The organism is Devosia equisanguinis, from assembly GCF_900631955.1.
In the GTDB taxonomy this organism is placed as follows: domain Bacteria; phylum Pseudomonadota; class Alphaproteobacteria; order Rhizobiales; family Devosiaceae; genus Devosia; species Devosia equisanguinis.
Genome location: NZ_UZWD01000004.1, coordinates 335,733 through 393,207, shown reverse-complemented (window position 1 = coordinate 393,207; position 57,475 = coordinate 335,733). Strand labels below are relative to the sequence as shown.

Below are 57,475 nucleotides of genomic sequence, written 5' to 3'. Positions count from 1 at the left end.
AACCAATCTCGCCGTCGCTGTCGATATCGGCGGCACTTTCACTGACGTGGCGCTGGTCGATGGCTCCGGTCGCTCCTGGCGGGCCAAGACGCCTTCGATCCCATCCGATCCGTCGGAGGCCTTCCTCAACGGCATTCGCCTGGCGCTGCAACAGGCGGGGGCTTCCGCGGCCGATCTCGACCAGGTGCTGCATGGCACCACCGTTGCCACCAATATGATCCTCGAGGGCAAGGGCGCCCGCACGGCGCTGGTGACCACACGCGGCTTCCGCCATGTGCTGGCCATCGGCAGGCAGGACATTCCGCGCAAGGCCAATCTCTATACCTGGATCAAGCCGGTGCCGCCGGTGCCCTCGAGCCGCATCGTGGAAGTGAACGAGCGCATCGCCGCAGGTGGCGCGGTTCTCGAAACGCTTGACGAGGTCTCGGTCCGCTCGGCTGCCGCGCAAATCCGTGGCATGGACGTCGCCGCCGTCGCGGTCTGCCTCATCCACGCCTATGCCAATCCCGAGCATGAGCGGCGCGTTGCCGACATTCTGCGCGAGGAATTGCCGGAGCTGGCAATCACTGTTTCCAGTGACGTGCTGCCGGTGGTGCGCGAATATGAGCGCAGCCTCACCACTGTGCTCAATGCCACGGTGATGCCGGGGGTCACCACCTATGTGCGCAATCTCGAAAAGCGGCTGGAAGACGAGGGGGCGACTCCACCGCTGATGCTGATGCAGTCCAATGGCGGCGTTGCCGGGGCACCGAAAATCCGCGTAGCACCGGCGCTGACGGCCCTTTCCGGCCCGGCAGCCGGCGTTGTCGGCGCCCGTGCCGCTGCTGCAGCCTGCGGCATCGAGGATATCATCACCAACGATATCGGCGGCACCTCGGCCGATATCTGCCTGATCAAGGGTGGCCAGATCGGCCTCACCCAGCATGGTTCGGTCGGCGAGTGGCCCTTGGCGCTGCCCATGGTGGACATGATCACCATCGGAGCGGGCGGGGGGTCGTTGGCCCGCATCAAGGATGGCGCGCTGACCGTTGGCCCGGAAAGCGCCGGCGCCCGGCCCGGCCCGGCCTGCTACGGCCATGGCGGTACCGCGCCCACCGTTACCGACGCGCATGTGGCGCTCGGCCAATTGCCGGCGCGGCTTCTGGGCGGAAAGATGGTGCTCGATGTCGAGGCGGCCAAGCGGGCGGTGATGACCATTGCCGAACCGCTGGGGCTCGACCTCGAAACTGCGGCACGCGGCATTCTCGCCATTGCCGACAATCACATGGTCGGCGCCATGCGCGTGGTTTCGGTCGAACGCGGTCACGATCCACGCGATTTCACGCTCGTGCCCTTTGGTGGTGCCGGGCCGCTGCATGGCTGCGCCCTCGCCGAACTGCTCGGCATCAAGCGCGTCTTGATTACGCCCGCTCCCGGCGTGCTCTGCGCCGACGGCCTGCTGGCGGCCGATCTCAAATCCGAGTTTTCGCGCGCCATGGCCATTCCCGGCGCCATGGACGCAGAAGTGGCCGAGCCCATTGTCGCCGAGCTTGAGGTTCAGGCCAGGGCCTGGCTCGATGAGGAGGACGTGGCCCCCGAGGCGCGCGTCATCGAACGCGTCGCGCTGATGCGCTATGCCGGACAGGGCGGCGAGATCGCCGTTCCCTATGCTGCCGACAGGGCGCAGGTGGAAGCTAATTTCCAGACCGCCCACAAGGCGCTTTATGGTTTCAATCTCGGCGCACCGATCGAACTGGTAACGCTGCGCGTCCATGCCACCGGCATTGCCGTGGTGCCGCCGGCGGTGGAGCTTGCCCCCGGGACCACCACGGCGCCGGAGGAACATACGTCAGTCAGCATTGGTGGAAGGCAGGTCGACGTGCCGGTGCTCGACCGCGCCAAGCTCGGCGCTGGCGCCAGCTTCAGTGGCCCGGTCATCCTCACCCAGCTCGACTCCACGACCTTTGTGGCGCCAGGCTGGCAGGGGACCGTACATCCCTCGGGCGGTATTATCCTCACCAGGGAGGCCGCATGACCTCCCCGACACTCAGGCCGGTCTTCGACTATATCGGCGGCCGGCACGACGATTATGTCGCTCGCCTCATCGACTATGTGCGCAATCCGTCGATCAGCGCCCACAATATCGGCATAAAGGAAGTCTCAGAGCTGCTGGTGAACATGCTGGGCGAAATTGGCATGGAGGTGGAGGCGATTCCCACTAAGGGCCATCCCTTCGTCCTGGCGCGCTACATGGTCGATGCCACCAAGCCGACAGTGCTGCTCTATGGCCATTATGACGTGCAGCCGCCCGATCCGCTGGACTTGTGGGAAAGCCCGCCTTTCGAGCCGACCATTCGCAACGGACGCATCTATGCGCGCGGCGTGGGCGACAACAAGGGCCAGCATTTCGCCCAGATCATGGCCATCGAGGCGCATCTGAAGGTGCATGGCACCCTGCCCTGCAACGTGATCTTCCTGCTCGAAGGCGAAGAAGAGATCGGCTCGCCGCAGATCGCCAATTTCGTGCGAGACCACAAGGAGCAGCTGAAGGCCGATTTCGTGGTGACGGCCGATGGGCCGCTGCACGAATCGGGCAATTCGACGCTGACCTATGGCGTGCGCGGCATGACCTCGTTCGAGCTGCGCGTCCGCACGGCTAGCCGTGATGCCCATTCGGGCAATTATGGTGGGGTTATGCCCAATGCGATCTGGACGCTGGTGCATCTGCTCGCGACGATGAAGACGCCGGATGGGCGCATCACCATCGAGGGTCTGCACGACCAGATCATTCCGCCCACCGAAGCCGATATCGCCGCCACCAAGGCCCTGCCGCTCGATCTTCCGGCATACATGGCCGATATGGGGCTAACGCGCCTCGATGAACCTGCGGACCGGCCCTTCTGGGACCGGTTGATGTTCCATCCGACGCTGACGATCAATGGCCTGCATGGCGGCTATGGTGGGCCGGGCACCAAGTCGGTGCTACCCTGCGAGGCGGTGGCCAAATGCGATATCCGCCTGGTCGAGGCGATGACGCCGGAACATGTCTATGCCTGCGTCAAGGCGCATGTGGCCAAGCACGCGCCCGAGGTCGAGGTGATCACCTATGGCTCGATGTTGCCCTCGCGCACGCCGCTGGATGATCCCTGGGGCAAGCTGATCCAGGAGGCGATCGTGGAAGCCCGCGAGGAGAAGCCGCTGGTCTATCCATCGGCCGGGGGCAGCCTGCCGGACTATGTGTTCACCAAGGTGCTGGGTGTGCCGGCCTTCGTCATGCCCTATGCCAATGCCGATGAGGCCAATCACGCGCCCAACGAGAACATGGAAATAGCGCTGTTCCTCAAGGGCATCCGCACCGGCGCGGCGCTGCTCGACCGGCTCGGCCGCGTCTGAACCAAAGGCATGACTTTTGAGCGGCGGCTGGAGGGATCCGGCCGCCGCTGCCATTTCAGGCGCTAATCTTGTCGGACTCGCCCATCGGATGATAGCAGGCGACGCCGGTGATGCCGCTCGCTGTGGCGTGCTTGTGCATGACAGGCTCTTGCTGGCGGCACTGTTCGGTGACACGCGGGCAGCGGGGATTGAAGCGGCACCCTGGCGGGGGGTTAACCGGATTGGGCGGCTCTCCCCGTGTGGCCTTGCCCCGGGCCAGGCGTGCCCGCGCCGGATCGGGCTCCAGCGCCGAACTACGCAATGCGACGGTATAGGGATGGCTCGGGGTGACCAGCACCTGTTCGGCACTGCCCTCTTCGACCGCGCGGCCAAGATACATCACCATGACACGCTGCGAAATGGCCCGCACTACAGCCAGGTCGTGGGCGATGAAGATGATGGCAATGCCCAGCCGTTGCTGCAGGCCGATCAGCAGGTTGACCACCTGCGCCTGAACCGAAACGTCGAGCGCCGATACCGGCTCGTCGCAGACGAGAATGGAGGGTTCGGCAGCCAGAGCCCGGGCAATGCCGATGCGCTGGCGCTGGCCGCCGGAAAATTCATGGGGAAAGCGGCTGGAGGCGGCGGGATCGAGACCCACTGCCGTCAGCAATTCTTCGACCCGGGCGGTGCGTGCCGCGCCTTTGGCGAGGCCATGGACATCCAGCGGCTCGGCGACGATATCAAGCACGGTGCGGCGCGGATTGAGTGACAGATAGGGGTCCTGAAACACCATCTGCACCTGCCGGCGCAAAGCCCGATCACGCCTGATCGGCGCACCCTTGAAGAGGATTTCTCCCTCATCGGGCGTTTCGAGGCCAACCAGCATGCGGGCCAGCGTGGACTTGCCGCAACCGGATTCGCCCACCACGGCCAGGGTTTCGCCCGGCCTAACGGCCAGGCTCACATCCTTGACGGCCTGGAAGGGCTTGCCGAACACCGCGCCGCCGGCCCTGAAGGTCTTGGACAGGCCGCGGGCCTCAAGGATGGGCTCAGCCGACATGGGCAGTCTCCACGAGCGGATAGTGACAGGCATGGCTGCGACCATGCGCCGCAGGCACGAGTTCTGGGCGCAGCTGTGTGCAGAGCGCGCCCAGATGGGTGCAACGCGGGTTGAAGGCGCAACCGGGCGGCGGCGCGATGAGATTGGGCGGCGACCCCTTGATCGGCTCGAGTTTTTCCACGGTCTCCAGCCGGGGCGCCGAGGCCATCAGCGCCGCAGTGTAAGGGTGGGCCGGCGCCCGGAAAATATCGTCGACATTGCCGGTTTCCACCAGCCGGCCCGCATACATGACGGCCACGCGTTCAGCCATGCGCGCCACCACACCCAGGTCATGGGTGATGAGCAGGATGGCCATGCCCAGCTCGTCCCGAAGTTCGTCGAGCAGATCGAGAATCTGGGCCTGGACGGTCACATCCAGTGCCGTTGTCGGCTCGTCGGCGATCAGCACTTCAGGTTTCAGGGCAATGGCCGAGGCGATGAGGATGCGCTGGCGCATGCCGCCGGAAAACTGGTGCGGAAAATCATCGATCCGCTTGTCGGCCGAGGCCAGATGCACCGAGCGCAGCAGCTCGATCGAGCGCTCCCGCGCCTCCTTTTTCGAGATGCCGAGATGGGTGCGATAGAGCTCGCCCAACTGGTCGCCGATAGAGAGAACCGGGTTGAGTGCCGACAGCGCATCCTGGAACACCAGGCTGATGACCCGGCCGCGCAGCTTGCGCTTCTGCTCGTCATCAATGTTGAGCAGATCATGCCCCGCAAGCTCCATGCGCTTGGCATTAATGGTGGCATTGCCGCGCACAATGCCCATCACTGCTCGGGTGGACACCGACTTCCCGGACCCGGATTCGCCAACAAGGGCAAGCACTTCGCCGCGCTTGAGGTCGAACGACACGTCGCTGACGGCCTTCACCTCGCCGCGCATCGTATGGAAGCTGACATCGAGCCCTGACACCGAAAGCACCGGGCGTTCGTCTGCCTGTTTCGTCATCAGTGACTCTACCTCGTTCAGAAATTGTACGACAATCCTTGACACGGCTTTGAGCGCATCGCAACACTTGGGTGCCAATTCAACAGCGAGACCACGATGATCCGCAATGTTAGGAATGCTTTGACCCGTCGTTCCGTCCTAATGGGCGGGATCGTTATGGCCATGGGGGTGGCCAGCCTGGGCTCTGCCTCGGCGCAGGACGCGGCAAGCCGTATCGTCATCGGCACCACCGCCGATGTCGTCAACTTCAACCCCCTGGTCGGCAATAGCCGCTCGGATACCTGGGTCACCAACCTCATGTATCCGCGCCTGATGCAGATGACCGACAAGGGCTCCAAGGACCCCTACGTCGCCACCGAATGGGGCTATTCCGAGGATGGTCTGACCGCCTGGATGGAGATCCGCGGCGACATGACCTGGAACGACGGCACCCCGTTCACAGCCGATGACATCGTCTTCACCATCACCGCCGTCACCACCGAGAAGATCGGCGTCACCGCGGGCCTCATCCCCTCCTTCGTCAGCGCCAAGGCGGTTTCGCCGACCCGCGTCGAATTCACGCTGAGCCGCCCGGACTCCACCTTCCTCACCAATATCGGCTTCTGGATGCCGATCGTGCCCAAGCACGCCTTCCCCGAAGTCGGCCAGGTCGCAGCCTTCGCCAATGACAAGGATTGGGTCAGCGCCGGTCCGTTCATCCTCAAGGAAGTCAATGCCGGCCAGAACTATGTCCTGAGCGCTGTCGACAATTATCCGCTCGTCGAAGCCGGCAAGGCCAGCGTCGGTGAAGTCGAATTCCGCGTCTTCCCGGATGTGAACGCCCAGGCCCTGGCGCTGCGCGCCGGCGATCTCGATCTCATCGCCAATGCGCTGCCCGCACCCATCGCCCGCACCCTCAAGGATCAGCCGGGCATCACGATCGCCCAGGCCCCCTCGCTGGGCTGGTCGCATGTGCTCTACAACATGAACGACGAAGTGCTTGCCAAGCTGGAAGTGCGTCAGGCCCTGGCGCATGCCGTGGACTACGAAGCCATCCGCGCCATCGCCATGCAAGGCCTGGCCAACACCACCAATTCCTCGCCCATCTCGCCGGTCCTGAGCTACTGGGCCGACCCGGAAGCCAAGGAATATGCGTTCGATCCGGAGCTTTCCCAGAAGATCCTGACCGATGCCGGCTATACTGATGGCAATGGTGATGGCTTCTTCGACGGCATCGAGTTCTCCCTGCTCTACGAACAGAGCGCTGCCGATATCGCCAACTGGGCACAGATCATGAAGGACGGCGCTGCCAAGGCCGGTATCAAGATCAACCTCACCGGTCTTGAGCGCAACACCTACCTGGCCCGCGGTCGCGAGAAGGACTTCGACATCTATGCCGGCAACTGGGCAGTGATGGAAGAGCCGGCGGCCTATCTCGGCCTCGCCTATCGCACCGGCGGCTTCATCAACTACGCCTCGATCTCCGATCCGGACCTCGAAAAGCTGATCGACGAAGCTCAGGCTGCCACCACGCCGGAAGCCGTCAAGGGCCCGGTGCAGGCTGCCGCCCGCCTGATCTCGGAAAAGGTCTACGACAACGTGCTGTACTACCAGACTTTCCAGTTCGCCTATAACAGCGACAAGTGGGACGGTTTCGTGGTGCAGCCGTCCGATCTGCTCTCGCTGGTCAATCCGCTGTCGCTGGCCTCGGTCAAGCCCAAGAACTGACCTTGTAGAGACCTGATAACGTGCATCTCACCGGCTACTTTCTGCAACGACTGGCGCGTGGATTGGTGACCTTCTGGTTCGCCGTTACGGTCACCTTCTTCCTCGTCCGGCTCTTGCCGGGTGACCCGGTGCTGGCTGTGGCCGGCCCGGGCATGACCGAGGAAATCCGCCAGACGCAGCTGGAGCTGTACGGACTGGACCGCCCCCTGGCGGTCCAGTACTTCGCCTATCTGCGCGAGCTGATCCATGGCAATCTTGGCATCTCGTTTCTGCGCAGCCAGCCGGTGAGCCAAATCCTGATGGAGCGTCTACCCTGGACGCTGCTTCTGACTGGGTCCGCTCTCGTGGTCACGGTCCTGCTCGGCGTACCGCTCGGCGTGCTGGCGGCAACCCAGGCTCGCGGCTGGGTCGACCGCGTCGTCCAGGTCACCGGTGTGGTCGGGCAATCGCTGTTCGTGCCCTCGCTCGGTATCTTGCTGCTTTATACTCTTGGCCTCATGCTTGGCTGGTTCCCGATCGGTGGGGCCGTCAAATCCGGGCTGACGGGCTTTTCATATTACCTCTCGGTACTGCATCACCTCGTCCTGCCCTGCTTCACCCTGGTTCTCGCGCAGCTCGCCTCCTATGTGCTGACCCTGCGCGCGACGCTGATCGAGGCGCTGGGGGAAGAATATTGCGACCTGGCTCGTGCCAAGGGCACGCGCGAAAACAAGGTGATCTGGAAGCATGCACTGCGCAATGCGCTGCTGCCCACCACCACGTTGATCGGCCTGCAGATCGGCTTTCTCGTCGGTGGTGCGGTGCTCACCGAAACCATCTACGCCTATCCCGGCGTTGGCCGCGCCATCTATGAAGCCGTCGGCCAGCTCGATTTCCCCGTGCTGCAAGGCGCCTTCGTGCTGCTGGCGGCCACCGTGGTGATCGCCAATCTCCTCACCGACATCGCCTATGGGCTTCTGGACCCGCGGGTGCGCACCTGATGACCATGACCAATACGTCCACGACAGCGCCCAGCCTGGCTCCCGCCGATCTCAAGCCCGCCCAGCGCACCTGGCGCGCCTTCCGACGCAATCCCCTCGGCATGGGGTCGGCCGCGGTGATCCTGATCATGGTGGTGATCGCCATCCTCGCGCCCCTTCTTGCAGCGTTTCCCAGCGGCTATGGCACCGAAATTCTGGTGCCGCCGTCTCCCGCCCATCCCTTCGGCACGGACGATCTCGGCCGCGATGTGTTGGCGCAGGTGATCTGGGGCACGCGCATCAGCATGATCATCGGCTTTGCCTCGTCCTTTCTCGCCATTCTGATCGGCGTGGCGCTGGGGATTCTCGCGGCCTATGCCAAACGGCTCGATGCGCCGATCTCCATGCTGGTCGATGTGTCGCTGGCTCTGCCGGTGCTGCCGCTGATGATCCTGGTCGCGGCGCTGGTCGGACCGTCGGTAACGACGCTGGTGATGGTCATCGCGCTGTTTTCCTGGCCGGAAGTGACGCGAATTGTTCGCTCGCAGGCCTTGTCAGTGACGCGACTGCCCTATGTCGACGCCGCGCGCACCATTGGCGGCAGCCATTTCTGGATCATGACGCGGCATCTGCTGCCGGCCGTTGCGCCGATCATTGTGGTTTCGGTGGTGCTCACCGCCTCGCGCGCCGTGATGTCGGAAGCAGGCCTTTCCTTCCTGGGCCTGGGCGACCCGGAAAGCTGGTCCTGGGGCAAGATCTTGTTCAACGCCCAGCGCTCGGGTGCGCTCACCGTCGCCTGGTGGTGCACGCTGTTCCCCTCGCTGGCCATCCTGTTGCTGGTGGTGTCCTCCACCCTGGTATCCATCGCCTATAACGACGCCCGCAATCCGAAAACCCGGGAGAACTGAGCCGTGAAGCAGCGTCTTTCGCGCGACACCTATGCGCGCATCCAGGATGGGTTGCGTGCCCGCATGGCCGCCCAAGGTTTCGACGGCCTCCTGGTCGACGACCACCATCATGTCGCTTATCTCAGCGGCTTTTTCCACTTCCCCAATGAGCGGCCCGCTGCCATCTGGCTGACGGCAAAGGACTGCATTCTGCTGGTGCCGGCGCTGGAGGCCGACCACGCGGAAAAGCAGAACACCGCAGCCGAATTCGTCGTCTACCCCGAATATCCCGGCATCGAGGACGCCTTCTCGATCCTGCTTTCCAAGATCAACCCCAGCGGCCGCATTGCCTATTCGCCGACCACGCCGGTCGGCCGGGTCAAAAAGTTCGAACAGTTCGCGCCCAATGCCAGCTGGGTCATGTCCGAGATCGTCGAGGATGCGCGGCTGATCAAGTTCCCGGAGGAAATCGTGCTGCACCGCGAGGCGGCGCGCATTTCCGACGCCATGGTCGAAGCGGGCCTCAAGCTCATTCGCGATGCCATGGCCGATGGCGCTCCGCTGCCCACCGAAGCCGAACTGGCCCGGCATGTCACCGGCTTCGGGACCAAAACCATGTATGCCGAGCACGAGGATGTTGTGGTCGGGCAGATGCTGGCCGGCGGCCTCGTCTATACCGGCAAGAATGCGGCCCTGCCCCATGGGCTGCCGTCTGCCGACCGCGTCAAGCCAGGCGAGACCTTCATTCTCTCGCTGGGCTGCGCGGTCGGCGGACGATTCGCGGAAAGCGAGCGCACCTTCGTCATGGGAGAACCCACAGACGAACAGCGCCGCTATTTCGAAGTCGCCGCCCGCGCCCAGGCCGTCGGCACCGATGCGCTGATTTCAGGCCGCCCCTGCTCCGAAGCCAACCGCATCTGTCTCGATGTCATTCGCGAGGCGGGCATGGCGCATTATCTGCGCCACCGGCAGGGCCACGGTATCGGCATCTGGCTGCACGAGCCGCCCTGGATCGCCGATGGCGACGACAGCCTGCTGCAGCCCGGCATGATCGTTTCGTCCGAGCCCGGCCTCTATATCCCCGGCCATGGCGGCTATCGCATTTCCGACACCGTTCTGATCACCGAGACGGGGCCGGAGCGGCTGACCAGCCATCCGCGCACTATCGATGAATGCATCATTGCCTGACCGCTAGACATTAGGACTGAAGAGGAGATTGGAATGGACGTCACCATCAACGGCGCACGCCTCAACATTGAAGTGCTGGGTGGGGAGGACAAGAGCAAGCCGGTGATGATCGTTCACCATGGCGCGCCGGGTCTTGGCAGCCATGCCGAACCCAAGGGCTCCTTCGGCCCCTTCTCCGACGACTATCGCGTCGTCGTCTTCGATGCGCGCGGCAGCGGTGCCTCCGAAGACAAGGCGCCGTTTACCCACGAGCAATGGGCCGCCGACGTCGATGCCATCCGCGAATGGATCGGCGCCGACAAGATCATCATGGCCGGCGGCTCCTATGGCGGTTTCATATCGATGGAATATGCCATTCGCTATCCCGACCGCGTTCTGGCAATGGTGCTGCGTGACACTTCGGCCGACAATGCGCATCGCGAGCTCTCTCGCGCCAATGCCCTGGCGTCGCCACGGATCGAGGTCGATCTCGAGCTCTTCAACCGCATCATGGCCGGCACCACCTGCGACAATGAGGACCTCAAGGCCGCCTGGGCGCATATCCTGCCGCTCTACGACCACGATCTCGATATGGAAAAGGTGCGTTCGCGGATCGAGAACACACCCTATCACTATGCGACGCATAACTATGCCTTCGCCGTGAACCAGGAGAACTACGACCTCAAGCCGCAGCTGCCCAATATCAAGGTACCGACCCTGATCACCGTGGGCCGTCATGACTGGATCACCCCGGTGGCGGCCTCCGAAACCATCCATCGGCTGATCCCGGGCTCGGAACTGGTAATCTTCGAGAATTCCGGCCATGCGCCGCAGGTCGAGGAAGCGCCGAAGTTCCAGCAGACCGTCCGCGATTTCCTGCGCCGGGCGCTGAGCAAGGCCTGAAAGGGCCGGCTCAATTGCGGACCAGAACTACACCCGCGTCAGCACACGACACGGATTTATGGGCGGCCATTCGGCCGCCTCACCTTTTACACCTATGCCCTGGTCAGCCTCAAATTGAGCTCGCTCCATAGCGGTATGCTTTTGGTGCCTTCTTGCCGTTGCGGCGACACTGCTTAAGTAGCGGCATGCGGTTGCCCCTGGGAGCCTTGCTCCGAGGCCTTTTTAGGCGCCGCGTGTTGTAGGAAGGTTTCATAAGTGTTGCTTGAAAAACTGAACTGGCGCTACGCCACCAAGAAAATGGATAGCTCCAAGACCGTCGCCGCCGACAAGGTGCAGCGCATCGTGGAAGCCGCGCGCCTGGCCCCGACATCGAGTGGCCTGCAGCCGTTCCAGGTCATCGTCGTGACCAATGCCGAAGTGCGGGCTAAATTGCGCGCTGCCGCATATGACCAGGCCCAACTGACCGACGGCTCCGCCGTACTGGTATTTGCCGCATGGGACAATTATACCACCGAGCGCATCGACCACATGCTGGCGCTGACCGCCGCCGAGCGTGGTGGTAGCAGCGACGCCCTCGATGCCTATTATGACGGCCTCAAGGCGACCTATGTGCCGCGCGACGCCAAGACCAATTTCGAGCACGCTGCGCGCCAGGCCTATATCGGCTTTGGCATGTCTATCGCGCAGGCCGCCTTTGAAGGCGTGGACGCCACGCCTATGGAAGGCTTCGAGCCGGCCAAGTTCGATGAAATCCTGGGCCTCGGCGCCCTGGGCCTGCGCTCGGTCTGTATCCTGCCGCTGGGCTATCGCGACGAAAGTGGCGACTGGCTGGTCGGGCTCAAGAAGGTCCGCCGGTCGACCGAAGACTTCGTGACTGAACTGGCCTGATCGCGACCCATCACCCTCGTGTCGTGCACGGGGGTGATCATGCTCGGCCCGACAGGGTCGAAAATGGCACCGCCTGAGGGCATTGCGATAGCGAATTGCCGCCGTGCGGGGATCGGTGCGCCACTTGCGCATCGCAAAATTCCCCGCTGCGCTGCGTCAGGTGCCCTGTGCAAGCCGAAGCGGGTACTTTTCCGGATGGTGCAGGGTGCGCGTCAGGTTGATTGGACGCCCGATCGTGTCATAGGCCACCTGAACGACCTTGAGTACGGCCGCCGGAGAGCTCAATTGCAGCAGCGCGGCATCTTCTGGCGTGGCGATTGTAGCGCTGAGCACCGTCTCACCGCCATGAGGCACTAGGCCATAGCGGTTTCGCAATTCTGCATAGAGCGACCTATTGGGGACGTTCCAGTCTTGATCGGCAAGGTCAGGAGCCAGTGCCAGCGGTATCCAGTCATGGCCGATGGCCACGGGCTCGCCATCCAAGAGGCGCAGGCGCCGAAGCGAGGTCACGTGCTGACCCGAATCGAGTTTGAGCGCATGCGCGATATCGGCCTCTGCCGCGCTGCGCCTGGCTTCGAGAATGCGGGAGCCCGGCACTTGATCATGCGCCAGGGCCGTCTCGGTAAAACTGCGCAGCAGTTCGAGCTCATGGCCGCGTTGCGATCCGCCGGTGGCGTAAAAACCTTTGCCCGGCTGCGCGACCAGGTGGCCCTCGGCCACCAATTCGCGGAGCGCCTGGCGAGCGGTAATCCGGCTGACGCCGAGCACATCCACCAGTTCCCGTTCTGAGGGCACCTTGCCATTGGCCGGGATCTTGCCGCCGTACAACATCTCGAGGATACGCGTCTTGACCTGTTTGTAGAGCGGCAAGGGACTATCGCGGCTGATCGCATTGTACATCAGTGGGCGGCTCGCTCGAGAGGCAGCGACGCGGCTGCAGGTCTTCCTCCTATACGCGAATTTATCCGCTTTACCAGCCTCTGCATATCTGGTTATATCCAGTTATATTTGGTGGAGGTGGACCGGTGAAGCTGGCGTTGATTGGAGGTGGCGGGGTCAGGGCGCCGTTGTTTGTCCAGTCTGCGCTGCGGCGAGCGGATGCGCTCGGCCTGGACGAACTTTGCCTCATGGATCTTCCCGAAAGCGGCTTGCGCACCTTCGGCGCCCTGGCTGCCGAGTTGGCGCGTCAACAAAACAGCCGCACGCGCATCACCATGACCAATGACAGCCGCGAAGCGCTGGTCGGTGCCGACTTCGTCATCACCACGATCCGGCCGGGCGGAGTGGACGGACGGATCGCCGATGAGCGTATTGCACTCGACATCGGTGTGCTGGGACAGGAAACGACAGGAGCCGGCGGCTTCGCCATGGCCCTGCGATCCATCCCGGTCATTCTCGATTATGCACGTCAGATGGCGGAATACTGCCCCAATGCCTGGCTGATGAACTTTACCAACCCTGCCGGGCTGGTGACCCAGGCGCTCCATGACGAGGGTTTTGAAAAGGTCATAGGCATTTGCGACAGCGCCAATGGCGCGCAGCGGGCATTGGCGAAATGGTTCAACGTAGCCGACCAGGCGATTGAAGCCGACCTATTCGGGTTAAACCACCTCTCGTTCACGCGCCGGGCGCTGCTCAATGGTCGCGACGTGTTGCCGGAAGCCCTCGCGGACAATGGCTTTCTCGATACCAGCGCCCAGCGCGTATTCGCTCATGACGTCGTGAGGCGCCAAGGCATGTGGCTCAACGAGTACCTCTATTATTTCTACTATGCCGAAAAGGCCCTGCAGTCGCTGCAATCGGGGCAGACGCGCGGCGAAGAGATCAAGGCGCTCAACGACCGCTTGCTGCCCGACCTTGATGCAGCAGGGATCGGGCATGATCCGGCGCGGGCACTCGACGTCTATTTCGACTACGAGCATCGTCGCAGCGCCGGCTATATGGCAAAGGCCAACCAATCAGGCAGCCAGGCAGCCGCCAGTGCGCACCCCGCCGCCGATGATGGCGAAGGCTATGCCGGAGTGGCTCTGGGCATCATTGCCGCCCTTGCTGGCGGCGCCCCCATCCGCTCGGGCCTCAATACGCGCAATAACGGCGCCATTGCGGGGCTGCGCGACGCTGATGTGGTCGAGGTGACATGTCGCATCGATGCTGCCGGCGTCCATCCGCAGCCGGTTGGCGAGATGCCGCAAATGCAGGGCGCTCTGGTGCAGACGATCAAGACTTATGAGCGCATGACCGTGTCCGCCATCCGCGAGCGGAACCGAGCGCTGGCCGTCGATGCCCTGGTGGTGCACCCACTGGTCCAGTCCTACTCCCGAGCCCAGCCGCTGGTCGAGCGCTACCTTGAAGCCCACGCCGCATTCGTGGGCAATTGGAGGCGGCAATGAGCCGGTGCGACGTGCTGGTGGCAGGCGAGTATTTCTGCGATCTGGTCTTTGCCGGGCTCGATGGCGCGCCGCGCCTCGGCACCGAGCACATGGCTGATGATCTCGTGATCATGCCCGGCGGCACCTATACGATGGCGCTGGCCCTCACCCGCCTCGGTCTCGACACGCGGTGGGCCAACACGTTCGGCAACGATCTCTTCAGCCGCTTTGTTCGGGACACGGCCGCGGCCGATGGCATCGACGCTTCTGCCTTCACTCATCTTGATCAGCCGGTGCAGCGCGTTTCGGTGGCCTATTCGGCTTTGGGCGAGCGCGGTTTCATCAGCTTCAGTCAGCCCGAAGTCGAGCCACCGCCCCAGCCGAGCATCGCGGCCATAAATGCGCAATGGCTGTTGCAGACCTTTCGGTTCGAACCCGATTGGCTCCGCTTCGTCGCCACCCAGAAGCAGCGCGGCGCCAAGGTGCTGCTTGACTGCCGGGGTGGGGATTTTGACCTCACGACGCGTGGCGTCTCCGAGCTGATCGCATTGGCCGATATCTTCTCGCCCAATGCCGAAGAAGCCCTTCGCCTGACCGGGGCCAGCACTGTGGAGGCGGCGGGGAGGCGGCTGTCCGAGCTCGCGCCGGTTGTGGTGGTCAAATGCGGTGCGGATGGCGCGCAGTGGCACGATGGGACGGGCATGTACCAGGTGCCCTCGCCTTGCGTCCAGGTGGTCGACACTGTGGGGGCAGGGGACAGTTTCAACGCAGGCCTGCTTGCCGGGCTTGTGCGCGGGACGGACCTGGAAAGGGCCGTAACTCTGGGCGTGCTCTGTGGTTCGCTGTCCACGACAGCGACCGGAGGGAGGGCATGTCCGACGGCGGAGGCCCTGGAGGCCTTTACTCAAACCCTGGCTGCTGGCCAGCCGGATCAAAACGTCAATCATTGAGGGAACGAAGATGACGAGACTGCTGTTTGCGACTGCCGCGAGCGTGCTCGCACTGAGTGTCGGTGTTCAGGCTCAGGATACCACCAAGCTGGTCTTCGCTTATTGGGGCGATCCGGCCGAGCTACCGCCCTTCCAGAAGATCGTGGCCGATTACGAAGCGGCCAATCCCAATATCGATATCGAGGTGCAGCACGCGCCGTGGTCGGGCTATTTCACCCGCCTCGATGCCCAACTTGCCGCGGGCGCCGGTCCGGACGTGTTCTTCATCACCAATGTGCCCGCCTATGCTGCGCGAAACCAGCTTGAGCCGCTGGACCAGTGGATCGCGGACAGCGGCTTCCCAATCGCGGAATACAACCAGGAAGCGCTCGCGATCCACTCGCTGAACGACAAACTCTATTCCATCCCGCGCGACAACGACACCAATGCGCTCTATTTCAACAAGGCGGCATTCGATGCTGCCGGCATTGACTACCCACAGGCCGACTGGGATTGGGACGATCTGCGCGAAGCCGCCCTCGCTTTGACACAGCGCGACGGCAACCGTGTGTCGATGTACGGCTTTGCCACCGAGGCGAATGACTGGCCGCGCTGGATCATCCAGAATGGCGGCGATGTCTTCGACAATCCACTGAAGCCCACGACCTTCACCATGGATAAGCCGGAGGCCACAGAGGCCATCCAATTCCTTGGCGATATGATCAATACCGATCACGTCATGCCCAGCTTCCAGGAGCTGCAGCAGAGCGGGGGAACCAGCCAGCTCTTCCTGGGCGGACAAGTTGCCATGGTGGTGACCAATGCGGCGCGCCTCGGCACCTTCGCCGATGCCAGCTTCGAATGGGCGGTGGCGCCCCTGCCCACCGGTCGCACCGGCATCCATGCCAATCGCCTCGGCGGTGCCGGCTTTGCCATGAATGCGTTCAGCCAGCACAAGGAAGCGGCCTGGGATTTCCTGTCCTATCTCGCCGGTGAGCCGGGTCAGGTCACCTTCGCCTCGGCCAATGCGTCGGCTGTGCCGGCCATGGTCGGCAATGCCGCAGTGCGCGCAGCCTTCCAGGCGCCGTTCGCCGATATCTTCCTGGCCGAAAGCGAGTACGGCAAGCTGTTCCCGCAGTTCTCGGGCTATGTCGACATCACCAATCTTTACATCCAGCCGGCGCTTGACCTGGTCTGGACCGGTGAGGCCAAGGCTCAGGATGCCATTTCGGCCATCGTCTCGGACGTACAGGCGCGGCTGGCTCAATAAGGCAGGTCTGGGCGGGTGGCCTTGCGCTGCCCGCCCTTCAAACTGGACTGGTAGGGAGCATCATCAATGCGCGTTTTCGACGCCCACGTACACTATGGCTTCTGGGAGAAGCTGTTCACCCGCGACGCCGAAACCGGGTTTCTTGAGACCCTCTCGGAGGTCTGCGCAGATGCCGGCATCGTCAAGGTGGCGCTCCTCGCCAATCCGGGCCTGGGCAATGCCAAATTGTCCAAGGCGCTCGAGGCGCGGCCCGATCTGGTTGTCGCCATGGGCCGGCTGGAACTCGATCATGACCCGGTGTCATTGGTCGAGGAATTCTACCAGCGCGGATTTCATGGCATCAAGATTTCCGGCGTGTCGCGCAATTACGACGACCCGGCCTATTTTCCCTACTACGAGGCGGCCGCTGCCCGCGGGCTGCGCATCCTTTTCCACACGGGCATTTTGGGTGGTCCGGTCGACTATCTGGAAGGCAGCAAGGAAGACGCGTGGAAAGCGCCTCCCGCCGCCAATACCGAGGATGAAGAAAAGCTCGTCACCCGGCTCAGCCGCCAGATGAAGCGCGAATCCTTCGGCTATTCCAGTGCCCGCATGCAGCCGATCTATCTCGATACGATCGGCTTCTACTTCCCGGAGCTCTTCGTGATCGGCGCGCATATGGGCTGGCCTGACTATCGCACCTCCTCGGCCGTCGCACGCTGGCGCCCGCGCGTCTATTTCGACATTTCCGGCGGCGATGTCGTCCATAACCACATCGTGGAGGGCGGCTATATCGGCAAAGAAATCAGCCCCCGCAAACTCATCTACGGTTCGGACAGCGATCATCGCCGCATGAAGGCGGATATTCTGCGCTGGAAAGCCGCCTTCGACACAATGGGGCTGACCGCCGACGAGCAGGATCAGATCTTCTACCGCAATGCTGCCCGCATGTTCGGCGTGGAAGACGACACATGAGCACGCCGGCCTTTGCCCGCAAGGACGAACGCACGGCCTGGGCCTTTCTGCTGCCCAGTCTCGTGCTCTTCGCGACCTTTACAGGCATACCGGTCATAGCCGCGCTGGGGATTTCCTTCACCCAGTGGGACCTTTTCAATCCGGCCCGGTTCATCGGGCTGGACAACTATACCAAGCTTTTCGGCGATCCGATCTTTGCCCGCGTGATGGGCAATACCGCCTATTTCGTATTGCTCTCGGTACCGGTGCAGATGCTTATCGGGCTGGGCTGTGCGCTGGCGCTCAATCGCGGCATTCGCGGCCAGACCTTTTTCCGCATTGCCTATTTCCTGCCCGTGGTGACCTCGACCATCGCCGCAGCCCTGGTATGGGCCTGGCTGTTCAATGCCAATTTCGGCCTGATCAATGCGCTGCTGAGCCTTGTGGGCATCACCGATGTGCCGCGCTGGCTGGCTTCGACCCAATGGGCCATGCCCGCAGTGATCATCGTCTCGATCTGGCAAAATCTGGGCTATGCCATGGTGCTGTTCCTGGCAGGGCTGCAGAATATCCGTGCCGATCTTTACGATGCAGCCGCCATTGACGGTGCCAGGGGGTGGCGGCGCCTGTGGTTCATCACCTTGCCCCTCCTGTCCCCCACGACCTTTTTCGTCTTGATCATCTCGATCATCGGCAGTTTCCAGATCTTCGAGCTGGTCTTCGTCATGACCCAGGCCGGGCCAGCCAATGCCACCAATACGCTGGTCTACTACATCTACCAGAACGGCTTTCAGTTCTATCAGATGGGCTATGCCAGCGCCGCAGCCATGATCCTGTTCGTCATCGTGCTGATCATGACCCTTGTCCAATACGCCTTGCAAAGCAGGTGGGTGCATTATGGCTGAGGCTGCGCGCAACAAGCCGGTGGATTGGCTGATCTTCATCATCCTTCTGGGCGGCGCCCTGATCACCGTGGGTCCGTTTGCATGGATGCTTTCTACGTCGATCAAGCCCGATCCCGAAGTGTTCCGCTATCCACCCACCGTCCTCACCGCAGACCCGCAATGGCAAAACTATTTCGAGATTTTCTCGGCCATTCCGTTCGGACGGGCCTTCCTGAACTCGGTGATCGTGACGCTGTCCATCACCGCGCTGCAACTGATCATCTGCTCCATGGCTGCCTATGCTTTTGCCTGCATGAGTTTCCGAGGGCGTGAAGCTGTGTTCCTGGTCTACCTCGCCGCGCTCATGGTCCCGCCACAGGTCACCATCATCCCCAATTTCATGCTGGTGCGGACGCTGGGCTGGATCGACACCTATCAGGGCCTGATCCTGCCCTTTGCCTTTTCCAGCTTCGGCACCTTCCTGCTGCGGCAATATTTCAAGACCATCCCGCGCGAATTGCTCGAAGCGGCACGGCTGGACAACTGCGGCCATTGGAAAATCTACCTGTTCATCGTGCTGCCACTGGCCCGCCCGGCGCTGGGCGCACTGGCCATCTTCGCCTTTGTATCGCAGTGGAACAATTTCCTCTGGCCGCTCATCACCACCACGCGTCCTGAAATGCAGACCGTTACCGTGGCCCTGTCGACCTTGCAGGGCCAATACAACACCGATTGGCCACTCCTGATGACCGGCAGTGTGCTGGCGGTGGCGCCCGTGCTCATCATCTTCATCTTCGGCAACAGGGCCTTCATCTCCGGCTTGACCGCCGGCAGCTTCGGCGGACGCTGAGCGAAAGGAACATCGCAATGGCGCAAATTCAACTGGCCGGCATCTCCAAGAGCTTCGACAAGACCGAGGTGATCCGAAAGACCGAGCTCGAGATCGAGGATGGCAGCTTCTGCGTCTTTGTGGGACCCTCGGGCTGTGGCAAGTCCACGCTGCTGCGCATCATAGCGGGGCTGGAGACGGCAAGTGCGGGAGAAGTGCGGATCGACCGCAAAGCGGTCAACGATGTCGATCCGTCGGACCGCGGCATTGCCATGGTTTTCCAGTCCTATGCGCTTTATCCGCATATGAATGTGCGTGAAAATATGGGCTTCGGGCTGCGCATGGGCGGTACGCCCAAGGCCGAGATTGCCGCCCGCGTCACCCGGGCAGCGGAGATTCTGCAGATCACCCAATTGCTTGACCGCAGGCCGGCGCAACTTTCAGGCGGACAGCGTCAGCGCGTTGCCATCGGCCGCGCCATCGTTCGCGACCCCAAGGTATTCCTATTCGACGAGCCGCTCTCCAATCTTGATGCCGAATTGCGGGTTCAGATGCGCGTGGAAATCTCCAAGCTGCACAAGAGCCTGGGCACGACCATGATCTATGTGACCCACGACCAGACGGAAGCCATGACCATGGCCGACAAGATCGTGGTCATGCGCGCTGGCGTCATCGAACAGGCCGGTGCCCCGCTTGAACTCTACACCAATCCCGACAATGCCTTCGTCGCCGGATTTCTCGGCTCGCCCCGCATGAATTTCTTCAAGGCGCGGATGGCGGCGGATGGCGAAAATGTTGCTACGCTGCCCGATGGGCAAAAGGTGCCACTGCCGGCTCTGGCCAACCCGCCGCAGCCCGGCGAAGAGCTATTGCTCGGCGTTCGCCCCGAGCACATGGACAGCGCCAGGGCCGATGCACGCCTGACGCTGCCCGTGGACGTCATCGAGCACCTGGGGACCACAAATTTCGTTTACGCAACAGGGCCGGCAGGGGAAACCGTGGTGGTGGAGAAGCGTGATCACGCTGACGCAACCTCGCATGTGCACTGCATGATTGAGGTCACCAATATGCGCGTCTTTGCGCTAACCGGCGCCAGACTTCGCTAGGCGGCAGAATACGGGCGTAGGGTCGCCAAGGAACCACCCGAAGTGACCTCAGAGCCAGGATTGTTCCGCAGCAACGTCATCGTTCCGCTTCTGCCCGGCCTCGGGCTCTCGGGCTTCATTGCCCTATTGGCCGGAGCGCTCGGGTTCGCCCAGAGCCACGTTTTCGGCACGACCGGCCTCGACGCGCTGATCCTGGCCATGCTTCTGGGCATGGTGGCGCGCGCCATCTGCGAACTGCCCAGAGCGATGCAGCCTGGAATACGCTTCGCCAGCAAAACGGTTCTGGAGGCAGCAATTGTGCTGCTCGGAGCCTCCATCGGCGCGGCGGAAATCGTCACGCTGGGTGGCTGGACCATCGTGGCCATTCTGGCGCTGGTTGTTGCCTCACTTGGCCTCAGCTACGCCCTTTCGCGCTGTCTCGGCCTCGACCGACAATTGTCCGCGCTCATCGCCTGCGGCAATGCGATCTGCGGATCATCAGCAATTCTCGCCTGCGCCCCGGTGGTGGGCGCCGCCGAACGGCAGATGGCCAGCGCCATTGCCTTTACCTCGGCCCTGGGGGCGCTGCTGGTGCTGCTCCTACCCATGGCCGCCATCCAACTGGACCTGGATGACAGGCGCTACGGCATCATCGCCGGCATGAGTGTCTATGCTGTGCCGCAGGTGCTGGCTGCAACGGCCCCCATCAGTGTCCTTAGCGCTCAGCTCGGCACCCTGGTCAAGCTGACGCGCGTGCTGATGCTGGCCCCGGTATTGCTGATCATCGCGGTACTGAGTGGCGGTGGCGGCAGGGTGAGGCCCCCGATCCGGCAGGTCGTACCCTGGTTCGTCGCGGGCTTTCTTCTCCTGATCACGCTGCGCCTTCTTGGCCTTTTTCCGGTTTTCCTGCTCGAGCCCAGCTGGCAACTCTCCCGCCTCCTGACCCTGATCGCCATGGCAGCACTCGGACTGTCGGTGGATATAGGCGAACTGCTTGCTGGCAGTGGACGGGTCCTGGCCGCCGGCCTTGGCTCGCTGATCCTGCTGGTCACCTTAGCGTTTGCGCTATCCGCCTTTCTCACCTGAGCGCCTGGCCTCCATCGCCCTTGGCGGCGGCGCCAAGGGGGCGATGGACCCGGGAGAGGACTTTTCGTCAGGCCTTGATGGCGGCACGCAGCTGGCGAGCGCGCTGGGCGCGGTAGCTGAACAGGATCAATGCCAGGACCGTGACGACGAAGGGAATGGTCTGGATCATCTCCCCCGGAATCCAGTTGAAAAGATTGGGCATGACCACCGCCAGGGCCTCGAAGACGCCGAACAAGAGCGCAGCGAGCATGGCCCCGACCGGATGGCGTGCGCCGAGCAGCACTGCGCCCAGCGCGATGAAACCACGGCCCGCCGTCATGTCGCGGGTAAAGCCGATATAGTTGAACATGGCGAGCTGGGCGCCGCCAATGCCGGCAAGCGCGCCTGATGCCACGAGGCTCCAGGCCCGGACCTTGCCTACAGGAATGCCAGCTGCAGCCGGCGCTGCCGGATATTCGCCAACGCCCCGGAGCCACAGCCCCCACGGGGTCCGGTAGAGGAAATACCACACCGCAAAAACCATTAGGACGCCCAGCCAGGACAGGATGGAATGGCCCGACAACAGGCTTCTAAGCGTAGGACCAACGACCGGAATTGCATCGAGGAAACCGAGATTGACCGCCGGCACGGCCTTGGACTGCAAATTGATCGAGGTGCCCTTGTCGCCGCCCGTCGCCCGGGACAGGGCGAAGACAGTGCCCCCGGTGGCGAGAATGTTGACGGCAAAGCCGACCAGGATGATGTCGGCCTTCAATCGCAGGTGGAACAGCGCCATCAGCGCGCCGAGCATGCCCCCGGCAGCGATCCCGGAGAGGACCGCGACATACCAAGGAGCGTAGACAGAGACGATCACGGCGGTGAGTGCGGCGATCAGCATCATGCCTTCGAGCGCCACGTTGAGTGCGCCGGAGAGATCGGCGATGAGCCCGCCCAAAGTGGCGAACAACAGGGGCGTCGTGGTGCGGACCACCGTGACGAAGAAGGTGGCCGAAAAGATCGTGATCAGCAGGTCGATCATTTGGCAATCTCCGCTGTAGCGGCTGCAGGTGAGGGTCGTCCAAAGAGGCGAGCCAGCACTTTCCTTCCGGGCAGGCTGAAGGAGGAAGCAACGAGAAGAATGATGATGGCCTGAACCACCGAGATCATTTCGCTGGGCACATCGGTGCGCAGACCCATGAGTTGCGCGCCCTGACGCAGATAGCCATAGCCCAGCGCCACGAAGGGCACGGCGAGCGGCCGGCTGCGGGCGACAATGGCGATGAGGATACCCTCGAAGGCAAGATTGCCGTCGAAATTCTGCGCCAGATTACCAAAGGCGCGCCCTTGCACGAAGACAGCGCCGAGCAGACCTCCGAAGGCGCCGGCCACGCTCATGGCAGAGACCATGATAAAGCTGGACCGAATGCCGGCATATTCGGCGAATTTTGGATTGTCGCCGACGAGGCGCAGCTTCAGGCCCCAATTGGTGCGGTAGAGCAGGAACCAGACCACGAAGGTCGCCACAAGCGCGATGACGATACCCAGATCGAAGCGGGTACCGGGCAGGATGGCGGGGAAGATCGCGGTGTCGGGGAATTTGGCGGTCATCAATTGCCCGGTGCCAGCCGGCGCGAGGTGAGCGCGGATGAGGTAATTGACCACCAGGATGGCGATGTAATTGAGCATGAGCGAGGAGACGATCTCGCTGGCGCCGAACCGGGCCTTGGCATAGCCCGGAATGAAACCATAGACGGCGCCTGCGGCCATGGCGGCGAGCATTGCAAGTGGAATGGCTAGCCCCGTCGTGCCGATGGGGGACATGGCAACGAACGCGGCAAACAGCCCACCCATATAGACCTGGCCCTGCACGCCCATGGAAAACTGCCGCGCCTGGAAGACGAGGCTGAAGGCCAGGCCGGTCAGCGTCAGCTTGGCGACATCGTCAATCCAGTTGCCGATGGTGCGGTTGGACGAAAGCGGCGCAGTGAGCAGCGTGTTGAAGGCGGCGGCTGGATCGCTCGAGGTGGCCAGAATGACAACAAGCGCTACGCCAAGGGCAATGACCAGAGCGGTGAGCGCGCGGCCGGTTTCGCGCCCGATGGCCTGCCAGCGTCGTGATGACATCATGCTCATTGCAGCGCCGCCCACATGGTTTCAGGTTCCTGGCGATCGAGGCCGAGCATGTAAGTGCCCAGCGTTTCGGGAGTAAGCGTATCGCTGTTGTGAAAGGCGGCGACGATCTTGCCCCGATAGAACACCACCAGCCTGTCCGACAAGGCGAGCAGTTCGGACAGGTCCGCCGAGCTCAGCAGAACCGCCGCGCCGCCATCACGGGCCTGGGTAAGCGATTTCCAGATGAATTGAGTGGCCCCCAGATCGACGCCTCGCGTCGGCTGGTTGACCAAGAGCAGCTTTGGTTGCTCGGCCAGTTCGCGCGCCACCACCACCTTCTGCATATTGCCGCCCGAGAGCGTGCCCACGGCAGAGCCGGGACCGCCGGCGCGAATGGAAAAGCGCTCGATGAGTGCCAGGGCATTGGCCTTGATGGCCTTGAGATCGAGCAGTCCATGGCGCACGAAGCGCTTGTCGCCCAGCCGCGTGGCGACGAGATTTTCGGCAATGGACGAGCCACTTGCCAGCCCGCGCACCAACCGGTCCTCGGGGATGCTGGCCAGCCCAAGGGCGCGCCGTTCCAGCACGCCCAGCGCTGTGAGGCTCGTGCCATTGAGATAGACCACGCCTTCGGCAATGTCGCGCAAGCCAGCCACGGCTTCGAGCAGTTCGGCCTGGCCATTGCCCTCGACGCCCACGAGGCCGAGTATTTCTCCGGCATAGACCCTAAGGTTGAGGTCATGGGCAATCGTAGCGCCGGCGTCGTTGACGATCTTGAGCGCCTTGATCTCGCAGCTGAGATCCCCCCTGCCCTTGGCGCGGTCGACGCGCAGCGTGACTTCGCGCCCCACCATCATGGTGGCAAGGCTTTCTTCGGTGACCGAGCGGGTTTCCACCTGCCCCACGCTCTTGCCGCCCCGCATGACGGTGATGCGGTCCGAAATCTCGAGCACTTCGGGCAGCTTGTGGGCGATGAAAATGACGGTGCGGCCCTGCGCCACCAAGGCACGGACGGCGACGAACAGTTCCTCCACCTCCTGCGGCGCCAGAACGGCAGTGGGTTCATCGAGGATAAGGATGCGCGCGTCCCGGTAGAGCGCCTTGAGGATTTCCACCCGTTGCTGCTGGCCGACAGGGAGTTGGCCGACAGGCGGAAGGGGATCGACGAAGAGGCGGAACTTTTCCGAGAGCGCGCGCACCTTTTCGATCGCCTGTTCGCGGTCGAACCTTATGCCGTCGCGCGGCTCGGAACCAAGCACGACGTTTTCATAGACGGTGAAGGAGGGCACAAGCGAGAAATGCTGGAACACCATGCCAATGCCGTTGTCGATGGCCTCGCGCGGATTGGCGAATGAGACCGGCTTGCCGTCGAGCCGCAACTCGCCCTTGTCGGGCTGCTCGATGCCGAACAGAATCTTCATGAGCGTGGACTTGCCCGCGCCATTTTCACCCACCAAGGCATGCACCTCGCCGGCATTGATGGTGAGATTGACCCCGTCATTGGCGACCGTGCCGCCTGGATAGGTCTTGCCGATGGAAATGGCTTCGAGCAGCGCTGCCATGGTCGTCCTCGTGGAAACAAAGCGGCCCCCGCCGAAAAGGCGGGAGCCGCAAAGGCATTACTTCATGCCGGTATCGACAACGATCTCGCCGGAAATGATCTTGGCTTCCTGTTCGTCCACTTCGGCGCGAACATCGGCGGGGACCAGCTTTTCGTAATAGCTGTTCTTGGCAATGCCCACTGCACCGTCGGCGAGGCCGAGGATGAGATTGGTGCCATAGGGCGCGGTGCCATCGAGGGTCTGGACCAACGCGGTATAAAGCGACTCACCGACCTTCTTTTCCACCGAGGTGAAGATCACGTCGGCCTGGGCCGGATCGGTGGGGGCAAAGATTTCGGCCTGGTCGCTGTCCACGCCCACGGCAAGCTTGCCCTCGTCGCGTGCTGCCTGCAGCGCGCCGATGCCGGTGCCGCCAGCAATGGGGAAGACGATGTCGACACCCTGGGCGAACTGAGCCAGCGCCAGCTCCTTGCCCTTTGCGGGATCGGTGAAGCTGCCGGCTACCGCACGGGTCACCTGAACATCGGGATTGGCCGCCTTGGCGCCCTGTTCGAAGCCGAGAGCGAATTCCACCACGGTGGTGCCTTCGACGCCGAGGATTTCGCCGAGCTTGCCGGTCTTGCTGATCTTGGCGGCCGCGTAACCGGCGAGATAGCCGGCGGTGGAGACGCGGTAGTTGATGGCCAGAATATTGGGGAATGCGCCGCCGGTGAAATCGGGAGCGTCATCGAAAATGATGAATTTGGTCTCGGGATATTCCGGCGCCAGGGCCTGCATGAAGCCGTTCATTTCCCAAGTGCCGCCGATGACGACGTCATAACCCTGATCGGTGGCGTCGGCCAAAGCCGGCTCCCAGCGGCCACGATCCAGGCCTGCTTCGATAATGGTGACATCGACCGGCAGCTCGGCTTCGGCCTTGGCAAGACCGGCCGCGGCGCTGTCGAAAAAGCTCTTGTCGCCCAGATTGCCGTGAACGACGAGCGCCACCTTGAGCGGATTTTCCTTGGTATATTCCTGCGCGAAGACAGCGCCGGCCGAGACCGAGGCCATGAGCCCGGCGACGGCGAGGCCCGTAAAGGCACGGCGCGTAAGTTTAAACGAGGTCATTGACGGAGCTCCTGTTGGCTTTGTCATTGTGTGGCGGCGGGGCGGAAGGCGATGGATGCCCGGTAGAGCGCGACGAGCTGGTCGAGCCGGGCTTCCTCGATCAAGGTCACCATCGGTGTTCCGAGGCGGCCTGAAGGATCAACCACCGTCATGCCGCGGGTGATGCCGGGCGCCAGGGCCACATCGACCGAGGCTCGGGTGGATTTGGTGACGATGTCGGGGGCAATGACCGCTGCAGCGGCGAGCGGATCGACGAAGCGGAAATTGTCGCCCCCGCCATAACCGGCAATGGTCTGGCGCGCATGGGCGGCGAGCGCCAGCGAGAAATCCTTCTCCAGCCCGTCGGGCACATCGGCGAACAGGGTATCGACCTCGGCTCCGGTCATATTGTGGGTAACGCAGGGCTCCCACGGGGCAATGACGATGTCGAGCGGGGCGGTGAAGACGATCTGCGCCGCCTCCGGATCGGCATAAACGTTGAACTCGGCGGCAGGCGTGGTGTTGCCGCGCCCATAGATCGTGCCGCCCATGATAGTGAGCTGGCCGATGCCCGCGACGATGGCCGGTTCGAGACGCAAAGCCAGCGCCAGATTGGTGAAGGGGCCGATCATCAGGATATCGACCTTTTCGCCGGCCGAGGCGGCGGCAAGGAAGGTGTCGATGAGAAAGGCGACCGCATTATCGCTCGCCGTCTGCGGAATAGTTTCGGGACGCGGCGCGCCGCCCAGGCCATCCTCGCCGTGAATATATTTGGCGTCGATGACAGGCTGATTGAGCGGACGTGCAGCGCCCTTGTGCACCGGCACATCGGGCCGGCCGCCGACGGCGAGAACGGTCAGCAGATTGCGGGTGGCCGCATCGAGACCGACATTGCCGAAGACCGTAGTAATGGCATCAGGCGTGCGGCCGGCGGCGATCAGCATGAGAAGTGCCTGGGCATCATCGACGCCGCCGTCACTGTCGAGAATAAGCTTACGTGTCATAGTCATGCTGCCTTTCGCGCGGCTTCAACCCGCGCCCAGAAATCGGTGTAGGTGGCCGAATATTCCCGCCTGATGTCGCTGAAGGCGCGACGGGTGAGACTGCGGTCAGCCACAAGATGTTCGCCCGCCACCCAGACATGTCGCACATCGCGGCCGCTGCCTGAATAGACAAGCAGCGTTTCCACATCTGGTGTTTCTGAATAGCCGGGACCGGAAATATCGATGGCAATGATGTCGGCCGCCTTGCCCTTTTCGAGCGAACCGATTTCGTTTTCGAGGCCCAGCGCCCTGGCGCCTTCGATGGTGGCCATGCGGACCAGTTCGGCGCTGGAAATGGGCTGCGCCCTGCCCTCGCGGTGCGACGCGACGAGACCGGCGACGCGCATTTCATTGATCATGTCATAGCCATTATTGGCGGCGACATTGTCGGTGCCGAGGGCAACGGTGACACCGGCTGCCTTGAGATCAACGACCGGACAGATGCCTTCGCGGCCGGAGCGGAGGCCAGCGGTCGCGTTGTGGGAAATGGAGGCGTGCGGGGCGCGGGCGAAAACAGCGATATCTTCGGGACTGAGGTCGAGGCAGTGCGCGGCGTGAATGCGGCCATTGAAGAAGCCCAGCTTTTCGAGCGCAACGGCAGCGGTCGTGCCGTAGCGGCGCTGGGTTTCCTCATTGTCTTCCGGGCCGCAGGCCATGTGCAGGTGAAGGCCGACGCCGAATTCATTGGCGACAGCAACCTCGGCCAGAAGCAGGTCCTCAGAATTGTCAACATAGGGCGCGTGCGGGCCGAACCAGGGGACCACTCGGCCATCGGCTGAACGCTGCTGACGAAGGAAGTTGGTGGCGAGAGCCAGTTCTTCCTCGCCGCGCGCCTTGTCGCCGAGTTGGACGATGCCATAGGCAATGACGGCACGAATGCCGGCCGCCTTCACCGCCTCTGCAATTTCCTCGGCGAAGAAATATTGGTCGCAGAAGGTCGTTGTGCCTGACAGCGCCATCTCGGCGCAGGAAAGCGCCACGGCCGGGCCGATATCGGAGGCAATAAGCGATAGCTCCGGCTCGCGGATCGAGTTGTACCAGCCTTCCATAGTCAGAAGGCTCTGGCCTTCGGAACGACCACGAAAAAGCACCATGGCGGAATGGGTATGGGCATTGACCAGACCGGGCATGACGACATGACCAGGAAGCGAAAAGACTTCGTCATAGTCGCTGCGATCCGGGCAGGTATCCATCGGGCCGACGCCCGCAATCCGCCCTTCAGACATGGCGACCCATCCCGGCGCGAACATGGTGTTTTCGGCATCCACCGTCAGGACGATGGCATCGCGAAGAAGTGCAGAACTCATTTGACCTATCGCTAGTAAAGCGCTTTACATGGCGATCTAACGCCACTTTTGCGGAGCTTGTCAAATGCAATCAGCTGGTGACTGCACATATAGTGGCCTCCACCAAATTCTGCCCACAAAGACAGCAGGAAGCCGATGAGCGCCAATCCTTTCATCGCCGATTCCGCTGTTCCGCAACGGCTGGCCAGCCTTGGCATGGAGCGCGCGTCTGCTGTGCGCCAGGCTGCCGAGCAGATGTTGACCGAGGGCCGCTCGCGCCTCGTGGACAAGCATGGCGGCGTGCTGCGGGCGGCAGACGCAAGGGCGTTGATTGATCGCTTCGATCTGGCTTCGACCCGCGATCTTATGCTGCTCTTGCTCGATACGGCACAGGCTTTCGCCCGGCCGCTGATTTCCGATTTTCATGTGGGGGCGGTCGGTCTCGAGAGCGAGACGGGCAATCTCATTCTGGGCGGCAATGTCGAATTTCCCGGGACCCATCTCGGCCACACGCTGCATGGGGAGGGATTCGTTTTTACCCGGGCCATGAACAGGGGCCAGAATATTGCGGTGATCGCCATCGGTGAGGCGCATCCCTGCGCCCATTGCCGGCAATGTCTGGCAGAATATGCCCAGAGTGACGCGCTGGAACTGATCGATCCGCTGGGCCATACGCTGACCCTGGCGCAGCTTTACCCCTGGCCGTTCGACCCAGCCTATCTGGGTGAGCGCGGTGCGGTGCCGGGGCGGGTTTTGTGGCCCGGCCTGGCCTTCGACACCAGCACAGACCATCCCGCGGTCGATCTTTTGCTGGAGGCGGGGCGCCGGAGCCACAGCCCCTACAGCAAATGCCCCGGCGCCATGGTGCTGATGCTTGAGGATGGCGCAGCAGTGACGGGCGCAGCCATCGAAAGCGTGGCCTTCAACCCCACGATCTCGCCGCTTCAGGCCGCCTTGGTGGACCTCATCGCCCACGGTTATGCCTATGCCCAGATCAAGGGCGCGATGCTGGGCACGGTCCGCAAGGGCCCGGTCGATTACGGCCGTTCGAGCGCCGAATTGCTTGCGGCCATCGCGCCACAGGCAGAGCTGACGACATTGGGATGGACGCCATGAGCGCCATGGACCTGTCCCGCACCTCTTGGCCAGATATTGCCGCACAGGTGGAACGCGGGACGCTTGCCGTTCTGGCGCTGGGCGCCTGTGAACAGCATGGCGCCCATCTGCCAGTGACGACCGACACCGACATGGCCCACGGCACGGCGCGGCGGTTAGCCGAGGCACTCGGGGCGCTACTGCTGCCGCCCATCGCTTATGGCGACGCCTTCACCGCCAGTTCCTATCCCGGGACCATCTCGATCTCACCGCGGACCTTGCAGGCATTGATCGAAGATATCGGGCACGACCTCAAACGCACCGGCATACTGGGCCTGGTGCTGGTCAATGGACATTTCGGTAATCGGGAGCCAATGGTGCTGGCGGCCCGCACGCTTGCAGTCTCAGGACTGCCGGTGTGCCACCTCGATTATCCCGGGCTCGAACGGCTTGCCGGCGATATCTGCGACAGTGAACCGGCAGCACCGCATTTCTATCATGCCGACGAGGTGGAAACGGCGATCATGCTTGCCGTCTCACCCGAAGGGGTCGACATGGCACGGGCAGAGCCCTCCTACCCGCAATTTCCGGTGGGGTTCGGCACCGAGCCGATGCAATTGCGCGACTTCAACCCCTCCGGCGTCTTCGGCGACCCGCGCCCCGCCACCGCCGCAAAGGGTGAGGCGCTGCTCAGAGGCATTGTGGCGGAAAGCCTCATAATCATCGCGGCATGGTGCAAGCGACACTCCATAACGGGGGGCGCCCGTGGCCAATCTCAGTGACGTCGCCGCCGAGGCGGGTGTCTCGCCAGCCGCGGTATCGCGCTATCTCAACAACAGAATTGAGCTGCCGCAGGCCACTAAGGACCGGATCGACGCGGCCATCGCCAAGCTCGACTACCGCCCCAATCTGATGGCGCGGCGGCTCTCCACCGGCAAGGCGGAAGCCATCAGCCTCGTTACACCCGATATCGCCAATCCGTTCTTTGCCGAACTTGCCGCCGCCGTGGAGCGGGAGGCGCATGAGCGGGGCTACGCCGTTTATATTTCCTCCACCAGCAGCGGGGCGGGCAATGAGGCCGACGCGATCCGCCGCATGGCCGACGGCCATGTCGACGGCCTGATCATGATGACCAACCGCGTCGATGACGGCACCTTGGCATCCCTCTTGGAGAACCGCGACAATGTGGTCCTGCTCGACGAGGACATTGCCGGGGCAAACCTGCCGCGTGTTTTCGTCGAAAACGCCGAGGGAGCCTATCGCGCCACGCGGCACCTGATCGAAAATGGACATCGCCACATCGCCCTGATCGGCGGTCCCAACCGGTTGATGAGCGTGGGTGAGCGGCTCGAGGGCTTTTCACGCGCAATGGCGGAAGCGGGGCTGCCCGTGCCGCCTGGCTGGGTCATGCTGGGCGACTATACCAGCGCCTATGGCCAGGCCGCAGCTTCTGTGCTGCTCGATGGCCCGGCACGGCCCAGCGCCATTCTTGCCTGCTCCGACTATATCGCCGTTGGGGTGATGAAGGCGGTAAGAGCGCGCGATCTCATCATTCCGCGCGATCTCAGCCTGGTCGGCTTCGACGACATGGCCTTTGCCGAACTGGTCGATCCGCCCCTGACAACCGTACGTCAGCCCTTGGGCGACATGGGCCGGCTGGCCGTTCGGCACCTGCTGGCTTTGCTCGAGGGTGGCGAGGCTCCCGCTGAAACGCGCCTGCCCGTCCAGCTCATCTCCCGCCAATCGGTGGCACACCCAGCCACAAAGGACATTCTGTGACCATGATAGAGGACGACCTCATCATCTCCGCCCATGACGAAGTCGCCATCCGTCAGCGCTTGCTGCTGGTGGCCATGGGCCGCGAGCCGGCCGATCTCGCGATCGAAGTGGGACGCTTGCTCGCGGTTCATGCCAATCACTGGATGGAAAACCAGGAGATCGTCATTTCCGGCCGCCGCATCGCCTATGTGGGGCCACTGGGCTCCTATCGCGGCACGGTGGCCAAACGGGTCAGTTATCCGCAACTTTCGGCAGTGCCGGGCTTCGGCGAAGTGCACAAGCATATCGAATCCACCCATTTGACCCCGGAGTATGAGGCGGCGCTGGTTCTGCCGCGCGGCAATACCTGGACCTGCGAGGCCAGCCACGAATTCGCCAATGTGAACGGCACCCGAAACACCGAATTCTGGCAGAAGGCACGCTTGGCCGGTTCACCTCTCAAGATCTTCATCCAGCCCGGATCGGCGGTGCCGCCGAGCGCCTGGGAGGAGAGTGGCGGCTATTACGACTATGACGAGCAGAAGCAATTTCTGCGCGACGATTTGTCGGTGACCGGGCTCGACGAAGTGATGGACTGGCCATCGGTCTGGGATCCGGACAATCCCGGTTACGCCAGAATGTGGGGCATGATCCGGGCCACTTTTGAAATGCGCGGCGTGGTCGAAGGGCATGGCTCGGGGCTGGTCGACCCACACGATATCTCCGCCTTTGCGGCGGCAGGTCTGAGCTCGGACCATGAAGTGTGGGCGCTGGACGAGGCCTGGGACCGGCTGATGCGAGGCCTGTTCACCGAACTGCGCCCCTTTTCCTACGATGCGATCATTCCCGGGCTCATCGCCCGCGGTCTCAAGGACTGGTCCAACATCGCCTTTACGACCGACGACCGCAGCGCCAGCGATACACTGCGCGACGGCGCCAGCGACCACAATGTGCGCCATGCCATCCATCATGGCCTGTCGCCCGAGATCGCCATCCAATGCGCCACCATCAATCCAGCGCGCCATATGCGGATCGACCAATGGGTCGGCTCGATCACCCCGGGCCGCTATGCCGATATCGTGCTATTGGACGATGTCGCGAGCATCTCCATTGCCCATGTCTATGCCGATGGCCGGCTAGTCTCCAAAGGCAAGGCCTTCACCGCGCCAATCCCGGCAATAGACTGGCCCGACTGGGCCACTCGCACCATGAATATAGGCCGCGTACTCAGCGCCGACGACTTCGCCATCAGGGCTGAGCCCGGGCGGGAAACGATGAACGCCGCCGTGCTGCGCCCCTTCCACTGGAACGAGGATTTTCTCACCCTGCAATTGCCGGTGGTCGATGGCCTCGTTCAGCGCGATCCGGCCCAGATGATCACCAAATGGTCGCTGGTGGACCGCTATCGCGGCGATGGCGCGGTTTCGGCCATGTTCTGGACCGGCTGCGGACCAGCAGATCCAGACACCGCCCTCGCCTGCTCGGTTGCCCATGACAGTCACAATGTCTGGTGTATCGGCTCGTCCGACGCGGCCATGGCCAAGGCAGTCAACCAGCTCCAGGAGATAAACGGCGGCTGGGTGCTCGTACATCATGGCGAGGTCGTCGCCCATATCCATCTCGAGGTCGCGGGCCTGATGACGGCGCGAACGGCTGAAGCGCTTGACGCTGAGACCCAGGCATTCCTGGCCAGAGCCGCCGAGGTCACCTGGATGTACCAGCCCGCTGCGATGAACCGCTGGAAGCCCGGCTTCCCCGAATTCCTGATCTTTGCCACCCTCACCTGTTCGCCCTGGCGCTGGGTGCTGGTGGCCCCCTCCGAACGGGCGCCGAACGGCTTCGTCAACGTGCAGACCGGAGAGACCCACAAGGTGGTCTGGTAATGCATGGCAGTCAGGACCGTCTGGCCCATCTCATCTCACGCCGCTCCTCGGCGTTTTGCTCCCCCCAAGGATAATCCATGACCAAACGCATTCTCATCGCCGGCGAATCCTGGACGGTACATTCCATTCACCAGAAGGGTTTCGACAGCTTTACGACCACAGAATATGCCGAAGGGGTGCGCTGGCTGCGGGCGGCCCTTGAGGACGGCGGCTGGGACGTGACCTATCAGCCCGCCCATATAGCGGCGCGCGACTTTCCGTTCACGCCCGAGGAGCTGGCCGCCTATGATTGCGTGATCCTTTCGGATATCGGCGCCAACACGCTGCTGTTGCATCCAGACACGTTCAGCCGTTCCAAGATGCTACCCAACCGGCTTGCCGCCATTCGTGACTATGTGGCCAAGGGCGGAGGCTTCATCATGGTGGGTGGCTATCTCACCTTCCAGGGCATCGACGCCAAGGGGCAATATGCCGGCTCGCCCGCCGAGGAGGCGCTGCCGGTGAGGCTGATGCGCGCCGATGACCGGGTGGAAGCCCCACAGGGCGTGGTGCCAAAAATCAGCAAGGACCACCCCATCGTCGCCGGGCTGGATTCCGAATGGCCGGCCCTGCTCGGTTACAATCGGCTGACCGCCAAGCCGGGCGCCGATGTCATTGCCATGGCGGGCGACGACCCGCTGCTGGTGGCGGGTCGGTTCGGCCAGGGCCGCGCGGTGGCGTTTGCTTCCGATTGCGGTCCCCATTGGGCACCGCCGCCTTTTGTGGATTGGTCTGGATATGGTCCACTCTGGACGCAAATGGCCGACTGGGCCGGCGGCCGAATCGGATAGGACCACCACTATGGTACCCGACGATCTCATCATCTCCGCCAGCGACGAAGTCGCCATCCGAAAGCATCTGGCCCTTGTGGCCCTCGGCAAGAAACCGGCCGATCGCGCCATCCGCGTCGGTCGCCTGCTCGACACCTATGGGCGCAATTGGCACGAGGATCAGGAGATCATCATTTCCGGCCGCCGCATCGCCTGGGTGGGGCCGGCGGGCGCCTATCCCGGCACAGTGGGTGAGCGGATCGACCGTTCCCACCTTTCGGCCGTGCCAGGCTTCGGTGAAGTGCACAAGCATATCGAATCGAGCCACCTGACGCCCGAATGGGAAGCGGCGCTGGTGATCCCTCATGGCTGCACCTGGACCTGCGAGGCCAGCCACGAATTTTCCAATGTCGAGGGGCCGCGCAATCTCGAATTCTGGATGACAGCACGGCGGGCAGGCTCGCTGGCCAAGATATTCCCCCTACCCGGCTCCGCCGTGCCACCCACCGCCTATGAATGGGGCGGCGGGCATTATGGTTTTGCTGAACAGGACGGGTTCCTGCGCGACCATCTGGCCGTGGCTGGCCTTGACGAAGTGATGGACTGGCCCGCGGTGTGGAATCCCGACAATCCCTCGCATGAGCGGCTCTGGGGCATGATCGAAGCGACCTTTGCCAACCGCGGCGTGGTGGAAGGGCATGCCGCGGGCATGCGCGCGATAGACGACATCAACGCCTTTGCCGGCGCCGGCATGGCCTCGGACCATGAGGCATGGACCAGTCAGGAAGTGGCCGACAAATTGCGGCGCGGGCTGTTCATGGAATTGCGGCCGCATTCCCTAAAGGACATCGTCGCCGGGCTTCTTGCCGCCGGGCATGGTGACTGGTCCAATTTTGCGCTCTGCACCGATGATCGCAGTGCCTCCGACACGCTCAAGCTCGGCGCCACCGACCATAATGTGCGCCTGGCCATGGAGGCAGGCTTGCCGCTCGAAATTGCGGTGCAGATGGTGACCATCAATCCGGCGCGCCATATGCGGCTGACGCCTTGGGTCGGGGCCATCGCGCCGGGCCGCTATGCCGATCTGGTGCTGCTGGACGACGAGGCACGGCTTGGCATTGCCGAGGTCTGGGCCGATGGGCGCCAGGCGTCGCGCGGTCGGGAATACATCGCGCCGGTGCCGCAGATCGCCTGGCCCGATTGGGCAACCAAAACCGTCAATATTGCCCGTCGCCTCACCGGCGCTGACTTTGCCATTGCAGCGCCCCAGAGTGCGGCAGAGGAGGCCAATGCCGCCCTACTGCGTCCATTCCACTGGGACGACACCTTCACAACGACGAGCCTGGCTGTGGTGGATGGCGAGGTTCAGCGCGATGCGAGCCGCAACATCACCAAATTCGCCATTGTCGACCGCTTTTCCGGCGAGGGCAAAACCGCAAAAATGTTCTGGCTGGGGACGGGCCCGAAAACGCCGGACACAGCCCTCGCCTGCTCCATGGGGCACGACAAACACAATATCTGGGTTGTGGGTTCGTCGGACGAGGCCATGGCGCTGGCCGTCAACACGCTTAACGACATCCAGGGCGGCTGGGCGCTGGTCCGCGACGGCAAGGTGCTGGCCACGGTGCGCTACGAGGTGGGCGGGCTGATGACCTGTCGCCCCGCGCCCGAGTTGGACGCAGAAATGACGGAGCTCTACTGCCAGGGCGAAACCATCGAGTGGATGTATGAGCCCACTTTTTCGCCGCGCTGGTGGCCTGGTTTTCCCGAACGGCTGGCTTTTGCCACGCTGACCTGCGCCCCCTGGCGCTGGGTGCTGGTGGCACCTTCCCCGTTGGCGCCCGATGGGTTCGTCAATGTACAGACCGGCGAGACCCATAAGGTCGTCTGGTAATGCGCCAAGGTTCCCAAGGCATTGTCGGCTCCTTCTTTCATGCCCCGCAGCAGGGGCAGTTGGAGATATTGGACGATGTGCTGATCGTGGTTGGGGACGATGGCATCATCGCTGCCGTGCTCAGCCCGGATCATCCGGATCGCATGCGCGAAGAGATCCGCCTTTCCGACCGGCTGCACCGGCTGCCGCAATACCAATTCGGCTTGCCGGGGTTGGTGGACCTGCATGTCCACGCTCCGCAATATCCCCAGCTCGGATTGGCGCTCGACGAACCGCTCGAAGTCTGGCTCGGCAAATACACCTTCCCGCTGGAAGCCAAATATGCCGACCTCGACTTTGCGCGCCGCCGTTACGGGGTTTTGGTCGACGACCTCATCGCCAATGGCACGACAACAGCGCTCTATTTTGCGACGCAGGACCGCGAGGCCAGCAAACTCCTCGCCGATATCTGCATCGATAAGGGCCAGCGCGCTTTGGTCGGCAAGGTGGTGATGGACGACCCGGCCGCTTGCCCGGACGATTATCGCGACATGTCAGCCGAAGAAGCCGTCGCCGATACGCGCGACGTCATCGCGCATATCCGCAATCACCCACGCAATCGCTCGGGACGCGTGCTGCCGGTGATCACACCGCGCTTCATCCCCTCTTGCACCGACGCGGCGCTCGCAGGGCTTGGTGCACTGGCAGCGGAATGCGATTGCCACGTCCAGACTCATTGCTCGGAAAGCGACTGGGCCCATCATCATGTCTTGGAGCGGTTCGGCATTACCGATGCGGCAGCACTGGACGGGTTCGGCCTTCTGACCGGCAAGACCATTCTGGCCCACTCAAACTTTTTGACCGACGCCGATATGGATCGCCTGATCGCGCGAGGCGCAGGCGTGGCCCATTGTGCGCTATCCAATATCTACTTTGCCAATGCGGTGTTCCCGCTGCGGCACGCGTTGGAAAAAGGCGTGCATGTCGGTCTGGGCACCGACATTTCCGGCGGACCTTCGGCCTCGATGTTCAGCGCATGTCTTACCAGCGTGCAATCCTCGCGCCTGCTCGAAGATGGGGTGGACCCGGCCCGTCCGGCGCCGGAGCGTGGCCGGGCCAATTCGGCCATCGATCTGGTCACCGCCTTTCACCTGGCAACAGCAGGCGGCGGCGTGGCGCTTGACCTGCCGATCGGGGTTCTGGCGCCCGGCTACCACTTCGATGCCATGGCAGTGGACACCAGCGCCGAGGACGGCGCCATCCGCCTCTTTGGCGGTGAAAGCCCGGGGGATATCTTCCAAAAAATCATCTATGGCGCTACGCGCGCCAATATAGCCAATGTGTGGATCGATGGCGTTCCGGTTCGCGTCCGGCCGACCGCCGCGGCTACAGTTGAGCCCTTACCTGCAACCTGAACGAACGGAGTCGAGCCAGCAGCGACCTTGTCCTTCAGATTCAGGCGGGAAAGCCTTCTACTGCCCGCATTATGAGCTTGCACCCATATCGCCCGAAAAATAGGCTCCCCTGTCAGGGAGACCATCAACAACAATTCCGTTGCGCACCCAGCAGCGGTTCAAGGGAATGCCCGAAATGACACCATTTGCTAAGACCGCACTGGCACTCGGCCTGGCCGCTGCCACGGCTTTCGCTACCCCCGCCTTCGCGCAGGGCAAGACGCTGACCATCTCCTGGTGGGGCTTCAACGGAGAAAAGCTCGAATCGATCATTCTCGCCCCCTTCCGCGAGAAGTGTGGCTGCGAGATCGTGTTCGAGACCGGCAATAACGGCGAACGCCTGAACAAGATCCAGATCCGCAACGGCGCCGGCGTCGACGTCGCCTATTTCTCCGACAGCTTCTCCCAGCAGGGGATCGATCTGGGCCTGTTCCAGAAGCTCGACCGCTCCAAGCTGCCGAATGTGGAGGGCCTCTACGATCTGGCCAAGGACCCGCAGGGCGGCTATGGGCCGGCCTATTCCATCGGTCGCGTCGGCGTCGTCTATGACGCGGACAAGATCAGCGCACCCATCACCTCCTGGGACGATCTGTGGCGCGAAGACCTCGCCGCCTCCCTGTCGCTGCCGGGGATCACCACCACGGCTGGCCCCATGGTCGTGCTCAAGGCCGGCACCCATGAAGGCGTCGATGCCTTCGAGGACGCCGATGCTGCCTTTACGGGCATCGAGGCGCTGAAGCCCAACGTGGTCAAGAACTACAATACCGGCTCGGAGATGATTAACCTGTTCTCGACCGGCGAAATCACCGCCGCAGTGGCGCAGGACTTCACGCTCGGCCAGATCAAGGCTGCGGTTCCCAGCGTCGTCTGGGCCGATCTCAAGGAAGGCTCCATCGCCACGCTCAACACGGTGAACATCCCGGTGGGCGCAGCGGAACCCGAGCTGGCCTATGAGTTCATCAACTTCATCCTATCGCCTGAAATTCAGCAAAAGCTGGCCGAAGACGGCGTTGATGCGCCGGTATCCACCGCTGTCGAGCTGACCCCGGAACAGGCTGCGCTCTGGACCTATGGCGCCGACGTGATTGCTGGCCTGCAGCGTCTCGACTACGCCAAGCTCAATGCCGCCAAGGGCGGTTGGGTGGATCGCTGGAACGAGATCTTCGGCATGTAATCGCCTTTGCCGCGCGGGTTCGTATCCGCGCGGCATTCCATCTGCACTCGAATAAAAGCCTGGCAGAATGAAACGTTTTTCCGGATGGACGCTGGCCTCGCCAGCCACGCTGCTGATCCTTTTGGGCCTCATCGCCCCGGTGGCAGCCACCATCTACACCACTTTCGGGACGCCAGGCGGGCCGCTGGCCCCCTATCAGGCCTTCTTTGCCAGCGGCTTCCGCCGCACCGTCCTGCTGCGCACCATCAATGTGTCGCTGATCGTCACAGCGATTGCGCTGGTGATCGGTTTCATCACTGCCTATGTGGTGTCGCGCTCCCCCGGCTGGCTCAAGTCCATCCTCATCATCGCCGCCGTCTTCCCCCTGCTGACCGGCGTTGTGGTCCGTTCCTTTGCCTGGCTGATCATCCTCGGCAAGAATGGCATCCTCAATTCTACGCTGATCAATCTGGGGCTGATCAGCGAGCCCTTCGCCATGCTCTACACCCAGGGCGCGGTGATCGTGGCCATGGTCTATCTGTTCGTGCCACTGATGATCCTGACGCTGGTCGGCGTGCTCGAAGCCATTCCCGACGACCTCATCCAGGCCTCGGCCTCGCTCGGCGCCAAACCGTCCGCGACCTTCACCCAGGTCATCCTGCCGCTGGCAGTCCCCGGACTGATCGTGGGCGCCGTTCTGGTCTTTACCGGCAGCTTCACTTCCTACGCGACCCCGCAATTGCTCGGCGGTGAACAGGTCATGATGATGGGTACGCTGATGTATCAGCAGGCCATGGTGACCTTCGACTGGGTGAGCGCCTCGACCATCGCCGCCATCATGGTTGTCATCACCATCGCCATCGTGCTGGTCATGACCCGCATTGCCCGCCGTCTCAACCCAATGGCCGTCTGATGCCGACAAAGATCCATCCCGCCCTGATCGGCTTCACCGTCCTCGTATTCCTGTTTCTGGTAGGGCCGCTGGTCATCGTCTTCGGCGCAGCCATCAGCGACACCACCTATCTGACCTTTCCGCCGCAGGGCATCAGCTTCCGCTGGTTTGAAAACATCTTTGCCATCGATGCCTTCCGGCGCACCATCCTCACCAGCCTGCAGGTGGCGTTCATCGCCACTTTCCTGGCCCTGTTGATCGGCATTCCGGCTGCCTATGCCCTCAACCGCCACCGGGTACAATTGCCGGCCTGGCTCTCGACCCTGTTCGTATTGCCGGTACTGGTGCCCGAACTGGTGCTGGGCTTTTCGCTGCTGAAAAACCTTGCCTTCCAATTCAACGCGCCGATCTATCTGTCGCTGGTCATCGGGCATACGATCCTTATCCTGCCCTATGTCATCCGGGTGATCTCCGCCTCGCTGGCCTCCTTCGATTTCTCCATCGAAGAAGCCGCCATCAGCCTTGGCTCGCCGCCGCTCAAGACCTTTTTCACCGTGCTGTTGCCCAATGTGCGCTCAGGCGTGATCGCGGCCTTCATCCTGGCCTTCATCACCTCGATCAACGACGTCTCGATCTCGATTTTCCTGACCGGGCCGGGCCTGTCCACCCTGCCAATCCAACTCCTGGCGCATATGGAGCAATTCTTCGATCCCACCGTGGCCTCGGTTTCGGTGCTGCTCATGGTCCTGACCGTCGCGGTCATGGCCATTGTCGAGCGCACCCTGGGCCTCACCTTCCTTGCCAAATAGAGTTCGCCCGTGACCAAGCCGCTTTCCATCCGCAATATCACCGCCCATTACGGGCAGACCAAGGTGCTCGAAGACCTTTCACTCGATATCGGCGAGGGTGAACTCGTGTCCCTGCTCGGCGCCTCGGGCTGCGGCAAGACCACGACGCTCCGCCTCGTCGCGGGCTTCCTGCAACCCAGCTCTGGCAGCATCACCCTGGGCGGCAAGGACCTGACACGACTGCCTGCACACCAGCGCGACATCGGCCTGGTGTTTCAAAACTATGCGCTCTTTCCCCATTTGTCGGTGGCCGACAATGTTGGCTTCGGGCTCAAGCAGCGCGGAATTTCGGGCGAAGCCAAGACCAAGCGCATCACTGCCATGCTCGAGCGCGTCGGGCTCGCTCATCTGGCCGACAGATTGCCGGCTGCCCTGTCGGGCGGACAGAAACAGCGTGTCGCTTTGGCCCGTGCGCTGGTCATCGAGCCGCCACTCCTGATGTTCGATGAGCCGCTATCCAATCTCGACGCCAAGCTGCGCATCGATATGCGGGTGGAAATCCGCCAGCTGCAGCGCGCCAATGGCACGACATCGGTCTATGTCACGCATGACCAGGAAGAAGCGTTCTCCATCTCGGATCGCGTCGCCATCATGCATGCGGGGCGCATCATGCAGCTCGATACGCCAGAAATCCTGTATCAGCGCCCAGCCAATGCCTTCGTCGCCCGCTTCGTGGGATTTGAAAACCTCATCACTATGAAGGTCGTCGAGCGCGACGGCGCCAAGGTGACGGCGGAAGCTGCAGGCGGCGTCCGTCTGACGCTGGGCCTCGAGCATTTCGGCACCATCCCGGATAATTTCATTCTGGCCTGCCGCGCCGATGGTCTGGCGGTGACAGACAATATGGCCGTGGAAGGTATCCCCGCGATATTGGGCCTGCGCACCTATCTTGGCCGCGCGTATCAGTATCAGTGTGACACGACCGCTGGCGCGCTGATCGCCAATGGCCCGCTCACCCGTATGCTTGAGCCCGGCAGTGCAGCCAAATTGGTGCCGGTGCCAGAGCAATGCACCGTTCTGGCGGTGGAATGACAATCCTTTTTACCAACGCCCTCGTCGTCACCATGGACGATGATCTCACCGTTCATGAGCGCGGATGGGTGCAGGTGGATGGCTCGGTCATCACCGCATTGGGCGGCGGGCCTGCCCCTGATATTGCCGGGGCCGAAATTCTCGATTGCGATGACGATATCGTCATGCCGGGCATGGTCAATGCCCATTGCCACATGGCCATGTCGCTATTTCGGGGGCTGGGCGAAGATGTCGACGACCGGCTCTATCGCTATATCCTCCCGCTCGAGCGCACCTTCGTGTCGCCCGAAATGGTCCGGGCCGGCTCAGCACTGTCGGCGCTCGAAATGATCCAGGGCGGCGTCACCACCGTCGCCGACATGTACTATTTCGAAACCGAAGTGGGCGATGTCTGCGCCGAGGCCGGATTGCGCGCCATTGTCGGGCAGACGCTGGCCGATTTCAGCCCACCCGACCACCGGAGTTTCGACGAAGGCTTTGCCCGGGTCGAGGACCTCATGGATCGCTTTGCCGGCCATCCGCTGGTCACGCCATCAATCGCACCGCATGCGCCCTATTCCACCGGGCTCCAAACTATGGCGCGGATTGCCGAATGGTCCGAAGCGCATCCCAACGTGCCGGTCCAGATTCACCTGGCGGAGTCGACCCTGGAAGTAAAATGGGCGCAGGAAACCCATAGCAAGTCCAGCGTGGCCGTCACGCAGGAATCGGGGCTCTTGAAACCCAATCTCATCTGCGCCCATTGCCTGCAGTTGGATGATGATGACATCCTGATGATGTCGGTCGAACAGGTCTGCGTCGTCACCAATCCGCGTTCCAATGGCAAGGCGGGACGCGGCATTTCTCCGGTCGAAAAGCTGCGCAATGCGGGCCTCCCCCGCGGCATTGGCAGTGACGGGGCGATGAGCGGCAATACGCTCGACCTGTTCAGCCAGTTTGCTCCCGTTTCGATGTTTGCCAAGCTGCTAGCCGGTTCGCGTAAGCCGCTACCGGCTGTGGAGGTGATCCAAATGGCCACCATCGAGGGCGCAAGAGCGCTGAGCCTCAATCTCAAAACGGGCTCGCTCGAACCAGGCAAGCAGGCCGACCTTATCCGCGTGAGCACCAAGTCCTCGCGCATGCAGCCCATGTACGATCCGTATTCCGCCCTCGTTTTTGCCGCCATGCCCACGGACGTCACCCACACGATGGTGGCCGGTCGCTGGCTGATGCGCAACCGTCAGGTTCAGACCCTCGAGCCAGCCCGGATCATGTCCGATGCCAACCAGATTGCCCGCCAGTTCAAAGGGGAAATGGCGCGGCTGGATAGTCTTGTACCATGACCGATCTCGACGCCGCTCTGGCTTATGCAGATGCCCAAGTCGACCAGAGCCTGGAGTGGCTGGCTTCAACCTGATGCCGCTTGCCGTGATTGCGGAACTGCCTATTACCGACAAGGGCTTGTTCAAGTGCCCGAAATGATCCTGGAACCGTTCTATGACTAGACACGTCATTATTGACACCGACCCGGGTCTGGATGACGCCATCGCCATCCTTTTCGCGCTCGGATGCGGTCAATTCGACGTGCTGGGGCTGACCAGCGTTGCCGGCAATATCGGGATCGAGCGGACGACAGCCAATGCGGCCAGCCTTGTTCGCTTGATGAACGCCAAACTACCGGTGGCGCGGGGCGCAGCGCAGCCGCTCCGGCGTCCAGGGATCAACGAGGCAGCAATTCACGGCAGTGACGGCCTGGGCGGCGTAGTTCTGCCACAGGCCGAACAGGCACCACTGCCCGACGCCGTTGCCTGGATGGCGGCAACGTTGAAGGATTACCCCTTGGGCAGCATTGCCATTCTGGCGCTTGGACCTTTGACCAACCTTGCCGCGCTGATCGAGAAGCATCCCGAGGTTGCCGCCCGGATCGGGCGGATCATCGCCATGGGCGGTGCCATCCACGAAAAGGGCAATGTCGGCCCGCATTCGGAATTCAACTTCGCCTCGGACCCGGAAGCCCTGCAAGTAGTCCTCGACGCGGCCCTCGACCTGACGGTCATTCCGCTCGACGTCACGCGCAAGGTGCGGGTGGATGCCTCTTACATCGAAAGCCTGGGCCGCAGTCCGCATGGTGCTGTCGCCGAGCATTTGCTGCGCGCCTACTTCCATGATGGCCGCGAAAGCCGACCGCTGCACGATCCATGCGTCATGCTTTACGCTCTGGCGCCTGAGATTTTCGGGACGGAACCGATGCGGCTGGCCGTCGATCTCGTCGTCGACCCCGGCGCCGTTCGCATCGACGCGCATGGACGGCCGGCAAAGGTTGCCATGGCCGTCGATACGGAACGGGCGCTGGCGCTGCTGCAAACCGGCTTTGTCTCGCGCCCGTAGCGCTATTGGCGCAGTTCCTGCTCCACCAGCGCTGTCCAGAACCGGGCGCCCGTCAGGATGGCGTCGTCGTTGAAATCATAGCGCGAATTGTGATGGAGCGCGCCGTCGACGGCCGGACCGTTACCCAGCCAGACATAGGCTCCCGGCACACGCGCAGAGAATTCGGCGAAATCATCGCCAGCGGTCGAAGGCGGAAAATTCTCGACCACCGGCCTCTCGGAAACGGCCTTGGCGGCGCGGAGCGCGCGCATGGTTGCATCGGCAGCATTGACGACAGGAGGGATGCGACGCTCGAATACGTAGTTCGCCGCTATGCCGAAGGTTGCGGCGACGCCCCGCGCAATCACGCCGATTTCGGCTTCGAGCTGGTCTCGGACGATGGGAGAATAGGCGCGCGCCGTGCCGCCGATACGCACCTGGTCGGGAATGACGTTGAGTGCGTTGAAGTCCCCAGCTTGCAGGGCGCAGGCGCTGACCACGGCCGGTTGCAGCGGATCGACGACCCGCGCCACGATAGTGTGCAATGCTGCAAGGAAATGCCCCGCGGCGGTGACGGCATCGCGTCCCAGATGCGGCTTGGCTCCATGGGTGCCGGTGCCGGAAAAGGTAACGGTCCAGCTATCGGACGATGCCAATTGCGGCCCGGGGACTACCGCCATTTCATCGACCGCGAGGCCCGGCATGTTGTGGAGGCCGTAAACGGCGTCGACCGGAAAGAGATCGAAAAATCCGTCCTCGATCATCGCCTTGGCGCCCCCGCGCCCCTCTTCGGCGGGCTGGAAAATGAAGTGGACGGTGCCGGAAAAATTCCGGCTACGTGCCAGATGCCGCGCCGCAGCCAGCAGCATCACGGTGTGGCCGTCATGGCCGCAGGCATGCATGGTATTGGCTGTCTCCGAGCGATAGGGACGTTCAGCGAGCTCGGGCATGGCCAGCGCATCCATGTCTGCGCGCAGGGCGATGCGACGGGTGCCCTCCCCGATTTTCAGCGTACCGACAATGCCGGTGCCGCCCAGGCCACGATGCACATCAATGCCGGCTTCCGCCAGTTTGTCGGCGACGATAGCGCTGGTTCGCACCTCTTCAAAACCCAGTTCTGGATGGGCATGCAAATCACGCCGCAGCGCCACCATGGCTTCCAGTTCGAACGGATCGTTGTCACCCCATTGCATCGGCGCGCGCCCCTTGTCATAGACGTACAGTCTTTTGCAGCGATGCGCCCTTCGATCAAGGACCAGCGTGACATACCAGCCTCACGAATTCTGGCAGATCTTGCTTGCGCCGGGCACCCATGACAGGGGCCCTGCGACGGGCCATTCCGGTTTCTATCCGGCGGTGCTGCCGGACGGCAGCCAGCTCGTCCTGCCGATCAGGGTGCTGCCCGGTGACGGGCAAAGCGCAGTCGCCTCGCTTATCATCAACCAGGCGAGCTTTGCGGTCGAAGACGCTCTGGCCTCAGCGCTGACAGAGTTGGTCGCGCCCTTTATCCCTGACATCATCGTCGGCGTACCGACACTTGGGCTGCCGCTGGCGGCCAATGTGGCCCGGCGCCTTGGCCATTCGCGTATCGTGCCGCTCGGGACATCGCGCAAGTTCTGGTATCGCGACGACCTCTCCGTGCCGCTCAAGTCCATCACCACGCCAGGCGGCGGCAAGACGTTGTTTCTCGATCCGCGCATGCTGCCACTGCTCGAACACCGACGTGTCGCGCTCATCGACGATGTCATCAGTTCGGGCCAATCCATCACCTCGGCGCTAAACCTGCTCGAACGCGCGGGCATAAAGCCGGTGGTCATCGGTTGCGCGATGCTGCAGGGCGAGGCCTGGAAAACAGCGCTGCCCGATCATGTCGAGACAATCGTTGCGCCACTGCACACGCCTCGCCTGAGACTGGTCGGTCAAGGCTGGTTCGAATAGTCTTCCAGCGTGCATTCAACACCAGCTGGACGCGCCAGCTTTATGAAATCCTTATGCCGAATACGCCCATTTCGAATGGAAACTTGATGGCGTGAGGGTGCATCGCAGGGCTCCAAACTGGAGGCATCTGCCATGCTCGATCTGTTGTTCATTTTTGTTGGCGCAGGGACGCTGGCGGCGCTGGCCGCCTATGCTTTCGCGCTCGATCGGCTGTGAGGTCACCATGCTGCTGGTGGCATTCCTTGTTGCCCTTGGCCTCGCCGTCTTCCTGCTGGTGACGCTGCTGCGTCCCGAGCTGTTTTAGCGAGCGGCAATCATGACCATTTCCGGATGGCTGCAGATCGCCCTCGTGCTGATAGCAGTCCTGCTGCTCGCCAAGCCGCTCGGCCTGTACATGGCGCGCGTATTCGCTGGCGAACCTGTCTGGCTCTCGCCGGTGCTCTGCCCGGTCGAGGCCGGTTTTTATGCCCTTGCCGGCGTTCGCGCAGACAAAGAACAGGGCTGGCTTGCCTATGCCGTGTCGGTGCTGCTGTTCAGCCTCGCCGGCTTCATTGCACTCTATGCCATGCTGCGCATGCAGCATGTTTTGCCGTTCAATCCCCTGGGTTTTGGGCCCATGGCGCCCGACCTCGCTTTCAACACGGCGGTCAGTTTCGTCACCAATACCAATTGGCAGAACTATGGTGGTGAAACCACCCTCAGCCAATTCAGCCAGATGGCGGGTCTGACGGTTCAAAATTTCCTGTCGGCCGCGACGGGCATGGCGGTGGCTATCGCCGTCACCCGCGCCTTTATGCGCTCCAAGGTTTCCGAGCTTGGCAATTTCTGGGTCGATATGACCCGGGCCACGCTTTACGTCCTGCTGCCGCTCGCGATGCTCGTCACCTTGGCCTTTATCGCCCTGGGCTTGCCGCAGAGCCTGGACGCCAACGTCGTCGCCACCACGCTCGAAGGCGCGCAGCAGACCATCGCCACCGGGCCGGTCGCGAGCCAGGAAGCCATCAAGCAGCTGGGCACCAATGGCGGCGGTTTCTTCAACGTCAACGCGGCACACCCATTTGAAAATCCCAGCGCCTTCTCGAACTATCTCAACATCATCGCCATGCTCTCAGTGTCCCTGGCCCTGGTCTACGCCTTCGGCCAACTCGTCGGCAGCCGACGTCAAGGTTGGGCGCTGATTGCGGTCACTCTGGTGCTGCTGACAGCTGGTGCGGGCGTGGTCTACTGGGCCGAAACCGCCGGCAATCCAATGCTGCACGCCATAGGTGTCGATGCGCTCCCGGGCAATATGGAGGGGAAGGAGGTTCGCTTCGGTCAGGCCATGTCCGCGCTCTACACCGCGGTCACCACCGGCCTTTCCAATGGCGGCGTCAATGCGATGCATTCCTCGCTGACCCCTCTCGGTGGTCTCGTGCCGATGTTCCTGATTCAGTTGGGCGAGGTCTTGCCCGGCGGTATCGGTTCGGGGCTGTATGGCATGATCGTCTTTGCCATTCTTGCAGTGTTCGTCGCCGGCCTCATGGTTGGCCGTACGCCCGAATTCCTCGGCAAGAAGATCGAAGCGCGCGAGATGAAGCTGGCCATGCTGGCTGTTCTCATCCTGCCGCTGACGATCCTGGGCTTCACTGCGGTGTCCGCCGTCGCCGAATTCGGCATCAGTTCCATCACCACGCCGGGGCCGCATGGATTGAGCGAAATTCTCTATGCCTTCACCTCGGCCGCCGGCAACAATGGCTCGGCCTTTGGCGGGCTCAGCGGCAATACATCCTGGTACAATACGACCCTGGGGATCGCCATGCTGCTCGGGCGCTTCGCTTACATCGTGCCGGTCCTCGCCATTGCGGGTTCGCTCGCCTCCAAGCCACGTGCCGAAGCCTCCTCCGGCAGCTTTCCGACCGACAGGCCGCTATTTGTCGGTCTGCTGATCGGCATCATCCTCATAATGGGCGGGTTGCAGTTCTTCCCGGCCCTGGCTCTCGGGCCCATCGCGGAGCATTTCTCCATGCTCGCCGGCCAGAGCTTTTAAGGACCTTTCACATGTCCAACGCTGCCATATCCATCTTCAACCCGGCTATTCTGGTCCCGGCGCTCAAGGACGCGATCATCAAACTTGATCCGCGCCAATTGATCCGCAATCCGGTGATTTTCGTCACCGAAATCGTCGCTGTGGTGGTCACTGCCATCGCGATTGAGGATGCTCTGACCGGCACCGGCATTGCTTTCTCGCTGCAGATCGCGCTCTGGCTCTGGTTCACCGTGCTGTTCGCGACCTTCGCCGAAGCCGTTGCTGAAGGGCGCGGCAAAGCCCAGGCGGAGAGCCTTCGCCGCTCCAAGACCGATCTCATCGCCAAGAAGCTGCTCTTCCCCGACAGGCGCGGTGACCACGCCAGCGAGGTCATTCCGGCTGCGGCCCTCAAGATCGGCGATATCGTCATTGTCGAAGCCAATGACATCATCCCCGGCGACGGGGAGATCGTGGAAGGCGTGGCCTCGGTCAATGAGAGCGCCGTTACCGGCGAGTCCGCGCCTGTGGTCCGGGAAGCCGGTGGCGACCGCTCCGCCGTGACCGGCGGCACGCAGGTTATTTCCGACTGGCTCAAGGTGCGCATCACCACTCGCCCCGGGGAAAGCTTTGTCGATCGGATGATCGGCCTGATCGAAGGCGCCCAGCGGCAGAAGACACCCAACGAGATCGCTCTTTCGATCCTGCTTTCGGGCCTGACGCTGATCTTCCTCATTGCTGTCGTCACCCTCTACGGGCTGGCGCTCTATTCGGGCACCGAGCTTTCGGTGGCTGTGCTGGCGGCGCTGCTGGTGACGCTGATCCCCACCACCATAGGCGGCTTGCTCTCGGCCATCGGCATTGCCGGCATGGATCGGCTGATTCGATTCAACGTCATCGCTACCTCCGGGCGGGCCGTAGAAGCCGCTGGCGATGTTGACACCCTGCTGCTCGACAAGACCGGCACCATCACATTCGGCAATCGCATGGCTTCCGCATTCGTGCCGGTGGACGGCGTGACCGAGCGCGAGCTGGTCGAGGCCGTGCTGCTCGCCAGCCTTGCCGACGAAACCGCCGAAGGCCGCTCCACCGTGGCACTTGCCCGCGACGACTACCACGCCATAGCACCGGCGCATACGGCCATCGCGACCACCTTTATTGCGTTCTCCGCGCAGACGCGTCTCTCGGGCGTCGATGTCGGCGGCCGGCGTATCCGCAAGGGCGCCGTGGATGCCGTGCTGCGCTTCGTCGGTCTCGATCGATCGGGGGCCGGCGCCGCATTCAATAAGGCCGTGGATGCTATCGCCCGCACTGGCGGCACGCCTCTGGCCGTGGCCGACGCTGACAGACTGCTCGGCGTTATCCATCTCAAGGACGTGGTGAAACCCGGTATCAAGGAGCGTTTTGCGGACCTGCGCGCCATGGGCATCCGCACGGTCATGATCACCGGCGACAATCCTGTCACCGCCGCCGCCATTGCCTCCGAAGCCGGCGTCGACGACTTCATCGCCGAAGCCACGCCGGAACAAAAACTGGACTATATCCGCAAGGAGCAGACCGGCGGCCGGCTTGTCGCCATGTGCGGCGACGGCACCAACGATGCCCCTGCGCTTGCCCAGGCCGATGTCGGCGTTGCCATGCAGTCCGGCACCCAGGCGGCGCGCGAAGCCGGCAACATGGTCGACCTCGACAGCAGTCCCACCAAGCTCATCGAAATCGTCGAGATCGGCAAGCAGATCCTCATGACACGCGGAGCGCTCACGACGTTTTCGATGGCCAATGACGTGGCAAAATACTTTGCCATCATCCCGGCCCTGTTTGTCGCAACCTATCCCGGCCTTGGCGCGCTCAACATTATGGGCCTGGCCTCGCCCCAGTCGGCGATCCTCTCCGCCGTGATTTTCAACGCCTTGATCATCGTTGCCCTGATCCCGCTTGCCCTGCGCGGCGTCAAATACCGACCGGTGGGCGCTGCGGCACTGTTGTCGCGCAATCTCCTGATCTACGGCCTCGGCGGCCTTGTCACACCCTTTATCGGCATAAAGCTGGTCGACATGGCCATCACTGCCATCGGCATCATCTAGGAGGCAGAAATGCTCAGCCAAATCCGTCCGGCCATCGTGCTGACCCTGGCCTTCTCTCTTCTCACCGGCATCGCCTACCCGCTGGCCATGACCGGGGTTGGCCAAGCGATGTTTCCGGCCCAGGCCAATGGCAGTCGGATCGAGCGGGGTGGCGTGATCGTCGGTTCGGCCCTGATTGGCCAAAATTTCACCAGCGCCGGCTATTTCTGGCCGCGCCCCTCGGCAGCCGGCGGCGCGCCTTACAATGCCTCAGCTTCGGGCGGCTCGAACTATGGCGCAACCGATACCCGCTTGGTGGAGCGCATTGCCGAGGCGGCAGATGGCAGGCGCGCGGTACCGGCAGATGCCGTTACCACTTCGGCTTCCGGGCTTGATCCCGATATCTCGCCCGAAAATGCCCGCTCTCAGATCGAGCGTGTTGCCGGGGCGCGCGGGGTCGATAAAGCCACGATCACCCGGCTCGTCACCGATATGACGCAAATGCCGACACTTGGTATATTCGGCGAACCTCGCGTCAATGTTCTCGCGCTCAATTTGGCGCTCGACGCATTGGCGCAACCGGCGAGGTAGGATGAACCGCCAGGACGATCACCGAAGGCCTGATCCAGCCGCCCTTTTACAGCTTGCTGCGCGCGAAAAGCGCGGCAAACTGACGATTTTTCTGGGCATGGCGCCAGGCGTCGGCAAGACCTATGCCATGCTCGAGCGCGCCAAGGCCCTGGCAGCGGGGGGCACAGATGTCGTCATCGGCCTCATCGAGACCCATGGCCGCAGCGAAACCTCGGCCCTGGCGGAAGGCCTCGACACCCTGGCCCGGATCGAGGGCGCCGCACCCTATGGCGAATTCGATCTCGACGCTGCGCTCCAGCGCCACCCGCAACTGTTGCTCGTTGACGAGCTTGCACACAGCAATCCACCTTCGGCGCGCCATCCCAAGCGATATCAGGACATTGCCGAGCTGATCGATACGGGCATCGACGTCTGGACGGCACTCAACATCCAGCATCTCGAGAGCCTCTCCGATCTGGTGAGCCGCATAGCCGGGACGCCGGTGCGCGAAACGGTACCCGACATTGTGCTCAAGAAGGCCGATGAAGTGGTGCTGGTAGATCTGCCGCCTGCCGAGCTCATTGAGCGGCTCAGGGCGGGCAAGATCTATCTCCCCGACAATGTCGGCCGCGCCCTTGAAGGCTTCTTCAGGCCCGCAACCCTGACGGCACTCCGCGAACTCAGCCTGCGTCGCGCCGCGGACCGCGTCGACGACCAGATGGTCGATTTCCTCAAGCAAAGCGCCATTGAGGGGCCGTGGGCCACGGGCGAGCGGCTCCTGGTCTGTGCCGGACCTGATGGAATGTCGGAAAAGGTTATCCGCGAGGCCAGCCGCCTGGCGTCCGGGCTCAATGCCCGCTGGATCGTCCTCTCCCTGACCCGTCCCCATGGTCTGACGCCCTCTGCCGAGACCCATGAGCGGCTTGAACAGACCTTGCGCCAGGCCGAGCGCTTCGGCGCCGAAATCTGTCGCGAAACTGCGTCCGACTTCGTCGCGGCAATCCTGCGCCTAGCGCGGCGCGAGAATATCACGCAGATCGTCGTCGGTCGCAGCGACCGCACGACGCTGTGGCGCAGATCGCTCGCCGATGCCCTGTTGCACCAGGTCGGCGACATCGGAGTGCATGTCGTATCGGGGACGACAGAGCGCCCGCGACGCCGTCCGCTTTTACGCCGAACCTTGCCGCAATGGGCGCTGACCATTGGCGTGCCGCTTGCCTCGGTCGGCGCCACTACGGCACTGGGCCTGGGGTTATCAGCCTTGGTGGCGTTGCAAAATCTCTCGATGCTGTTTCTCGCCGCGGTCCTGCTCTCAGCTGTGCTGGCGGGCAGATTTTCGGCCCTCTTGGCGGCGATGCTTTCCTTTGTCGCCTATAATATCGTCTTCATCGAGCCGACCGGGCGACTGACCGTTGCCCGGCCCGAAGAGCTGCTCTCTCTGGCTATTTTCGTAGCCGTGGCCCTGGCCGCCGGACAATTGGCGGCGCGCCTGCGGCTGAGCATGGACCGCTCCCGTCAACAGGCGCACCAGGCCCAAGCCTTGCTCGACTTTGCCCGCAAGCTTTCGGGCGCCTTTGGGCGCGACCAGGTGATCGACACCATGGCCAGCCAGTTCAGCGGGGCGCTTGCTCGCCCAATCGCAGTGCTGGTTCCTGATGATGCCGGAGAGCTGGAACTGGGAGCTCTCTGGCCGCCCGATCAGGACCTGGACACAACCGCTCTGACTGCGGCGCGCTGGGCGGCCGACAAAAGGGAACAGGCCGGTTTCCAGACTGCCACACTCCCGCTAGTGCCTTATCTCTTCTCCCCAGTTCGATCTGGCCAGCGCGTGCTTGGGGTTGTCGGGATCCGTCTCAATCACGGGGATGGTCTGCCTACAGACCAGGATCAAAGGACAATTGCGGCCTTGCTCGAGCAATCGGCAATTGCCCTGGATCGGGCGCGCCTGACACGCGACAGCAACCAGGCCTCTGTCGCCCGCGAGGGGCAAAAGGTACAGGCTGCGCTCCTCTCTTCGCTTTCGCATGATCTGCGCACGCCGCTGGCCAGCATTACCGGTGCAGCAAGCAGCCTGCGCCAGTTGGGCGATCGCATGTCTGTGGAAACCCGCGACGATCTTCTCGCTTCAATTGAAGAAGAAGCTGGCCGCCTCAACCGCTTCGTCACCAATCTTTTCGAGATTACCCGCATCGAATCCGGCATGTTGCGCGCAAAATGCGTGCCAACAGACCTGGGCGTGACGATCAAGGCTGCCGTCGGCCGCGCAATGCGACTCCATCCAAGGCTCAACGTCGATATCAGCGTCGCAGAACCGACACCGCACGCAGAGGCAGACCCGGCACTGCTCGAACAGGTGCTGTTCAATCTTCTCGACAATGCTGCAAAATATGCCGCCGACGCGCCGGTGAGCATCTTTGCGCGTAGAGAGGACAACGCCGTGAGGATTACCGTGACCGATCAGGGCAAGGGCATTCCTGAACAGGACCTTGATCGGATCTTTGAGAAGTTCTACCGGCGAGGCAAGAGCGACGGTCGTCCCGCGGGCACCGGCCTCGGCCTTGCAATCGCGCGTGGATTGATCCTCGCCATGGGCGGCACCATCAGGGCGGAAAGCCCGGCCATGCGCCGCCGCGGTACGCGCTTCATTGTCCGCCTGCCGCAGTTGGAGGGCCGCCCGTGAAGCCGCGCATTCTGGTGGTCGATGACGAGCCGCAGATCCAGCGCTTCTTGCGCCCGGCCCTCGAAGCCTCCGAGTTCGAAGTCGAAACCGCCGACACCGCCGCCATGGCCAAGCGGCTTGCGGCCACCCGAGCGCCCGCCCTGATCGTCCTCGACCTCGGTCTGCCCGACGGCGACGGCAAGGAGGTCATCGAAACCGTGCGTGCCTTTTCCACCGTACCGATCATCGTGCTGTCGGCCCGAGAACAGGAAGTCGAGAAAATTGCCGCCCTCGATGCAGGCGCCAATGACTATATGGAAAAGCCGTTCGGCATTGGCGAACTCCTGGCCCGCATCCGGGTGGCACTGAGGCAGACGGAGGCCGCGCCAGTGATCGCTCCCCTGCAGCACTTCGGACCAATTGCGCTGGACAGGGACCGTCGCCTTGTCACCAGCAACGACAAGCTCGTTCACCTTACACCAAAGGAATACGACCTCCTTTGCCTGCTGGCTGACAATGTCGGCCGCGTCGTCACCCATGCGACCGCTCTGCAGCGGCTCTGGGGTCCAGCGCACAGGGACGATGCTCAATATCTACGCGTGTTGGTCGGCCAGCTGCGAGCCAAGCTCGGCACAGAAGGCGCTGGCTTGATCACCAATGAAGCCGGTGTCGGCTACCGACTTGCAGAAGATTAGGCGTCTTGAGGGTTCAACCCTCGGTCCACATGCCCCGGGCAGCGTCAACGAGTTGCCGCGTCGTCGTCAGCAAGAGTGGCGTGTCGCGAGTGGCCAGCCACTGGTTGAGGATGCCGACGAAGCAGGCATAGATGAAGTTTGACAGTTCTGTGATGCGCGAGGCATCTGCCTCCGATACATCGCTGGAACGTGAGAGGCATTCGGCGTAGAGCTGCCTGATCTCGCGCTCCTTCTCGGCCGCCAGATGGGCAGCCTGCGGCACCCGCAGCACGTAGAGCGTCATTTCCTGAAGCACCAGTTGCTCACCTGGCGCGCGTTCAATCTCGCCCCAGATGAAGGCCAACAGGTCCTCGATGCGGTCATGGATAGTCTGGGGCTTGCTGAAGCGCTCGTCCAGCCGGCCTCTATAGGTGGATGCCAGCACAACCTCGGTTCCTTGCTCGCCTGGGGGCGCAAATGAGTTCCTTCCTGCGATCCAGCCTCACTTTTCCAGCGCTCGGCCTCGCCGCCATAGCCGATGCCTTGATCCTGCTGCCGATTGACCTGCGCCTGGCCATGGAGGTGCTCCTGTTGCTGGCCATGGCACAGGGTTGGAACCTGCTCTGCGGCTATACGGGTCTATTGTCCTTTGGCCACCACGCCTTTGTCGGCCTGGGCGCATATGTTCTGTTCATGACGGTGAACACGACCGGCCTCTCGCCTGCCTGGGCGATCCTGGCGGCGGCGCTCGTGGCGCTGGTGGTTGGCCTTGCCATGTGGGCTTTGCTGCGCAAGCTCAGGGGGCCCTATTTCTCCATTGGCACATGGGTGCTGGCCGACAGCCTGCGCCTGCTGTTTGGCCAGTGGGAATGGCTCGGCTCCTCGCGCGGCATCGTGCTCAATCCGGCCAGTATTGATCCAACCAGCTTTGCCGACATGGTTTTCTATCTTGCCCTGGCTCTCGCGACTCTCACGATTTTCGGCGTCTTTGCGCTGCTGCGCAGCCGGACCCGACTGGCCCTCATGGCCATCCGCGACAATGAAGCGGGCGCCGCCAGTGTTGGCATTGCGGTGGCCCGAAACCAGCTCGCGGCCTTTCCCATATCGGCCTCGATCTGCGCCGCGGCCGGCGCCATCTATTATCTGTCGGTGCTCTATGTGGACCCGAGCGGTGCCTTTGATATCGACTGGAAGATTCGCGTGCTGTTCATCGTCATCGTGGGCGGATTGGGCACCATCGAGGGGCCGATTATTGGCGTCGTCATCTATTTCGGGCTGCGCGAACTGTTCCGCGATGCCGGGGATCTGTTCCTGATCTTCCAGGGGCTGACGGCCTTTCTCGTGCCGCTGGTCATGCCCGGAGGTATCTGGGGGCTCATCCAGTCCCGCACCGGCTGGCAGTTGTTCCCGACGCGTCGCGTCGCCCAATAGCCACCCATGCCAGAGGGATCACCAGCTCGCTGGCCGAGATCCTGAGCGAGTAGTACTTAACCTTGTTCGCTCGGGATCCGTCAGCGGTGCGATCTCGCGTGACGCGCGCGTTCAACCCGCGAACTCATGCTGTTTCAGTGTTCGCTCTTCGTGTCTGGTGCAGCAGTTTCGGCCTTACGCACGCGCTTCGGCTTGAGCACCTGCAGGAAGCTTTCGAGCGCCATCTCATCGATCCCGTCGGCAATGATGACAAGGCGGGTTCGGCGATCTTCGCTGGGCCAACGCTCCAGTCGTTGCGGCGGATGAAAGGTACCTTGCACGATGTGGATGAGGTAGGGCCGGTCAGGATCATCAGCAAGCGAGAGCAGGCCTTTGAGCCGCAGCAGCCGATTTCCGGCCGCGCGCATGAGGATATCGAGGAAGCTGGTCACCTGCCTTGAGGTGACGGAGCCGTCCAGGACCATGCTTTTGGTGTAGACATCTGAGTGGCGGTTGCCGGGGAGCCACTGCGAGACGTCCTTTGCCCCAAAGGCCTTTGACAGTGGGCTCTCTGCCTTGAGCCAGCCGATCACGTCCATGCTCCTGCCATCAGGGGCGTAGATGCCATGCTCCAGAAGACTTTCGGGCTGTGCCAGGGGATCCTGAATGTCGAAGACCCGTGCCGCGGGGTTAATCCGGGCCACAAGGGCCATCAAGGCTTCGCGGCGATCTGCTTGAGCCTGTGTCAGCATATCTGCCTTGGTCAGCGCGACGCGATCGGCGAAGGCAAGCTGCTTGTGTGCCAGAATCCTCTCTTCGACTGTTTCTTTGCCTTTCACCGCGTCCAGCGTGGTGATGACGGAGGCCAGCGCAAAGAAACGTCCGGCGATTGAATACGAGCTTGCGATCAGCATTTGGTTGATGATCGGGGCCGGATCGGCCAGTCCGGTCGTTTCGATCAAGACACGGTCGACGGCGCTGACATCGCCATTGTCGATCGCTGCCGAAAGTCGCGCCAGGGTACTGACGATGTCATTGCCTGGCTCACAGCAGATGCAGCCGTTTGACGTCTCGATCAGGTCGGAAGCGGTTCCGTCGACCTTGAAGAGATCATTGTCGATCGCAACGTCCCCGAACTCGTTGACGATGACGGCGGTACGTGGCCCGTCGGCCAGCAGCATGCGATTAAGCAGCGTCGTTTTGCCCGAACCAAGAAATCCCGTCAGCAGGTAGACCGGTATCGGATTGTCGAAATGTCCGATGGCAGCGCTCATTTTGAGACACCGAAGCCAACCTCCGAGACTCCGCGCTCAGAGCCAGCTGACCGCTCTGTAGCTGGAAGCAACAAGCTCCACACCTTTTGCCGGTTTAGCGTCAGGGTTAGTTCGCAATCCATGCCGATTCCAGTCTTGCATCAACAGGGAGTAACGTAATAACGTTACGAACATTTGCAACCCTATTCTGGATCGGCTTTTGAAACCTGCGGCAGTGACGACCTTCATCCCGGCGCTGGGTTACGGCGGACATCCTGGGATGCGCGCCTCGACCTGCCGGCACGACTTCCCGACACGGCAGACGGAGTAGTTGATGGTCGACCAAGCCTACACAGCCGAGCAGGCCCTGACATACGAAGAAGACACCGAACACACACTGCCTCGCGAAGAAGCGGAGGCCTGGATTGCAATAATCCACGCTATGGGTCTGCCGACCGAAGCGCGGATAGTGGATTACGGTGCAGGCACCGGCACGCTGATGGCAGCCCTTAAAGGCGCCGGCTACCCCGTTCTGAGCCTTGAGCCGTCCAATCACATGGTAGCGGAGGGCCTGCGGCTTCATCCTGAGCTCGGCGTCAATGACTTCATTGTGGGAACGGATATGAGCCCGGACCCGCAAGGCGGCGGTGGTTTCGATCTGATCGTTTCGCGCCAGGTGCTGTGCCACCTCAAACGCCCTGACCTCGTTTTCAAGCAACTCCACCAATGGCTTCGCCCGAACGGCTGGGTACTGCTTGTCGACGGCTTCTGGACAGGGTTTTCCGCCGACCAAAAACAGGTTTTCCCTCTGGCCGGTATCAAGGATGCGACCTTGGCCGCAGAGGCATTGGCCGCGGCCGGTTTTGACATTGCGCGGGCCGAAGCCTTCCATGAACTCAATCAAGCACGCGCAGCGGTATGTCCCGGAGGCGTGAGCCGCTACGTGATTGTCGGACGCAAATCCCTATCTGCCCTTGGCTGAGGCGGCTCGACACACCACGAATCCAATAGACCAACACATCCGATCAAGGGCGACCTTGATGAAATAGTCCACTAAGTTGATAGACAAAATTTCTGCGCCATCCCGGCTCCGGGAGCAGCTTTTTTGTTCGCTTCGGCAGGTATTTGGTCCCTGATGCTTTGATCCCCCCGCCGCCTTTTCGCCATGATTAGGGGGCGCGGCAGAGGGCCGCGACTGGAAGCGAACGAGGCTTAGAATGAATGCTCTGACCAAGCGCATAACCGCTGTGGCCACCGCCATAGCCATCGCCGCCGTGCCAGCCGTAGCACTTGGCGAGGATGGCGCGCTGGTGACTGCCGATTGGCTGGCCGAAAACCTGACCAACCCCGATGTCCGCGTGTTCGAAGTCAGCGTCGATACCGGCGTTTATGAACGT

The 57,475-nt window shown here is 62.6% G+C and carries 51 protein-coding genes (2 of these 51 only partly in view); 39 read left to right on the top strand and 12 right to left on the bottom strand.

The features are described 5' to 3' along the window. Nucleotides 1-2,014, top strand: the 3' portion of a protein-coding gene (locus DEVEQU_RS01955) for a hydantoinase/oxoprolinase family protein (RefSeq protein ID WP_126148866.1). It extends 32 nt beyond the left edge of the window; the window shows 2,014 of its 2,046 coding nt (coding positions 33-2,046); its start codon lies beyond the left edge, outside the window; it ends in the stop codon at nt 2,012-2,014. Continuing rightward, a complete protein-coding gene (locus DEVEQU_RS01950; protein WP_126148865.1) occupies nt 2,011-3,372 on the top strand; it encodes a M20/M25/M40 family metallo-hydrolase in 1,362 nt (453 codons plus the stop codon). The genes DEVEQU_RS01955 and DEVEQU_RS01950 overlap by 4 nt, the downstream gene beginning before the upstream one ends. 55 nt (nt 3,373-3,427) lie before the next feature. Here the strand turns inward: DEVEQU_RS01950 and DEVEQU_RS01945 are convergent, their stop codons facing one another. Continuing rightward, complete coding sequence (locus DEVEQU_RS01945) at nt 3,428-4,414, bottom strand: ABC transporter ATP-binding protein (RefSeq protein WP_126148864.1); 987 nt, start codon at nt 4,412-4,414, stop codon at nt 3,428-3,430. Further along, a complete protein-coding gene (locus DEVEQU_RS01940) occupies nt 4,404-5,402 on the bottom strand; it encodes an ABC transporter ATP-binding protein (RefSeq protein ID WP_126148863.1) in 999 nt (332 codons plus the stop codon). Before DEVEQU_RS01940 ends, DEVEQU_RS01945 begins: the two co-directional genes overlap by 11 nt. A 96-nt stretch (nt 5,403-5,498) precedes the next feature. Here DEVEQU_RS01940 and DEVEQU_RS01935 point away from each other — a divergent pair, with 96 nt between their 5' ends. From DEVEQU_RS01935 to DEVEQU_RS01910, 6 genes are all read left to right on the top strand, one after another. Further along, a complete protein-coding gene (locus DEVEQU_RS01935) occupies nt 5,499-7,109 on the top strand; it encodes an ABC transporter substrate-binding protein (RefSeq protein WP_206437767.1) in 1,611 nt (536 codons plus the stop codon). A gap of 20 nt (nt 7,110-7,129) precedes the next feature. Beyond that, on the top strand, nt 7,130-8,089 hold the full coding sequence (locus DEVEQU_RS01930) for an ABC transporter permease (RefSeq protein WP_126148862.1): 960 nt from the start codon (nt 7,130-7,132) through the stop codon (nt 8,087-8,089). Then, nucleotides 8,089-8,976, top strand: a complete 888-nt coding sequence (locus DEVEQU_RS01925) for an ABC transporter permease (protein ID WP_164550200.1) — start codon at nt 8,089-8,091, stop codon at nt 8,974-8,976. Before DEVEQU_RS01930 ends, DEVEQU_RS01925 begins: the two co-directional genes overlap by 1 nt. A 3-nt stretch (nt 8,977-8,979) precedes the next feature. Then, on the top strand, nt 8,980-10,143 hold the full coding sequence (locus DEVEQU_RS01920) for a M24 family metallopeptidase (protein WP_126148861.1): 1,164 nt from the start codon (nt 8,980-8,982) through the stop codon (nt 10,141-10,143). Between the two features lie 33 nt (nt 10,144-10,176). Next, entirely contained in the window at nt 10,177-11,025 is an 849-nt protein-coding gene (locus DEVEQU_RS01915; RefSeq protein WP_126148860.1) for an alpha/beta fold hydrolase, read from the top strand. Nucleotides 11,026-11,280: 255 nt separating this feature from the next. Continuing rightward, a complete protein-coding gene (locus DEVEQU_RS01910) occupies nt 11,281-11,913 on the top strand; it encodes a nitroreductase family protein (protein ID WP_126148859.1) in 633 nt (210 codons plus the stop codon). Between the two features lie 156 nt (nt 11,914-12,069). On the opposite strand, the gene DEVEQU_RS01905 is transcribed toward DEVEQU_RS01910, so the two are convergent. Further along, nucleotides 12,070-12,813, bottom strand: coding sequence for a GntR family transcriptional regulator (locus tag DEVEQU_RS01905; protein WP_126148858.1), 744 nt, complete (start codon nt 12,811-12,813; stop codon nt 12,070-12,072). 125 nt (nt 12,814-12,938) lie between these two features. Between DEVEQU_RS01905 and DEVEQU_RS01900 the strand changes: the two genes are divergently transcribed. The 8 genes from DEVEQU_RS01900 (at nt 12,939) to DEVEQU_RS01865 (ending at nt 21,298) form a co-directional block, all read left to right on the top strand. Then, entirely contained in the window at nt 12,939-14,303 is a 1,365-nt protein-coding gene (locus tag DEVEQU_RS01900) for a family 4 glycosyl hydrolase (protein ID WP_126148857.1), read from the top strand. Continuing rightward, entirely contained in the window at nt 14,300-15,232 is a 933-nt protein-coding gene (locus tag DEVEQU_RS01895; RefSeq protein ID WP_126148856.1) for a carbohydrate kinase family protein, read from the top strand. The genes DEVEQU_RS01900 and DEVEQU_RS01895 overlap by 4 nt, the downstream gene beginning before the upstream one ends. A 10-nt stretch (nt 15,233-15,242) precedes the next feature. Next, nucleotides 15,243-16,481: an ABC transporter substrate-binding protein gene (locus tag DEVEQU_RS01890; protein ID WP_126148855.1), complete on the top strand. Its 1,239-nt coding sequence runs from the start codon at nt 15,243-15,245 to the stop codon at nt 16,479-16,481. Between the two features lie 66 nt (nt 16,482-16,547). Then, nucleotides 16,548-17,435 (top strand): amidohydrolase family protein, encoded by an 888-nt coding sequence (locus DEVEQU_RS01885; protein WP_126148854.1) that lies wholly within the window; start codon nt 16,548-16,550, stop codon nt 17,433-17,435. Next, the gene (locus DEVEQU_RS01880; protein WP_126148853.1) at nt 17,432-18,319 is read left to right on the top strand and encodes a carbohydrate ABC transporter permease; all 888 of its coding nucleotides are present in this window, start codon (nt 17,432-17,434) and stop codon (nt 18,317-18,319) included. Before DEVEQU_RS01885 ends, DEVEQU_RS01880 begins: the two co-directional genes overlap by 4 nt. Continuing rightward, the gene (locus tag DEVEQU_RS01875) at nt 18,312-19,148 is read left to right on the top strand and encodes a carbohydrate ABC transporter permease (RefSeq protein ID WP_126148852.1); all 837 of its coding nucleotides are present in this window, start codon (nt 18,312-18,314) and stop codon (nt 19,146-19,148) included. Before DEVEQU_RS01880 ends, DEVEQU_RS01875 begins: the two co-directional genes overlap by 8 nt. Nucleotides 19,149-19,165: 17 nt before the next feature. Then, nucleotides 19,166-20,233, top strand: a complete 1,068-nt coding sequence (locus DEVEQU_RS01870) for an ABC transporter ATP-binding protein (RefSeq protein WP_126148851.1) — start codon at nt 19,166-19,168, stop codon at nt 20,231-20,233. Between the two features lie 42 nt (nt 20,234-20,275). Next, entirely contained in the window at nt 20,276-21,298 is a 1,023-nt protein-coding gene (locus DEVEQU_RS01865) for a YeiH family protein (RefSeq protein WP_206437766.1), read from the top strand. Nucleotides 21,299-21,365: 67 nt separating this feature from the next. On the opposite strand, the gene DEVEQU_RS01860 is transcribed toward DEVEQU_RS01865, so the two are convergent. From DEVEQU_RS01860 to DEVEQU_RS01835, 6 genes are read right to left on the bottom strand one after another with little or no spacing between them, the layout of a single operon-like run. Then, nucleotides 21,366-22,316, bottom strand: coding sequence for an ABC transporter permease (locus DEVEQU_RS01860; protein ID WP_126148850.1), 951 nt, complete (start codon nt 22,314-22,316; stop codon nt 21,366-21,368). Then, nucleotides 22,313-23,410 carry an ABC transporter permease gene (locus DEVEQU_RS01855; RefSeq protein WP_206437765.1) on the bottom strand — a complete coding sequence of 366 codons (1,098 nt, stop codon included), beginning with the start codon at nt 23,408-23,410 and terminating at the stop codon, nt 22,313-22,315. Before DEVEQU_RS01855 ends, DEVEQU_RS01860 begins: the two co-directional genes overlap by 4 nt. Further along, nucleotides 23,407-24,951 (bottom strand): ABC transporter ATP-binding protein, encoded by a 1,545-nt coding sequence (locus DEVEQU_RS01850; protein ID WP_126148849.1) that lies wholly within the window; start codon nt 24,949-24,951, stop codon nt 23,407-23,409. Before DEVEQU_RS01850 ends, DEVEQU_RS01855 begins: the two co-directional genes overlap by 4 nt. A gap of 57 nt (nt 24,952-25,008) precedes the next feature. After that, a complete protein-coding gene (locus DEVEQU_RS01845; RefSeq protein ID WP_126148848.1) occupies nt 25,009-26,058 on the bottom strand; it encodes a BMP family lipoprotein in 1,050 nt (349 codons plus the stop codon). 23 nt (nt 26,059-26,081) lie between these two features. Then, a complete protein-coding gene (locus tag DEVEQU_RS01840; RefSeq protein WP_206437764.1) occupies nt 26,082-27,047 on the bottom strand; it encodes a nucleoside hydrolase in 966 nt (321 codons plus the stop codon). Further along, on the bottom strand, nt 27,044-28,387 hold the full coding sequence (locus DEVEQU_RS01835; protein WP_126148847.1) for an amidohydrolase family protein: 1,344 nt from the start codon (nt 28,385-28,387) through the stop codon (nt 27,044-27,046). The genes DEVEQU_RS01840 and DEVEQU_RS01835 overlap by 4 nt, the downstream gene beginning before the upstream one ends. Nucleotides 28,388-28,522: 135 nt before the next feature. Here DEVEQU_RS01835 and DEVEQU_RS01830 point away from each other — a divergent pair, with 135 nt between their 5' ends. The 13 genes from DEVEQU_RS01830 (at nt 28,523) to DEVEQU_RS01770 (ending at nt 43,530) form a co-directional block, all read left to right on the top strand. Next, entirely contained in the window at nt 28,523-29,482 is a 960-nt protein-coding gene (locus DEVEQU_RS01830) for a cytidine deaminase (protein ID WP_126148846.1), read from the top strand. Beyond that, nucleotides 29,479-30,243 (top strand): creatininase family protein, encoded by a 765-nt coding sequence (locus DEVEQU_RS01825; protein ID WP_126148845.1) that lies wholly within the window; start codon nt 29,479-29,481, stop codon nt 30,241-30,243. Before DEVEQU_RS01830 ends, DEVEQU_RS01825 begins: the two co-directional genes overlap by 4 nt. Continuing rightward, nucleotides 30,227-31,240, top strand: a complete 1,014-nt coding sequence (locus tag DEVEQU_RS01820; protein ID WP_126148844.1) for a LacI family DNA-binding transcriptional regulator — start codon at nt 30,227-30,229, stop codon at nt 31,238-31,240. Before DEVEQU_RS01825 ends, DEVEQU_RS01820 begins: the two co-directional genes overlap by 17 nt. Nucleotides 31,241-31,242: 2 nt before the next feature. Then, nucleotides 31,243-33,102, top strand: a complete 1,860-nt coding sequence (locus DEVEQU_RS01815; protein ID WP_126148920.1) for an adenine deaminase — start codon at nt 31,243-31,245, stop codon at nt 33,100-33,102. A gap of 77 nt (nt 33,103-33,179) precedes the next feature. Next, entirely contained in the window at nt 33,180-33,932 is a 753-nt protein-coding gene (locus DEVEQU_RS01810) for a glutamine amidotransferase (RefSeq protein WP_126148843.1), read from the top strand. A gap of 10 nt (nt 33,933-33,942) precedes the next feature. Next, a complete protein-coding gene (locus tag DEVEQU_RS01805) occupies nt 33,943-35,805 on the top strand; it encodes an adenine deaminase (protein WP_223214069.1) in 1,863 nt (620 codons plus the stop codon). Beyond that, nucleotides 35,805-37,199 carry a guanine deaminase gene (gene guaD, locus DEVEQU_RS01800; protein WP_126148841.1) on the top strand — a complete coding sequence of 465 codons (1,395 nt, stop codon included), beginning with the start codon at nt 35,805-35,807 and terminating at the stop codon, nt 37,197-37,199. Before DEVEQU_RS01805 ends, guaD begins: the two co-directional genes overlap by 1 nt. Before the next feature lie 175 nt (nt 37,200-37,374). After that, nucleotides 37,375-38,412 (top strand): ABC transporter substrate-binding protein, encoded by a 1,038-nt coding sequence (locus DEVEQU_RS01795; protein ID WP_126148840.1) that lies wholly within the window; start codon nt 37,375-37,377, stop codon nt 38,410-38,412. Nucleotides 38,413-38,479: 67 nt separating this feature from the next. Further along, a complete protein-coding gene (locus tag DEVEQU_RS01790) occupies nt 38,480-39,304 on the top strand; it encodes an ABC transporter permease (RefSeq protein ID WP_126148839.1) in 825 nt (274 codons plus the stop codon). Further along, nucleotides 39,301-40,092, top strand: a complete 792-nt coding sequence (locus DEVEQU_RS01785; protein ID WP_126148838.1) for an ABC transporter permease — start codon at nt 39,301-39,303, stop codon at nt 40,090-40,092. Before DEVEQU_RS01790 ends, DEVEQU_RS01785 begins: the two co-directional genes overlap by 4 nt. Nucleotides 40,093-40,101: 9 nt before the next feature. Continuing rightward, nucleotides 40,102-41,163, top strand: coding sequence for an ABC transporter ATP-binding protein (locus DEVEQU_RS01780; RefSeq protein WP_126148837.1), 1,062 nt, complete (start codon nt 40,102-40,104; stop codon nt 41,161-41,163). Next, nucleotides 41,160-42,485 carry an amidohydrolase family protein gene (locus DEVEQU_RS01775; RefSeq protein ID WP_126148836.1) on the top strand — a complete coding sequence of 442 codons (1,326 nt, stop codon included), beginning with the start codon at nt 41,160-41,162 and terminating at the stop codon, nt 42,483-42,485. The genes DEVEQU_RS01780 and DEVEQU_RS01775 overlap by 4 nt, the downstream gene beginning before the upstream one ends. Nucleotides 42,486-42,639: 154 nt before the next feature. Next, on the top strand, nt 42,640-43,530 hold the full coding sequence (locus DEVEQU_RS01770; RefSeq protein WP_126148835.1) for a nucleoside hydrolase: 891 nt from the start codon (nt 42,640-42,642) through the stop codon (nt 43,528-43,530). Nucleotides 43,531-43,532: 2 nt separating this feature from the next. Here DEVEQU_RS01770 and DEVEQU_RS01765 read toward each other — a convergent pair whose 3' ends face one another. Then, nucleotides 43,533-44,702: a M20 aminoacylase family protein gene (locus tag DEVEQU_RS01765; RefSeq protein ID WP_126148834.1), complete on the bottom strand. Its 1,170-nt coding sequence runs from the start codon at nt 44,700-44,702 to the stop codon at nt 43,533-43,535. A gap of 67 nt (nt 44,703-44,769) precedes the next feature. Between DEVEQU_RS01765 and DEVEQU_RS01760 the strand changes: the two genes are divergently transcribed. The 7 genes from DEVEQU_RS01760 (at nt 44,770) to DEVEQU_RS01730 (ending at nt 53,436) form a co-directional block, all read left to right on the top strand. Then, nucleotides 44,770-45,447, top strand: a complete 678-nt coding sequence (locus DEVEQU_RS01760; protein ID WP_126148833.1) for a phosphoribosyltransferase — start codon at nt 44,770-44,772, stop codon at nt 45,445-45,447. Between the two features lie 190 nt (nt 45,448-45,637). Next, a complete protein-coding gene (locus tag DEVEQU_RS20160; protein WP_126148832.1) occupies nt 45,638-45,751 on the top strand; it encodes a potassium-transporting ATPase subunit F in 114 nt (37 codons plus the stop codon). Nucleotides 45,752-45,763: 12 nt separating this feature from the next. Next, nucleotides 45,764-47,473 carry a potassium-transporting ATPase subunit KdpA gene (gene kdpA, locus DEVEQU_RS01750; protein ID WP_126148831.1) on the top strand — a complete coding sequence of 570 codons (1,710 nt, stop codon included), beginning with the start codon at nt 45,764-45,766 and terminating at the stop codon, nt 47,471-47,473. Between the two features lie 11 nt (nt 47,474-47,484). Beyond that, nucleotides 47,485-49,533, top strand: coding sequence for a potassium-transporting ATPase subunit KdpB (gene kdpB / locus DEVEQU_RS01745; protein ID WP_126148830.1), 2,049 nt, complete (start codon nt 47,485-47,487; stop codon nt 49,531-49,533). A 9-nt stretch (nt 49,534-49,542) separates the two neighbouring features. Then, entirely contained in the window at nt 49,543-50,103 is a 561-nt protein-coding gene (kdpC, locus tag DEVEQU_RS01740; RefSeq protein WP_126148829.1) for a potassium-transporting ATPase subunit KdpC, read from the top strand. Nucleotide 50,104: 1 nt separating this feature from the next. Then, complete coding sequence (locus DEVEQU_RS01735) at nt 50,105-52,762, top strand: sensor histidine kinase (RefSeq protein ID WP_126148828.1); 2,658 nt, start codon at nt 50,105-50,107, stop codon at nt 52,760-52,762. Further along, the gene (locus tag DEVEQU_RS01730; RefSeq protein ID WP_126148827.1) at nt 52,759-53,436 is read left to right on the top strand and encodes a response regulator; all 678 of its coding nucleotides are present in this window, start codon (nt 52,759-52,761) and stop codon (nt 53,434-53,436) included. The genes DEVEQU_RS01735 and DEVEQU_RS01730 overlap by 4 nt, the downstream gene beginning before the upstream one ends. Nucleotides 53,437-53,449: 13 nt before the next feature. Here DEVEQU_RS01730 and DEVEQU_RS01725 read toward each other — a convergent pair whose 3' ends face one another. Beyond that, nucleotides 53,450-53,860, bottom strand: a complete 411-nt coding sequence (locus DEVEQU_RS01725; RefSeq protein ID WP_126148826.1) for a hypothetical protein — start codon at nt 53,858-53,860, stop codon at nt 53,450-53,452. A 32-nt stretch (nt 53,861-53,892) separates the two neighbouring features. On the opposite strand from DEVEQU_RS01725, the gene DEVEQU_RS01720 reads away from it, so the two are divergent. Continuing rightward, complete coding sequence (locus DEVEQU_RS01720) at nt 53,893-54,846, top strand: branched-chain amino acid ABC transporter permease (RefSeq protein ID WP_164550199.1); 954 nt, start codon at nt 53,893-53,895, stop codon at nt 54,844-54,846. 134 nt (nt 54,847-54,980) lie between these two features. On the opposite strand, the gene DEVEQU_RS01715 is transcribed toward DEVEQU_RS01720, so the two are convergent. Further along, the gene (locus DEVEQU_RS01715) at nt 54,981-56,099 is read right to left on the bottom strand and encodes a CobW family GTP-binding protein (protein WP_126148824.1); all 1,119 of its coding nucleotides are present in this window, start codon (nt 56,097-56,099) and stop codon (nt 54,981-54,983) included. Nucleotides 56,100-56,412: 313 nt separating this feature from the next. Here DEVEQU_RS01715 and DEVEQU_RS01710 point away from each other — a divergent pair, with 313 nt between their 5' ends. Further along, on the top strand, nt 56,413-57,060 hold the full coding sequence (locus DEVEQU_RS01710) for a class I SAM-dependent methyltransferase (RefSeq protein WP_126148823.1): 648 nt from the start codon (nt 56,413-56,415) through the stop codon (nt 57,058-57,060). A 235-nt stretch (nt 57,061-57,295) separates the two neighbouring features. Then, on the top strand, nt 57,296-57,475 hold the start of the coding sequence (locus tag DEVEQU_RS01705) for a sulfurtransferase (RefSeq protein ID WP_126148822.1). Its footprint extends 750 nt past the window's final position; only the first 180 of its 930 coding nucleotides appear in the window; its start codon is at nt 57,296-57,298; its stop codon lies beyond the right edge, outside the window.

Bases quoted from the DNA above. Each gene is read 5' to 3' on its own strand.
- DEVEQU_RS01950 (WP_126148865.1), top strand. From the start codon at position 2,011: ATGACCTCCCCGACACTCAGGCCGGTCTTCGACTATATCGGCGGCCGG.
- DEVEQU_RS01945 (WP_126148864.1), bottom strand. From the start codon at position 4,414: ATGTCGGCTGAGCCCATCCTTGAGGCCCGCGGCCTGTCCAAGACCTTC.
- DEVEQU_RS01940 (WP_126148863.1), bottom strand. From the start codon at position 5,402: ATGACGAAACAGGCAGACGAACGCCCGGTGCTTTCGGTGTCAGGGCTC.
- DEVEQU_RS01935 (WP_206437767.1), top strand. From the start codon at position 5,499: ATGATCCGCAATGTTAGGAATGCTTTGACCCGTCGTTCCGTCCTAATG.
- DEVEQU_RS01925 (WP_164550200.1), top strand. From the start codon at position 8,089: ATGACCATGACCAATACGTCCACGACAGCGCCCAGCCTGGCTCCCGCC.
- DEVEQU_RS01915 (WP_126148860.1), top strand. From the start codon at position 10,177: ATGGACGTCACCATCAACGGCGCACGCCTCAACATTGAAGTGCTGGGT.
- DEVEQU_RS01905 (WP_126148858.1), bottom strand. From the start codon at position 12,813: ATGTACAATGCGATCAGCCGCGATAGTCCCTTGCCGCTCTACAAACAG.
- DEVEQU_RS01895 (WP_126148856.1), top strand. From the start codon at position 14,300: ATGAGCCGGTGCGACGTGCTGGTGGCAGGCGAGTATTTCTGCGATCTG.
- DEVEQU_RS01890 (WP_126148855.1), top strand. From the start codon at position 15,243: ATGACGAGACTGCTGTTTGCGACTGCCGCGAGCGTGCTCGCACTGAGT.
- DEVEQU_RS01885 (WP_126148854.1), top strand. From the start codon at position 16,548: ATGCGCGTTTTCGACGCCCACGTACACTATGGCTTCTGGGAGAAGCTG.
- DEVEQU_RS01880 (WP_126148853.1), top strand. From the start codon at position 17,432: ATGAGCACGCCGGCCTTTGCCCGCAAGGACGAACGCACGGCCTGGGCC.
- DEVEQU_RS01875 (WP_126148852.1), top strand. From the start codon at position 18,312: ATGGCTGAGGCTGCGCGCAACAAGCCGGTGGATTGGCTGATCTTCATC.
- DEVEQU_RS01870 (WP_126148851.1), top strand. From the start codon at position 19,166: ATGGCGCAAATTCAACTGGCCGGCATCTCCAAGAGCTTCGACAAGACC.
- DEVEQU_RS01860 (WP_126148850.1), bottom strand. From the start codon at position 22,316: ATGATCGACCTGCTGATCACGATCTTTTCGGCCACCTTCTTCGTCACG.
- DEVEQU_RS01855 (WP_206437765.1), bottom strand. From the start codon at position 23,410: ATGAGCATGATGTCATCACGACGCTGGCAGGCCATCGGGCGCGAAACC.
- DEVEQU_RS01850 (WP_126148849.1), bottom strand. From the start codon at position 24,951: ATGGCAGCGCTGCTCGAAGCCATTTCCATCGGCAAGACCTATCCAGGC.
- DEVEQU_RS01845 (WP_126148848.1), bottom strand. From the start codon at position 26,058: ATGACCTCGTTTAAACTTACGCGCCGTGCCTTTACGGGCCTCGCCGTC.
- DEVEQU_RS01840 (WP_206437764.1), bottom strand. From the start codon at position 27,047: ATGACTATGACACGTAAGCTTATTCTCGACAGTGACGGCGGCGTCGAT.
- DEVEQU_RS01835 (WP_126148847.1), bottom strand. From the start codon at position 28,387: ATGAGTTCTGCACTTCTTCGCGATGCCATCGTCCTGACGGTGGATGCC.
- DEVEQU_RS01830 (WP_126148846.1), top strand. From the start codon at position 28,523: ATGAGCGCCAATCCTTTCATCGCCGATTCCGCTGTTCCGCAACGGCTG.
- DEVEQU_RS01825 (WP_126148845.1), top strand. From the start codon at position 29,479: ATGAGCGCCATGGACCTGTCCCGCACCTCTTGGCCAGATATTGCCGCA.
- DEVEQU_RS01815 (WP_126148920.1), top strand. From the start codon at position 31,243: ATGATAGAGGACGACCTCATCATCTCCGCCCATGACGAAGTCGCCATC.
- DEVEQU_RS01810 (WP_126148843.1), top strand. From the start codon at position 33,180: ATGACCAAACGCATTCTCATCGCCGGCGAATCCTGGACGGTACATTCC.
- DEVEQU_RS01805 (WP_223214069.1), top strand. From the start codon at position 33,943: ATGGTACCCGACGATCTCATCATCTCCGCCAGCGACGAAGTCGCCATC.
- guaD (WP_126148841.1), top strand. From the start codon at position 35,805: ATGCGCCAAGGTTCCCAAGGCATTGTCGGCTCCTTCTTTCATGCCCCG.
- DEVEQU_RS01795 (WP_126148840.1), top strand. From the start codon at position 37,375: ATGACACCATTTGCTAAGACCGCACTGGCACTCGGCCTGGCCGCTGCC.
- DEVEQU_RS01790 (WP_126148839.1), top strand. From the start codon at position 38,480: ATGAAACGTTTTTCCGGATGGACGCTGGCCTCGCCAGCCACGCTGCTG.
- DEVEQU_RS01775 (WP_126148836.1), top strand. From the start codon at position 41,160: ATGACAATCCTTTTTACCAACGCCCTCGTCGTCACCATGGACGATGAT.
- DEVEQU_RS01770 (WP_126148835.1), top strand. From the start codon at position 42,640: ATGACTAGACACGTCATTATTGACACCGACCCGGGTCTGGATGACGCC.
- DEVEQU_RS01765 (WP_126148834.1), bottom strand. From the start codon at position 44,702: ATGCAATGGGGTGACAACGATCCGTTCGAACTGGAAGCCATGGTGGCG.
- DEVEQU_RS20160 (WP_126148832.1), top strand. From the start codon at position 45,638: ATGCTTTCGCGCTCGATCGGCTGTGAGGTCACCATGCTGCTGGTGGCA.
- kdpA (WP_126148831.1), top strand. From the start codon at position 45,764: ATGACCATTTCCGGATGGCTGCAGATCGCCCTCGTGCTGATAGCAGTC.
- kdpB (WP_126148830.1), top strand. From the start codon at position 47,485: ATGTCCAACGCTGCCATATCCATCTTCAACCCGGCTATTCTGGTCCCG.
- kdpC (WP_126148829.1), top strand. From the start codon at position 49,543: ATGCTCAGCCAAATCCGTCCGGCCATCGTGCTGACCCTGGCCTTCTCT.
- DEVEQU_RS01735 (WP_126148828.1), top strand. From the start codon at position 50,105: ATGAACCGCCAGGACGATCACCGAAGGCCTGATCCAGCCGCCCTTTTA.
- DEVEQU_RS01720 (WP_164550199.1), top strand. From the start codon at position 53,893: ATGAGTTCCTTCCTGCGATCCAGCCTCACTTTTCCAGCGCTCGGCCTC.
- DEVEQU_RS01715 (WP_126148824.1), bottom strand. From the start codon at position 56,099: ATGAGCGCTGCCATCGGACATTTCGACAATCCGATACCGGTCTACCTG.
- DEVEQU_RS01710 (WP_126148823.1), top strand. From the start codon at position 56,413: ATGGTCGACCAAGCCTACACAGCCGAGCAGGCCCTGACATACGAAGAA.